This window comes from Aureimonas sp. Leaf454 (assembly GCF_001424685.1).
In the GTDB taxonomy this organism is placed as follows: domain Bacteria; phylum Pseudomonadota; class Alphaproteobacteria; order Rhizobiales; family Rhizobiaceae; genus Plantimonas.
On record NZ_LMQT01000020.1, the window covers coordinates 111,617 to 167,758 of the forward strand.

A 56,142-nucleotide genomic window follows, 5' to 3' on the forward strand; every position below is an offset into this window, starting at 1 on the left:
GACATCTTTCCCGGCGAGACCGTGACGCTGGTCGGGCGCAACGGCGTCGGCAAGACGACGACGCTGCGCGCCGTGATGGGCCTTCTCTCCCGGCGCACCGGCACGATGCTCTTCGAGGGCCGCGATCTCCTGAAGGTCCCGCTCCATCGCACCGCCCATCTCGGCATCGGCTACGTGCCCGAGGAGCGCGGCATCTTCGCGAGCCTCACCGTGGAGGAAAATCTCCTCCTGCCTCCGATCGTCGCCCCCGGCGGCATGAGCGTGGAGGAGATCTATGCGCTGTTTCCGAACCTCAAGGAGCGGCGCGGCAGCGGCGGCACCCAGCTGTCCGGCGGCGAACAGCAGATGCTCGCCATCGCCCGCATCCTGCGCTCCGGCGTCAAGCTCCTCCTTCTCGACGAGCCGACGGAGGGACTCGCACCGGTGATCGTGCAGCGCATCGGCGAGATTCTCGAAGTCTTGAAGAGCCGGGGCATGACGGTGCTCCTGGTGGAACAGAACTTCCGCTTCGCGGCGCGGATCGCCGACCGCTTCTATCTCATGGACCACGGGCGCGTGCTCGACGGCTTTCCCGTCGGCGAACTGCCGGCCCGGATGGGCCAGCTGACCGAAACGCTGGGGGTTTGAAGCCATGACCATGGTGTTCGGAATTCCGATCCAGGCCTTTCTCGGCCAGCTCCTCGTCGGACTGATCAACGGCTCGTTCTACGCGATGCTGTCGCTCGGCCTCGCCATCATCTTCGGCCTCCTGCGCATCATCAACTTCGCGCATGGCGCGCAGTACATGCTGGGCGCCTTCGTCGGCTATCTCTTCCTGTCCGTGACCGGCCTCGGCTTCTGGCCCTCGCTGATCCTCGCTCCGCTCGTCGTCGGCCTGCTCGGCGCCCTCGTCGAGCGCGTGGCGCTCCGTCGGCTCTACGATCTCGATCCGCTCTATGGGCTGCTCTTCACCTTCGGCCTCGCGCTCGTGATCGAGGGCACGTTCCGCTACTATTACGGTGCGTCCGGCCAACCCTACGCGCCCCCCGCAGCCCTCGCCGGCGGCACCAATCTCGGCTTCATGTTCCTGCCGAACTATCGCGGCTTCATCGTCGCAGCCTCGCTCATCGTCTGCATCGCCACCTGGGCGCTGATCGAGAAGACACGGCTCGGCGCGACCCTGCGGGCGGCGACCGAGAACCCGTCTCTGGTGCGCGCCTTCGGCATCAACGTGCCCTTTCTCCTGACGCTGACCTACGGCATCGGCTCGGGGCTCGCGGGCCTCGCGGGCATCCTCGCCGCGCCGGTCTACCAGGTGAGCCCGCTGATGGGATCGAACATCATCATCGTCGTCTTCGCCGTCGTCGTGATCGGGGGAATGGGGTCGATCGGCGGGGCGATCGCGACAGGCTATCTCCTCGGCCTCTGCGAAGGGCTGACCAAGGTCTTCTATCCCGAAGCGTCCAACATCGTGGTCTTCGTCATCATGGCCATCGTCCTCCTCATCCGCCCGGCGGGCCTCTTCGGGAGAACGGCATGACGCCCGGCATCACCCTCGACAGGACCGCGGCTCCCGCGGCGGACGAGCGCGGAGGATCGAGGCCGCTGAAGCTCGTGCTCCTCGTCGCCGCGCTCGGCCTCCTTTCGGCCGCGCCCTTCTTCTTCTACCCGATCTTCCTCATGAAGATCCTCTGCTTCGCCCTCTTCGCGGCGGCCTTCAACCTTCTCCTCGGCTATACCGGCCTCCTCTCCTTCGGCCATGCCGCCTTCTTCGGCGGCGCCGCCTACGTCACGGCCTACACGGTCAAGGAATGGGGCGTGACGCCGGAGATCGGCGTTCTCTTCGGCGTTCTCGCGGCGGCCGGTCTCGGCCTCGTCATCGGCGCGCTCGCGATCCGACGCCAGGGCATCTACTTCGCCATGATCACGCTGGCGCTCTCGCAGATGGTCTTCTTCGCCTGCCTCCAGGCGCCCTTCACCGGCGGCGAGGACGGGTTGCAGGGCGTGCCGCGCGGCCGCTTCCTCGGTCTCGTCGATCTTTCCGACCCCATCGCCATGTATTTCTTCGTGGCGGGCGTCTTCCTCTTCGGCCTCTTCGCGGTCTACCGAATCGTCCACTCGCCCTTCGGCACGATCCTGCGCTCGATCCGCGAGAACGAGACCCGCGCGACCTCGCTCGGCTATTCCGTCGCCGCCTACAAGCTCGGCGCCTTCGTCATGTCGGCCGCGCTGGCGGGCCTTGCCGGCGGCGTGAAGGCGCTGGTGTTCCAGTTCGCGACGCTGACCGACGTCACCTGGCAGATGTCGGGCGAGGTCATCCTCATGACGCTTCTCGGCGGCATCGGCACGATGCTGGGGCCCGTCGTCGGCGCCGGTCTCGTCGTCGCCATCCAGAACAGCCTCGCCACCTCCGCCTTCCCCGTGACGGTGATCACCGGCCTCATCTTCATGGTCTGCGTGCTCCTCTTCCGGCGCGGCATCATCGGCGAGATCCTCGCCTCGCGGCTCGGGCGACGGCTCGGCGGATCGAACGGCGGTTGATCGCGGTGGACACGCATTACGATCACATCGTCGTCGGCGGCGGCACGGCCGGCTGCGTCATCGCCAATCGCCTGTCGGCCGACCCCGACCGGTCGGTTCTCCTGCTGGAGGCCGGCGGGCGCGACAACTACGCCTGGATCCACATCCCCGTCGGCTATCTCTACTGCATCGGAAATCCCCGCACCGACTGGTGCTTTTCGACCGATGCGGAAGCGCGCCTCGGCGGGCGGGCGCTCGCCTATCCCCGCGGCAAGGTGCTCGGCGGCTGCTCCTCGATCAACGGCATGATCTACATGCGCGGCCAGGCGCGGGACTACGACGGCTGGCGGCAGATGGGCTGCGAGGGCTGGGGCTGGGACGACGTCCTCCCGATCTTCAAGCGCTCGGAGGACAACGCGGCCGGCGCGGACGAGATGCACGGCGTCGGCGGCGAGTGGCGGGTGGAATCGCAGCGCCTCCACTGGGACATCCTCGAAGCCTTCCAGGCCGCTGCGGAAGCCGCCGGCATTCCCCGCATCGAGGATTTCAACCGCGGCGACAACGAGGGCTCCTCCTATTTCAAGGTGAACCAGCGGCGCGGCGTGCGCTGGAACGCGGTGAAGGCCTTTCTGAAGCCCGCGAGGAACCGGCGGAACCTCACCGTGGTCACCTCCGCCCATGTGCGCCGCCTCATCATCGAGAACCGCGCGGTCGCGGGCGTCGAGTTCGAGGTGGCGGGCGAGGTGAAGACCGTGCGCTGCCGCCGCGAGACGGTGCTCTGCGCGGGCGCGATCGGCTCGCCGCACATCCTGGAACTGTCCGGCATCGGGCGGGGCGAAGTCCTGCAGGCGGCGGGCATTCCCGTCCTCCACGAGAGCCGCGACGTCGGCGAGAACCTGCAGGATCACCTGCAGCTGCGCTGCGCCTACAAGGTCACCGGCATCCGCACCTTGAACGAGCGGGCGAACTCGGCTTTCGGCAAGGCGACGATCGCGCTGGAATACGCGCTGTCGCGCTCCGGCCCGATGTCGATGGCGCCGAGCCAGCTCGGCGTCTTCACCAAGTCCGATCCGTCCTTCGAGACGGCCAATCTCCAGTACCACGTCCAGCCGCTGAGCCTGGAGAAGTTCGGCGAGGGCGTGCACCTCTTCCCCGCCTTCACCGCCAGCGTCTGCAACCTGCGCCCGCAGAGCCGGGGCAGCGTCCACGGCCTCGACCCGGACCACCGCCGCCAGCCCGCGATCCGCCCGAACTATCTCGCCGCCGAGGCCGACCGACGCGTCGCGGCCGACGCCATCAGGCTGACCCGCCGCATCGTCGAGCAGGCGCCGCTCCGCCCTTACCGGCCGGAGGAGTTCAAGCCGGGCCCCGCCTATCAGAGCGAGGAGGAACTGGTGGAAGCGGCAGGCGCGATCGGCACGACGATCTTCCACCCCGCCGGCACCTGCCGCATGGGCGCCGATCCCGGCTCCGTGGTCGACACCGAGCTTCGGGTGCGCGGCATCGCCAACCTGCGCGTCGCGGACGCCTCGATCATGCCGACCATCGTGTCGGGCAACACCAATTCGCCGACGCTGATGATTGCGGAAAAAGCCGCAGAGATGATCCGCCGCGCCTCGCGTTGAGACGCTTCGCCGCCGCCCGCCCGGAGAGCCCGCCATGACACGCAACCGCATCGCCTTTTTCGGCCTCGGCCATATGGGTCGCCCGATGGCATCGAATCTCGTGCGCGCCGGCCACGACGTCGCGGGCTACGATCTCGTCGAGGCTATGCGCGATGCCGCGGGAAAGGCCGGCATCGCGATCGCCGCATCCCCGCTGGAGGCGCTGTCCGGCGCGGATGTCGTGATCACCATGCTGCCGGCCGGCGTTCATGTCGTCGCCGCCTTCGAGGCGGCGGTGCCGCATCTCAAGCCGGGAACGCTCCTCGTCGACTGCTCCACGGTGGACGTGGCAAGCGCCCGCCGCGCGCATGAGATCGCCGCAACCGCCGGGCTCCTCTCGCTGGATGCCCCGGTCTCGGGCGGCACGAAGGGCGCGGAGGCGGGAACGCTGACCTTCATGGTCGGCGGCAGCGAGACGGCGTTCGCGAGCGGCCGGCCGCTCTTCGAGATCATGGGAGGTCGCGTCGTTCATTGCGGCGAGGCCGGCACCGGGCAGGCCGCCAAGATCTGCAACAACATGATCCTCGGCGTCTCGATGGTGGGCGTGGCCGAAGCCTTCGTCCTCGCCGAGAAGCTCGGCCTGTCCCACGAGGCCTTGTTCGACGTCGCCTCGACCTCCTCCGGCCAGTGCTGGTCGCTGACGAGCTATTGCCCGGTGCCCGGCCCCGTACCCGCCTCCCCCGCCAACAACGACTATCGCCCGGGATTTGCGACGGCTTTGATGCTGAAGGACCTGCGCCTGTCGCAGGAGGCGGCGCGCGACAGCGGCGCCGCGACGCCGATGGGACAAAGGGCCGAGGCGATCTACGCCGCCTTCGACGGAGCCGGACACGGCGGCGAGGACTTCTCCGCCATCATCCGCCATCTGAGGGCCGCGCCCTTGGACATCCCGCGCTGAGGCCGGGATGTCCTGCCCCGGCCCGTGACCGCCCCTGTGGCCGCCCTGTGGCCCGAAGACGATATGCGTTCGCTCGACCGTATTTCGAAAGGCTGAAACGCTAAGCGCTTCAGAGTTTCCGCGGGAACTTTACGAGACTTTAAGACGGTCGCCGTCTAGTCAGTTCTACTTACTAGAACGGGCAAGACATGTGGCGCATCCAGTCCCATTTGAAGCGTTTTCTACAGGAAACCCGGGCTAACATCCCGATCCTGACCGCCGTCATGATCGTCCCGATGGTGCTGTTGGCCGGTGGTGCGATCGATATGGTCCGCCAGGAGCAGATCCGGATCGCCCTGCAGGATGCGCTGGATCGTGGCGTGCTCGCCGCGGCATCGCTGAAGCAGACGGAAGAGCCGCGCGCCCTCATCAAGAGCTATCTCGCCAATGTCTCCCAGGGGAGCACGGCCGCGCTCACGCTGAAATACGAGGACAAGCTGAACTTCCGGAAGGTCGAGGCCTCCGCGACGATCGATTACGCACCGGGCTTCCTCAAGATGGCCGGCGTCAAGAAGATGCCGGTCGAGGCGACGTCCTCGGCTCAGGAGGCGCGCTCCAACATCGAGCTGTCCATGGTGCTCGATATTTCCGGCTCCATGTACGACAATGGCGGCATCAACCAGCTGAAGCCGGCGGCCAAGGCGTTTCTTGACATCGTCCTGAAGGAGGAGCTGCGGCCGGTCACCTCGGTCAACATCGTGCCCTTCGCCGGGACGGTCAATCTCGGCTACGACGCCTTCAACGCCATTTCGGGTTTCATTCTCCAGAAGGACAAGACCGAAGCGGAGGCCAAGTCGACCGGCGTCTGCACGCACGCCTCGAACTCGCCCTATACCCGGCGCAACCACTGCTACTCGTCCTGCTTCGAAATGAACGCCTCCGATTTCCAGGAGGGAATCCCGAACTTCAAGACGCTCGATCAGGCGCCGCATTTCTCGGTCTACAACATCAGCGCCGCGGGCAAGAAGCCCTGGTGGTGCCCGGTCGACGCGGCGGCCGTCACCTACATGACCAACGATCTCGATCTCCTGAAGAAGAAGATCGACGCGCTCGATCCCTATGACGGGACGGGAACGGCCTATGGCATGAAATGGGCCGAACTCCTTCTCAATCCGGGCATGCGCAAGCCGATCGCCGCCGTCGCCGCGGCGGGAGCTGCCAAGATCCCGGCCGGCATGACGAACCGCCCCGCCGATTTCGACGATGCCGACACGCAGAAGTTCATCGTGCTGATGACCGACGGGCAGATCGGCTTCCAGCCGCGGCCGAAGGCGCCGTCGGACCTCTACGTGAACACCAAGCAGAACATCACCGGCAACATCCAGAAGGTCGTCTATTCCGAAGGTGAGTCCGCCTCCTTCTACAAGAAGGTCTGCGATTATTCGAAGAAGGAGGGCATCATCATCTTCACCATCGCCTTCAAGGTCAGCACGGCGGTGGCCAAGACGATCGCGGAATGCGCCAGCGATCCCTCCTTCGCCTACAAGGTGGACGGGCTCGACATGGCCTCGGCGTTCGAGTCCATCGCGACGTCGATGCAGAAGATCCGGCTGGTCCGCTAGCGATGCTGCGCTCCTTTCGCGCATCCAGATCCGGCGCCGCGGCGCTCGAATTCGCGATCATCGCGCCGATCTTCCTGTCGATGAGCCTGTCCTGCCTGGAGGGCGGCCTCTACATGACGAAATCGATCCTGCTCGACCGCGCCGTCAACCGCGCCGTCCGCATGGTCCGCGTCGCCGCGGCCGGTGCGCCGGCCACGCAGCAGGACATGAAGAAGGCGATCTGCGACGGAATGATGCTCGTCACCGACTGCCTCTCCGTCATCACCGTCGAGATGACGAAGATCGAGAGCGTCTCGGATTTCCCCACCTCGGGCATGCCGTGCGTCGATCGCGGACTGAGGATCCAGCCGACCGTCTCCTACAATCCCGGACAGCGCGGCTCGATCATGTATGTGCGGGCCTGCATCGTCAGCGATCCCGTGACGCCGGGGCTCGGCTTCGCGCTGGAACTGCCGAAGGACGGCAACGGCGGCTACAGCCTGCGCTCGGCCTCGGCCTACATGAACGAGCCAAGCGCGTGATCCGTCTCCTGCGCCGTCTCTCGTCCCCCCGGCAGGGCGAATTCTGGCGGTCCCGACGCGGCGTCTCCACGATCGAGTTCGCGATGATCGCCCCGGTGATCCTGGTCCTGCTCTTCGGAAGCTTCACGGTCTTCGGAATGGCGCGGGATTCGTACCGGGCGGAATCGGCGACCTTCACCGTGGCCGACATCGTCTCGCGCCGCAACGACGTCTCCAAGGCCTTTCTCGACACGACCTACGCGATGTTCGTCCGGATGCTTCCGGCCACCAACACCGGCGTGAAGTTCCGCGTGAGCAGCATCCTCATGACCAAGAACGGACCGAAGGTCGACTGGACCTATCCGATCTCGCCGATGACGGCGCTCACCGACGCCGCGATCCCCACGACGAAGCTTCCGATCGTGGCGATCAACGATTCCCTGGTGCTCGTGGAGACGCAGGTGGGCTACACGCCGCTGACCGGCCTTCTCGGTCTCGCCAAGGGCTATCACAGCCACATCGCGGCCAACCGGCCCCGCACCACGGCGGCGATCGACGCCGGCGACGTCAAGAAGAAATGAGCCTCGCGGGGCTTGGTTGTCCATACAGGCTCGGTCGCGCTCAGGACGCGCTGTCCAGCCGGTAGCGGCTGCCGGGATAGAGCAGCCGGACCGAGGAGACCACGCCGCCCTGCGCGAAGGTGCGGCGCCGCACGAGGAGGCACGGCTCGGTCCGCGCGATGCCGAGGAGGCGGGCCTCCCAGGGCGCGGCAAGGACGGCCTCGATCTGCTGCTCGGCCCGGACGATCGGAGCGACGCGGGACAGATAGGCGTTCGGCGTGATCTCCCGGAAGGGCTGGTCGATATAGTCCGGCGCGGCCGCGGGTCTCACGAAGCGATCTTCCAGCTGGATCGGCAGATCGTCCTCGAGATGGACGAGGATCGAGTGGAAGGCCGGGTCTCCGAGGGCGAGAGCGAGCGCTTCCGACAGCTCCGGGCCCGCCGTTTCGATCTGCAGGAGCACCAGGGTGACGCCGTGCCGCCCGCCCCGCTCCCCGATCTCGTCGGCGATGTTCGGCACGGACTGGAACTGCGAGCTCCGCTTGCGCGCGGCGACGAACGAGCCCTTGCCCCGAACGCGAACGACGAGGCCTTCCTCGGCGAGCTCGCGCAGCGCCCGGTTCGCCGTCATCCGGCTGACGCCGAGGAGGTCGACGAGTTCGTTCTCGGACGGCACGCGCTGCCCCACCGTCCATTCGCCCGCTTCGACGCGGCTCCGGACATAATGCTTCAGCCGCGCATAGAGCGGCTCGCCCTGCGGCGCGACGGCTCCGGCGTCCGGCGGCTCCTCGTTTGCTCGTGACATCCCTGCCTCCCGCGGCCCGATGACCTGTCCCATCCGCCCTGCCCGGCGGTGGGATCCCGTCCGCCGCTTGCATCAGACCATGGATTGGAGGATGTTGTATAGATAACTTGCGGGAGCCGGCATGACACCGTCAGCGCGAACCCTGTTCTGTCCGATGGCGCTCCTTCCCGGCGGCTGGGCGAGCGACGTCGCGATCCGGCTCGACGACGAGGGCGTCATCGCCCGCATCGAGACCGGGGCGACGCAGGCCGGCGGCGAGCGACTGGCCGGCCCCGTCGTGCCGGCCCTCGCCAACCTCCATTCGCACGCCTTCCAGCGCGCCATGGCCGGCCTCGCCGAGACGGCGGGCAGCGGCGAGGACAGTTTCTGGACCTGGCGGACGGAGATGTACCGCACGGTCGGCCGCATGACCCCCGACGACATCGAGGCGATCGCCGCCAAGCTCTATGTCGAGATGCTGAAGGGTGGATTCTCCCGCGTTGCCGAGTTCCACTACCTCCACCACGCCGCGGGCGGCACGCCCTATGCCGATCCCGCGGAAACCTCGCTGCGCATCCTGGCGGCGGCGCGAACGGCCGGCATCGGCCTCACGCACCTGCCGGTCTTCTATGCTCATTCCGACTTCGGCGGCGCGGCGCCGGGCGACGGCCAGCGCCCCTTCCTCCATGACGTCGACGGCTTCCTCGCGCTTCTGGAGCGCCTCGCCCCCGCGACCGCGGCGTCGGGCGCCCGGCTCGGGCTCGCCGTCCACTCGCTGCGCGCCGCCACGCCGGACGAGATGCGCGCGATCCTCGCCCACGAGCGCACCGGCGGCCCGATCCACATCCACGTCGCCGAGCAGGAACGCGAGGTCGAGGCCTGTCTCGCCTGGAGCGGCCGCCGGCCCGTGGAATGGCTCCTCGGCGAGATGCCGGTGGACGCGCGCTGGTGCGCGATCCATGCGACCCACATGACGCCGGCCGAGACCGAGGCGCTGGCCTCATCCGGCGCGACGGCAGGCCTTTGTCCGGCGACGGAGGCCAATCTCGGCGACGGCATCTTCCCCGCCACCGACTATCGCGGCTTCGGCGGCCGCTTCGGCATCGGCACGGACAGCCATGTCGCGACCGACGTCGCAGAAGAATTGCGGCTTCTGGAATACGGACAGCGCCTGCGCGATCGTCGGCGGTCGCGCCTCGCGAGCGGCCCCGGCGCCTCGGTCGGCCGAACGCTGCTCGACGCCGCGCTCGAAGGCGGCGCGGCGGCGACCGGCACGGCGGCGTTCGGGCTGCGGCCGGGCGCGCCAGCCGACCTCGTCGTCCTCGACGGCGCCAATCCCTACATCGCCACCGCCAAGGGCGACGCGATCCTCGATCGCTGGCTCTTCGCCCTCGGTCGCGAGAGCATCCGCGACGTCCTCGTCGGCGGGCGCTTCGTCGTCCGGGAGGGCCGCCATGCAGCCGATGCGGCGGTGGATGCCGCCTTCCTGAAGACGCTCCGGCGGCTCGCAGCATGAGCCGCGCGACGCCCGGATCCTCGATCCCGCGCCGGCCCGCTGAGGAGACGTCAGCATGAAAACCCTCCTGATGAACCTCCGCCTGGCGACGCTCGCCCCCTCCCGGCCCGGCCTCGGCATCGTCGAGGCCGGCGCGATCCTCGTCGAGGGCGGACGCATCCTCTATGCCGGCGCGGCGGACGGGCTCTCGGCCGAGGCGGGACGGGAGGCGGAGACGGTCGATCTCGGCGGCCGCTGGGTGACGCCGGCCCCGATCGACTGCCACACGCACATCGTCCATGGCGGCAACCGCGCGAAGGAGTTCGAGATGCGGCTCGCGGGCGCGAGCTACGAGGAGATCGCCAGGGCCGGCGGCGGCATCGTCTCGTCCATCGCCGCGACGCGGGCCTCCTCCGTCGACGACCTCGTCGCCTCCGCGCTCCCCCGCCTCGACGCGCTCCTGGCCGAGGGCACGTCCACGGTGGAGATCAAGTCCGGCTACGGGCTCGACGTCGAGACTGAGATCGCCATGCTGGCCGCGGCGAGACGCCTCGGGCAGCACCGCAGCGTGCGGATCGTGACGAGCTGGCTCGGCGCTCATGCCACCCCCCCCGACCACAAGGGGCGCAACGCCGCCTATCTCGCGGAGGTCGCGATCCCCGGCCTTCAACGCGCCGCCGCCCTCGGCCTCGTCGATGCCGTCGACGGCTTCTGCGAGGGCATCGCCTTCTCCGCCGAGGAGATGGAGCCGGTCTTTTCCGCGGCCAAGGCCCTCGGCCTTCCCGTGAAGCTCCATGCCGAGCAGCTGTCGCATGCCGGCGGCGCGGCTTTGGCCGCACGCTTCGAGGCCCTGTCGGCCGATCACCTGGAATATGCGACGGCGGAGGACGCGGCGGCGATGGCCAAGGCCGGCACGGTCGCGGTGCTTCTGCCCGGCGCCTATTACTTCATTCGGGAAACCCGGCTGCCGCCGATCGAGGCTTTCCGCGCGGCGGGAACGCGGATGGCGCTCGCCACCGACTGCAATCCCGGCACCTCGCCGCTGACCTCGCTCCTCCTCACGATGAACATGGGCGCGACGCTCTTCCGCATGACGGTCGAGGAGTGCATCGCCGGGGTCACGCGGGAGGCCGCCCGCGCGCTCGGCCTTCTCGCCGAGACCGGCACGATCGAGGTCGGCAAGTCGGCCGACCTCGCGGTCTGGGACATCGAGAGCCCCGCCGAGCTCGTCTATCGCATCGGCTTCAACCCGCTTCAGGCCCGCTACTTCAAGGGCGAGGAAATCCGCCGATGAGCCCGTTCGAAGTTCGGCGAGGCGCTTCGCCCGTGATCCTCGGCCTGCCCCACACCGGCACGGATCTGCCGCCGGAGATCGCCGCGCGCCTCAACGACGAGGGTCTTCGCCTTCGCGACACGGACTGGCACATCGAGCGGCTCTATGACGGGCTTCTGCCGGAGGCGACGATCGTGCGCGCGACCTTCCACCGCTACGTCGTGGACGCCAATCGCGACCCCGACGGCGTCAGCCTCTATCCCGGCCAGAACACGACCTCCCTCGTTCCCGAGACCGATTTCGACGACCAGCCGATCTGGCGGGACGGCAAGGGCCCGACTCCTCGCGACATCGCGGAGCGGCTGGCCGCCTACCATGCCCCCTATCACGCCGCGCTCGCCGCCGAGATCGACCGCGTGAAGGCGATGCACGGCACGGCGATCCTCTACGACTGCCATTCGATCCGTTCGGTGGTGCCCTTTCTCTTCGAGGGCACGCTGCCCGATCTCAACGTCGGCACGGCCGGCGGCACGACCTGCGATCCCCGCGTCGAAGCCGCGACCATCCAGGCCTGCCGCGCCGCGCGCGGCTACACGTCCGTGCTCGACGGCCGCTTCAAGGGCGGCTGGACGACGCGCCATTACGGCCGGCCCGCGTCCGGCGTCCATGCGATCCAGATGGAGATCGCGCAGAGCGCCTATCTGGCGAGCGAGGCGCCGCCCTTCGCCTATGACGGGGCCAAGGCGGAGCGGCTTCGCGCCGTGCTCGGGCCGCTCCTCGCCACCCTCGAAGCCCTTGCCCCCGACCTCGCCGCCGCCGCTCCCGCCCATTCCTTCGAAGGTCCCGCCCGATGACGCCGATCGATCGCCGCCACAACGCCCGCACCGTCCGCGCCGCCCGGGGGAGCGAACTCACCGCCCGGCACTGGACGACCGAGGCGCCGCTGCGCATGCTGATGAACAATCTCGACCCGGAGGTCGCGGAGAACCCGAACGAGCTCGTCGTCTACGGCGGCATCGGCCGCGCGGCGCGCACCTGGGACGATTTCGACCGGATCGTCGCCGCGCTCCGCGAATTGTCCGAGGAGGAGACGCTGCTCGTCCAGTCGGGCAAGCCGGTCGGCGTCTTCCGCACCCACAAGGACGCGCCGCGCGTCCTCATCGCGAACTCCAACCTCGTGCCGCACTGGGCGACCTGGGACCATTTCAACGAATTGGATAAAAAGGGCCTGGCCATGTACGGCCAGATGACCGCCGGCTCCTGGATCTATATCGGCACGCAAGGAATCGTTCAGGGCACCTACGAGACCTTCGTGGAGGCCGGACGCCAACATTACGGCGGCGATCTCAAGGGCCGCTGGGTGCTGACCGGCGGGCTGGGCGGCATGGGCGGCGCGCAGCCGCTGGCCGCCGTCATGGCGGGCGCGTCCTGCCTCGCCATCGAGTGCAATCCGGACTCGATCGAGTTCCGCCTGCGCACCCGCTATGTCGACGAGAAGGCCGAGACGCTCGACGAGGCCATGGCGATGATCGAGGCCTGGACGAAGGCCGGCGATGCCAAATCCGTCGGCCTCCTCGGCAATGCCGCGGAGATCCTGCCCGAAATGGTGAAGCGCGGCATCCGGCCGGACATGGTCACCGACCAGACCTCCGCGCACGACCCGATCAACGGCTACCTGCCGGTCGGCTGGTCGATCGCCGAGTGGAAGGCGAAGCGCGAAAGCGATCCCAAGGCCGTGGAAGCGGCGGCGCGGGCCTCGATGCGCCGGCATGTCGAGGCGATGATCGCCTTTCGCAACCAGGGCGTCCCGACCTTCGACTACGGCAACAACATAAGGCAGGTCGCCAAGGACGAGGGTCTGGAGAACGCCTTCGATTTCCCGGGCTTCGTGCCGGCCTATATCCGCCCGCTGTTCTGCCGGGGAATCGGCCCCTTCCGCTGGGCGGCGCTGTCCGGCGATCCCGAGGACATCTACAAGACCGACGCCAAGGTGAAGGAGCTCACCCCCGGCAACACCCATCTTCACCGGTGGCTCGACATGGCCCGCGAGCGCATCGCCTTCCAGGGCCTGCCCGCGCGCATCTGCTGGGTCGGTCTGGGCGACCGCCACCGGCTCGGCCTCGCCTTCAACGAGATGGTGCGGACGGGAGAGCTCTCCGCGCCGGTCGTCATCGGCCGCGATCACCTGGACAGCGGGTCCGTCGCCTCGCCGAACCGCGAGACCGAGGCCATGAAGGACGGCTCCGACGCCGTCTCCGACTGGCCGCTCCTCAACGCGCTCCTCAACACCGCATCGGGCGCGACCTGGGTTTCGCTGCACCATGGCGGCGGCGTCGGCATGGGATTCTCCCAGCATTCCGGCATGGTGGTCTGCGCCGACGGCACCGACGACGCCGCCCGCCGCCTCGAGCGCGTCCTCTGGAACGATCCGGCGACCGGCGTCATGCGGCATGCGGATGCCGGCTACGAGGAGGCGATCGACTGCGCGCGGGAGCAGGGGTTGAACCTGCCGGCGATCCTCGGGCGATAGGCCTCGCCATGCACGTCCTTCCCGCCGCCGCCCACCGCCGGATGCCCTGGAAGAACGGCGGAGGCGAGACGATCGAGATCGCGGTCCATCCGCACGGCGCCGGCCTCGACGTCTTCGAGTGGCGCGTCTCGATGGCGACCGTTGCCTCGGACGGACCCTTCTCCCGCTTTCCCGGCGTCGACCGCACGCTGGCGATCCTCGACGGCTGCGGCCTGGTGCTCGACATCGAGGGCCTCGGCCGCCATCGCCTCACGGTGGCCGACGCGCCGCTCGCCTTTCCCGCGGATGCCGCGACGAGCGCGCGGCTGGAGGACGGGGCGATCACCGATCTCAACGTCATGACGCGGCGCGGGGTCCGAACGCACGCCGTGACGCGGCTGGAGGCCGCGACGGCGCAGCGCGTGGAAACGGTCTCCGGCTGGACGTTGATCGTCGCACGCGGCACGCTCTCGATCTCCGACGGCCGCGAGGAGCGCACGCTCCAAGCGCGGGACGCGATCCTCGTCGAAGGACCGGGCGCGCTCGGCGTCTCCATCCCGGCGGACGCGGCAGGCGCCTTTCTCGTGGAGATCGCGTGAACCCGTCAGCGGCCGTCCGGCCTGCCGGGGGCCGGAACGCCCGCTCGAACGAAAACGGCGGTGGATGCCTCGCGCATCCACCGCCGACATCAGGGTCGAAAGGCCTGGAAGGGGCGCGACGACGCGCCTTCAGTTGAGGCCCTTCTCCTTCAGGAAGTCCTCGGCCACCACGTCGTAGCTCTCCTGCGCGGCGAGGCGGCCGTTCATCTTGATGAGATCCTCCGTCGTCAGCGCGGCCGAAACGGCGTCGAGCGTCGTGGTGACCGCCTCGCTCGCCTTCGGCGTCGCGATCACGGGCACGACGTTCTGAGCGGGGAAGAGATTCTTCACGTCCTCCAGCGCGACGAAGTCGTTGGCCGCCATGGCGGGATCGGTCGAGAAGAGATTGGCGGCCTGCACCTGTCCGTTGGACAGAGCCGAGACGGTCAGCGGGCCGCCGACATCGAGCGCCCGGAACGACTGGAATTCAAGACCGTAGACCTCCTTCAGCCCGACCACGCCCTCCTTGCGCGTCTTCCACTCCGGCGGGCCGCCCAGCACCATCTCGCCCGCGACCGGCGCGAGATCGGCGATGGTCTTCAGCTTATACTTCTCGGCGGTCGCGCTTGTGACGACGACGGCGTCCGCATCCTGCGCGGCGGACGGCGTCAGCATGGACACGCCCTCGGGAAGAGCCGCCTTCAGCGCCACCGCGACGTCGGCGGGCGAATGGGCGGTCGCGGTCTTGTCGAGATAGCTCAGGGCCGCGCCCGCATATTCCGGCAGGAGGTCGATCGAGCCGTCGAGCAGGGCCGGCATGTAGACCTCGCGGCTGCCGATGCTGGCGCGCACCTCGGTCGTGATGCCCTTGGCGCCGAGAGCCTTGGCGTAGATCGTGGCGAGGAGCTGGCTTTCGGGGAAGTCGGCGGAGCCGACGACGATGGTCGAGCTGTCGCCGCGCGCCGGCGGATCGGCGGCAAGCGGGTTGTCCTGCGCGAGGGACGGGGCGGCGCTGAGCGCCAGAAGCGCGAAGGCGCCGAGCGTCGTGATCATCCGGGCGGTCATGGTCGTCTCCTGAAGGGTCGAGGTCTGATCGGCATCGGCGAGGCGGCCGAGAGGCTCGCATCGCGCGGCATGCCGGAAGGATCGGGGACGCCGGACGGATCGGCGGCACGCCCACCGCTAAGAGTATGGCGGAGAGGCCGATTGGCCAGCCCACCGGCCCCTGCGACGCTTTGACGGTCCCGATGGTCCGCGCTCGCCGCCGCCGCGATCGCGACGTCGGCCGCGGAGCGATCCGGCCTCCCGCCCAAAACGGCGAAGGGGCAGCGCGGCCTCGCCGCACCACCCCTTCCCACGATCGTCCGCCGACGGTCCGGCCGTCAGGCGGCGGCGCGCGAGGAGCCCTCTTCCATGCGCTTGGCGACGAGCGTGCGCAGGGAGGTCAGGTCCTTGGCGAAGGAGCGGATGCCCTCCGAGAGCTTCTCGGTCGCCATGGCGTCGTCGTTCATCATCCAGCGGAAGGTCTTCTCGTCGACCACCATCGGATCGGCCTTGACGGCGCGCTCAGGGCTGAGCTTGCGCTCCAGCGTTCCGGTCGCCGCGTCGAGCTCCGACAGAAGGTTCGGCGAGATCGTCAGCCGGTCGCAACCCGCCAGCGCCTCGATCTCGCCGGCATTGCGGAAGGATGCGCCCATCACGACGGTCTTGATGCCGTTCGACTTGTAGTAGTCGTAGATCGAGCGCACCGACAGAACGCCCGGATCGTCCTCGGGGCCGTAGGTCTTGCCGGTCGATTTGGCATGCCAGTCCATGATGCGGCCGACGAAGGGCGAGATCAGGAAGACGCCGGCATCGGCACAGGCAATGGCCTGGGCCAGCGAGAAGATCAGGGTGAGATTGGTGTCGATGCCCTCCTTCTGGAGAACCTCGGCGGTGCGGATGCCCTCCCAGGTCGCGGCGAGCTTGATGAGGATGCGCTCGCGGCCGACGCCGCGCTCCTCGTAGTCGGCGATGATGGCGCGAGCCCGCTTCAGCGAACCCTCGACGTCGAAGGAGAGATCGGCATCGACCTCGGTCGACACGCGCCCGGGAACGAGAGCGGCGAGCGCCGAGCCGACGGAGACGGCCAGCCGATCCGAGACGGCATTGGCGACCGCCGTCTTCTCGCCGCCCTTCTTGGCGCCCCAGGCCAGCGCCTCGGCGAAGGCATCGTCGAAGGCCGGCGTTCCCAGCGCCTTCAGGACGATCGTCGGATTGGTCGTGCAATCGACCGGCTTCAGCGTGCGGACGGCTTCGATGTCGCCGGTGTCGGCGACGACCGTCGTCATCTCGCGCAACTGTTCGAGCTTGGATCTGGTGCCCATCGTCTCATCCCTTTTCACGTCATGTGCGTTTTCATCATTTAATGCGCTTTGCCCCTCGGTGCGACCCCGGATCGCCCGCTTGGCGCGGCAATGACACGAAAACGCTTCCTCGCTGCGAGCGACGTCGCGCGCCGGACCGTCCGGGCGGGCCGCCATGACGGATGCGGCCGGGCTTGCGATCCTGTAGGACTGACGCGAATCTTTTCCGTCTCCGCGAAAGGTGAACGATGGCGACCGTGAAGCTTTGGACCGACGAGGAGGTCGCATCCGACCCGCGCGTCAAGGCGATCTTCGACGACATTCGCGCCGTGCGCGGCTCCGATTTCGTGAACCGGTTCTGGCGCGGTCTCGCCAACCAGCCCGCCGTGCTCGAGCGGACCTGGGAGCAGCTGAAGCTGGTGATGATGTCGCCCGGCAGCCTCGATCCCTTGACGCGTGAACTGATCTACATCGCCGTCTCCACCGCCAACGGCTGCGGCTACTGCGTGCACTCCCACACGGTCGCCGCCCGCGCCAAGGGCATGACGGACGAACAGCACGGCGAGCTTCTCTCCGTGATCGCGATGGCCTCTCAGACCAACGCCCTCGTGACCGCCCTGCAGATCCCGATCGACCCGGAATTCCAGATCGCCTGAACCGGCGCGACCCCCCCGGCCGCCGAAGGCGCGGCCGGAGCTTGCCGTTCCCTGCCGTCTTGCCGCACGCTTCCGGCCGCAGCTGTTTCTCTACGAAGGACTTCGCATGCACCGACTGATCGTGACGCGCCGCCTCCCGCCGGCCGTCGAAGCCCGTTGCGCCGCCGAATTCGATGCGGTTCTGCGCACCGACGACGCCGTTCTCTCCGCCGATGCGCTGATCGAGCGCGCGGCGGGCGCCGACGCGGTGCTCTGCGCGCCCGGAGACCGGATCGACGCCGATGTCGCCGCACGTCTGCCGGACAGCGTGAAGGTCGTCGGCACCTTTTCCGTCGGCACCGACCATCTCGACACGAAGGCGCTGGCCGCGCGCGGCATCGCCGTCTGCAACACGCCGGACGTCCTGTCGCTGGCCACCGCCGAGATCACGATGCTCCTGATGCTCGCCGCCGCCAGGCGCGCCGGCGAGGCCGAGCGAATCCTGCGCGCGGGCGCCTGGACGGGTTGGGCGCCGACCCAGCTGATCGGGACGCAGGTCTCCGGCCGCCGCCTCGGCATCTACGGCATGGGCCGCATCGGCCGCGAGGTCGCGCGGATGGCGCGTGGCTTCTCCATGGAGGTGCACTACCGCAACCGCTCGCGCCTCGCCCCCGACCTGGAGGAGGGCGCGATCTTCCATGAGAGCGACGACAGCCTCCTCGCCGTGTCCGACATCCTGTCGCTGAACGCGCCGGCCTCGGTCGAAACAAAGAACTGGCTGAACGCCGAGCGCATCGCCAAGCTTCCGCCCCGTGCCATCGTCGTCAACGCCGCGCGCGGCACGCTCGTCGATGACGAAGCGCTGATCGCAGCGCTCGCCTCGGGCCGCCTCGCCGCCGCCGGCCTCGACGTCTTCACGGGCGAGCCGAAGCTTCACCCCGGCTATCTCGACCTCGAGAACGCCGTGCTCCTGCCCCATCTCGGCAGCGCCACCGAGACGGCCCGCGACGCCATGGGCTTCCTCGCCCTCGACGGGATCGCCGCGGTGCTGAAGGGCGAGCGGCCGGAGAACCTCGTTTGCTGACCCGGTGTGGACGCCGGTCCCGGCTCGGGAACCGGGCGCAAGCGGGTGGTGAGCTTGGAAGGGAAGGCCGCCCTCTTGCGGCCGAAAAGCAGGGAGAGGGTCGTCCGGCCATGACCGTGAGGACCGACCCTTGAACCGATTCCTGCTGGCAGTCCTTCTGCTTCTTCTGCCCGCCTCCGCCCTCGCCCAGCACGCGCCGACGCGCGCCAAGCTCACCGAAACGATCGAGGTGGCCGCGTCGCCGGAGACGGTCTGGGAGCGGGTGAAGAACTTCGACGATCTGTCCTGGAACCCGCTCGTCGCCTCGGTGGACACCGTGCCCGGCAACGTCCTCGACACCGCGCGCCTCGTCACACTGAAGACCGGCGGCGAGATGGCCGAGACGCTGTATCGCTTCGACGAGGAGAAGCACATGTTCGCGACGCTCGTCCCGCACATGGATCTGAAGGTGCTGCCGGTCTCGACCTATTCGTCCTACCTCACCGTGAAGCCCGGCAAGGCGCCGGGCACCGCGCTCGTGGAATGGCGGGCCGCCTTCTATCGCGGCTGGCCGAACAACGATCCGCCGCCGGAGCTGAACGAGGCGGCCGGCATCAAGGCGGTGGGTGCCTATGTGCGCGAGGCTCTGGCGGGCCTGAAGTCGACGGTCGAGCACGGCTCCTGACGGGAACCATCGCATCGCCGCGTGCTTTTTCTCCAGAGCCTTGACCGCAAAGGAGAAACCCATGTCCAACACGGACGAGACCCGCCGGGACGACCTCGGCCGCGATGCCGCCTCCTCGACGCTCGGCGATGGCGACACCGGTCTAAAGCCCGCTCGCCTCGGCGACGCGCCGGAGCCGACAGGCGGCAAGCCGACGCCCATGGAACAGACGGCGGATGTCGCCAACCAGTCCGCCGCCGCCGAAAGCCGCCGCGACGTCGCGGCCGGCGTCAAAGGAACCGGTTAACAAAAAAGCGACGCTCCAGCCTTGCACAAGGTGGAGGTCGTATCCATCTCTCAGGAACGCGAGGCTGGTCGGAGACATCCAGGCCCCTCGCCGTCCCGGCCTTCGCGGCTCGTCCGACCACGGATGTACTGGCGAGGTGAGTTGAGAAGGCCTTGAGACTCTTTGAAAAAAGACGCGGAGCCGCCGGCGGAAACGCCCGGCGGCTTTTTCGTGTCCAGCGCCGGCTTCCCGGCGATCGCCGAGGCGGACCCCGGCGATCTCGGCGTCTGGCGATCAGCTCTCGCGATGCACCGGGAACGGCCCGAAGCTCTGGCTGACGGGCATGATCTCGAGGCTGTTGACATTGACATGCGGCGGCTGCGTCGCCACCCAGAAGATCGTCTCGGCGATGTTCTCCGGCTGCAGCGCGTGGGCGCCGCCATAGAGCTTGTCGTAGGCTTCCTGGTTGCCGCCGGTGCGCACCAGCGTGAACTCGCTTTCGCACAGGCCGGGCTCGATCGAGGTGACGCGCACGCCTTTCCCGTGGAGATCGGCTCGAAGGCCGAGGGAGAACTGGCGCACGAAGGCCTTGGTGCCGCCGTAGACGTTGCCGCCGGGATAGGGCCAGCTCGCCGCGACCGAGGAAATGTTGAGGATCGCCCCGCGCCGCTCGATCAGCCTGGGCAGGAGATGGTGCGTGATCGTGACGAGGCCCGTCACGTTCGTGTCGATCATCGTGCGCCACTGCTTGAGATCGGTCTGGTCCGCGGGCGCGGTGCCGAGCGCCAGGCCGGCATTGTTCACGAGAACGTCGATTCCGGCGAAACGCTCGGGAAGGCTCGCAAGCGCGGCCTGCGTGGCCTCGGCATCGGTGATGTCGAAGGCGAGCGGATGGAAGCTCGAACCGAGTTCGCTCGCGAGCGCCTCCAGCCGGTCGACGCGGCGGCCCGTTCCGATGACCTGCCAGCCGGCGGCCGTGAATCGCCGGGCGGTCGCCGCGCCGAAACCGGCCGTGGTGCCGGTGATGAGGATGGTCTGCGTCAAATCGGGAAGTCCTTGGGTTGGAAAGCGACGTGGCACATGGACGCGCCGGAGCGAGAAAAGGACGAACCGGGGATCTGCGATCCGGCGGCCGGGCGGCTTGCGCGCGGTTCAGACACGAGCCCCGAAAGAGCGCCGATGTCCAGTACGACTTGGTGAATCGGCTGCCGGACGGTCTGCCGGGGGCCGATCGCAGCACCGATGCGAAGATCATGGTTCCGCTCCGAAAATGCACCTCTTGCACCGCTTTCGCAATCTCTGCACCCGGCTACATCTTGCGACGTTGTCGAGCGGCCGAGACCCGACGTAAGGTTTTCTTCGAAGGGAACCATACGGCCGGTGAGCAGCGAAACCAGCGCCTCGAACGACGACGGACCGGACCGCGACGTCACCGGTTTTCGCGGACCCGTGCCCGACCGGTTCCGGTCCTGGCCGGCCGCAGGCGCCGATCTGGAGAACCGCCTGTTCCAGGCTTGCGCCGCGGCGCGTCTCGCCGAGGAGCGGCTGGCGCTGACCTTCGAGGCGGCCGATGCCGTCGGTTGGTGGGATTGGGACATTGCCGCGGACCGGTGCCGGGCGAGCGCCGGCTTCGCCCGCCTCTTCGGCGTCGATCCCGATCGGGCGGCCATCGGCCTGCCGCGCGCCGCCTATGCCGATGCGGTGCATCCGGACGACCGACCGTCCGTCGCAATGGCCATCCGCGATGCGATCGAGGGCAGCGGCGCCTTCTCCCACGAGGTTCGGATCAAAGGGCCGGACGGCGCGACCGTCTGGATCCTGTCCCGGGGGCGCTGCGAGCGCGACGCCGGCGGAAAGCCCGTGCGCTGCTCCGGCGTCGCGCTCGACATCAGCCAGCGCAAGGCCTCCGATGCCCGCAAATCCGCCTTGCTGGAGCTCGGCGATCGCCTTCGCGATCGCGAGAATGTCGGCGAGATCGCCTATGTCGCGGCCGAGATCCTGGCGAAGGTTCTCGGCGCCACGCGGGCGGGCTTCGGCCTCGTGGATCCCCTTCACGAGACGGTCGTCCTGCAGCGGGATTGGCGCGCGCCGGGCATGTCCAGCATCGCCGGCTTCCATCGCTTTCGCGACTACGGCTCCTTCGTCGACGATCTGAAGCGCGGCGAAACCGTGATCATCTCGGACGTCGCGACCGATCCCCGGACGGCGGGGAATGCCGAGGCGCTCGCCGGGATCGGGATCCGCGTTCTCGTCAACCTCCCCGTGATCGAGCTCGGGCGGTTGGTTCTCGTGGTCTTCGTCCATCACGATCGGCCGCGGACGTGGCTCGAAGCGGAACTCGCCTTCGTGCGCAACGTGGCGGACCGCACGCAATCGGCGATCGCGCGGCTGCGAGCCGAGGAGCAGCGGCGGCTTCTGCATCGCGAGCTCGGCCATCGCCTGAAGAACAACCAGGCGATGATGCAGGCCATCGTCGGGCAGACGCTGCGCAACGCGCCGGACCTCGAAACGGCGCGCTCGTCGCTGACGCAGCGCCTCGATGCCCTCGGTCGCGCCCACGACGTCCTCGTGTCCGGCGAAGCGGAGGATGCCGATGCCCGCGCCATCATCGAGGGCGCCCTCGCCCTCCATGACGACGGCCAGAACCGGATCCTGCGCGACGGGCCCGCGCTGCGCGTCGCCGCGCCGGTCGCGCTGTCGCTGGCGCTGATCCTTCACGAACTCGCCACCAATGCGGCCAAATACGGCGCCCTCTCCTCCGAGAACGGTCGCATCGCCATTTCGTGGTCGACCTGCGCGGCCCCGGCTCCGGACGCCAACGGGGACGGGGACGCGGACGCAGAGGCTGCGGGCGTTTCGATGTTCCGTCTGTGCTGGCGCGAGACGGGCGGGCCGCCGGTCGCCCGGCCGAGCCGGCGCGGCTTCGGCACCCGACTCGTCGAGCGGGGCCTCTCCGGCGCGACCGGCGGCTCGATCCGCCTCGACTATCCGGCCGAGGGCTTCGTCTACGAACTCCTCGTGCCGCTCGCCGATCTGTCGCGCCGGGGCTGATTCCCACGGCCGAGGCAAGGACCGATGTCGTGTGCGACGGCCGGGGAAGCCGGCCGGGGCGACGATGGCGCTGGCCTCGAAGGCGTGCGGGTGCTTTAAGCCCGGGGAACAATCCGCCGGGACAGATCGATGGCCGAAAAGATTCTCCACATCGTCCAGCAGTTCGAGCGCATGGGCAAGAAGCTCGTCGCCGGACGTGCGATGGAGTTCAAGACGGCGGCGGAGGCGCTGGCGCGGGCCGAGCGCGATGCGGCCCGGATGGCCGGGGTCGTCGCCCTCACGCAGACGATCGATCCCGACACCGGGGAGGTGCTGGAGGATCCGGTGATCCTTGCACGCCATGGCGACCTGCCCCGCGAGTTCCAGCCCGAAGATTGAGTGCGGTGACCTTGGGACGCTTCGTCCCCGAGCCCCTCCGCGACGGGCCTTGCCCGAGCCTTCCCCCTTCGAACGGCCCCGGCGCAGCGCGCCGGTGCGCCGGACCTGCGAGACGAGACCCATGACGAACGCCACAACCCCTTCCCCGACAGGCCCTTCCCCGACAGGCCCTTCCCCGACAGGCCCCTCCCCGACAGGCCCCTCGACGAGCCACGCCCTCTTCGGCGAACGGATCTTCGATGCCATTCTCTTCGACATGGACGGAACGCTCATCACCTCCATCGAGGCGACGACGCGCGTCTGGGAGGCCTGGGGCCGCAGCCATGGGCTCGACGTCGAGACGCTGATGCCGACGATCCACGGCGTGCGGGCAATCGACACGATCCGCCGGCTCGGCCTGCCCGGCGTGGATGCGCAGGCGGAGGCCGATGCGCTTCTCGCCGCCGAGATCGCCGATACCGGCGGCGTCGCGCCGATCGACGGCGCGCTCGCCTTCGTCGCGAGCCTGCCCTCGGAGCGCTGGGCGATCGTCACCTCCGCGCCCCGCGCGCTCGCCGAACGTCGGCTTGCCGTCGCCGGCCTCCGGCCGCCCGCCGTGCTCGTCACCGCCGAGGACGTCTCGCGCGGCAAGCCCGCGCCCGACTGCTTCCAGCTCGCCGCCGAGCGCCTCGGCTATCGCGCCGAGAACTGCCTCGTCTGCGAGGATGCGCTGGCCGGCATCGCTGGCGGCGTCGCGGCGGGCGCGGCCGTTCTCGTCATCACCGCGACCCACACCCACACGATCGAAACCGGGCACCCGATGACGCCGAGCTATGTCGACATACGGGCCGAGGCGCGCGACGACGGCGCGCTCCACGTGACGCGCAAGGCCGGCTGATCCGCCACTCGTCGCCCTCGCCGCCGTCCTCGCCGCCGTCCTCGATCGCCTCGGCCCGCGCGGTCGGTCACGCCTGCGCGACGAGCGGAATGCCGTCCTTGCGCAGCCGCTCCAGGAGCGAGAACAGGACGGCGCTCCGCGTCGCATAGACGGCGCGGGGTCCGGACACGAAGGCGAAGGACTTGAACGCCACCTGACCGCCCTCGATCCCATCGATGAAGATCGAGGGCGCGGGTTCCGGCAGCACCGCATTGTGCCCGGCATAGACCTCCAGCAGCGCCGCCTTCACCGCCGCCACGTCGACGTCGAGGGGCGCGGCGAAGTTGATCTGGATGCGCCCCAGCGGATTGGCGAGCGTCATGTTGCGGATCGACTTCGTGATCAGCTCCGAATTCGGCACGATCAGCGTCGAGCGGTCGGCGATCTGGATCTCGGTGGAGCGCACGCTGATGCGCTTCACGTCACCTTCGTCCGTGCCGATGCGCACGGTGTCGCCGATCTTCACGGGTCGCTCGGCAAGGAGGATCAGCCCCGAGATGAAGTTCTGCGTGATCGCCTGGAGGCCGAAGCCGATGCCGACCGAGAGGGCCGAGACGACGAGCGCGATCCGTTCGACGCCGATGCCGAGGAGGGTCAGCGCCCAGAAGCCGGCAAGGATGAAGCCGACATAGCTGACGATGGTGGAAACCGAGTTGCGCGCGCCGGGATCGAGGTCCGTGGCCGGAAGGTAGCGCTCGTCGAGCCAGCTGCGCACCGCCCGCATCAACAGGATGCCGACGACGAGCGCGATCACCGCCTTCAGGATCGCGCCGGGCACGAGCGTGACGCCGCCGATGCTGATCTCGGCGGTCGAGCCGAACTGGTAGAAGAGCGACGTCGCGCCGGGTCCGAGCGGTCCGGTGAGGAGGAGCGCGGCCAGGACCAGAATGCCGATGCGCAGCAACGCCGATGTGACGACGCCGAGCTGCCCGACCTGAGACTTGCGCAGGCCGAGTCCGGAATGGAGCGAGCGGCCGAGTCGGCTGTTCGGCGACAGGAAGGTCGTGCAGAGATCGTCGACGACGATCAGGAGCAGATAGGCGGTCGAGGCGACGATCGCGGTCCAGATCGTCTGGCGGCTGAGGAAGAGCGCGATGTTGACGTAGCCCTGGAGGGCCGCGCCGATCGACACGGCGACGGCGATCCAGGCGAGGATGGTGGCGAGCGTCACGATCGTGGTGCGCACGTTCGGCTCGCGGTTCGCATCCTCCGGATGGCTCCGGCGCAGGCGACCGAGGCTGACGAGGATCGCGATGATCAACCCGCAATAGGTGAAGGCGACGATGTAGTTGCCCAGGATCGCCGCGGCCCGGCTGACGCCGATCGAACGGCCGCCCTCGACGAGGAAGACGCCGAGAAAGGTCAGGAGCGCGCCGAGCGGGGGAAAGGACCGCAGCTTTCTCGCCGCTTCGTCCGAGATCGGCAGGAGGCGCCAGGAGGATTGGCCGACCAGAAGGAGCGCCGCGCCGAGCGAGATGATGAAGGCGCCGATCGAGGCCGTGATCATCATCGTCTCGGCGAGCGGACGCGTGCCGCGCGTCAGGATGTTCGCCCAGTTCATCGCGAGATAGAGGACGAGACAGGCGAGCGCGGAGGTCGCGGTCCCCACCACCACGAACCAGACCGCCAGGGCCGAGCGGCGCGCGCGCGTGCCGGCCGTCTGCTGCAGGGCGAAGGTCCGGCCCATATGCCGGAGGCGTCGCCGCGCCGGTCCGACGAGGAGCCAGGCCGCCAGGAGGCTCGCCAGCAGCACCACGTAGCGCTGCACCGTGCCTTCGCCCGGAATGCGCAGGACCTGATCGGTGACGAAGTCCCCGAACCGCGCCCAGTCGTCGGGAAAGCGGTCGGCCACGTCCGACCAGAGGCGGGGCGACAGCGGTGAGGCGACCTGCTGGAACGTGTCGCGGCTGAAGGCGACGTTGATCTCCCGGATCATCCGGTCGATCATCTCCTTGGCGTCGGCGGCCAGCAGCCGGCCCCGCTTGATCGCCGAGTCCACGGTGTCGCGCTCGCCCTGGAGCTCGGCGCGCTGGGCCTTCACGTCGCCGGCCTCGCCTTCGCTCGGCTCGCCGAGTTCGGCGATCCGCTGGTCGAGCTGGGCGAGCTGCGGCTCGAGCAGCGCGACCGTGGCATTGGCGGTCGTTCCGACGACGATGCCGCGATCGCGCAGGTCGACCTTCTGCTCGGCCGTCGTGGCGCGGTCGGCCTCGGCGCTGATCGCCTTCAGCGCCTCTGCCTGCAGGTCGAGCACCGCCACCGGGTTCGGCACGGCCTCCTGCGCCAAGCCCCGCGGCGCGATCGCCAGGAAGACGCAGAAGAAAAGCGCGGCGAGGAGGCCGCCGGGAATGGTCCGGATCGTCATCGCATCTGGCGGCGCCTGGAGAGCCGCCCCTTCATGAATCGGGAGGACGTCCGTTAGACCGCGATCATGGCGAAGTCGACACCGCCGGACGATTTGGTGAAGCGCGCGTGCGACCTCGGTTCGGCGGGGAAGCGGATGCCCCGCCGTTCACACCGGCTCGCCGGACAGGGTCGCCGCCGTCTGGATCAGGGCGAGATGCGTCAGGCCCTGCGGCATGTTGCCGAGAAAGCTGAAATCGCGGGGATCCATCATCTCCGGCAGGATGCCCGGTCCCTTGTCGACGATGCGCAACAGCGCCTCGAAGCGCGCCTTGGCCTCCTCGGCATGGCCGAGCAGCGCCAGCCCCTCGATCACCCAGAAGGAGCAGGCGAGGAAGCAGCCCTCGTCGCTCTCGACGCCGTTGTAGCGAAAGTGAAGCTCGCCCCGTCGAAGCTCGCGGTCGATCGCGCGCAGCGTCTTCTCCAGCCGATCCTTGCCGTCGAACCCGAAGCGCACGGCCAGCGCCAGCGAGGCGTCGATCCGGTCGGACCCGGGAAAGAAGACGTAGGACTGAAGCCGCTCCGACCAGCAGTTTTCATTGATCCAGTCGATGATCCGATCGCGCGCGCGCACCCAGCGCTCGCGGCTGGTGCCGGGAATGTGGCCGCCGTCGGCGAGGTCCACCGCCCGCGCCAGCGCCTGCCAGGCCGAGATCTTCGACATCGTGTAGTGCTCGCGCTCCTCGAGCTCCCAGATGCCGCAATCCTTCCGGCGCCAACGCTCGGCGCATTCGTCGGCGGTGCGCGCCAGCGTGGCGGCGCTTTTCGGGTCGAGCACATGGCCCGCCGCGACGAAGCGCGCCGCGGTCTCGAGGATGTCGCCGTAGATGCCGTGCTGGTGCTGGTCGGCGGCCTGGTTGCCCGCGACGACGGGGCGCGAACCCCGATAGCCCGGCAGATCGACCTCGCGCATCTCGTCGAGGAGGCGTCCGTCGAGACGGTAGCAGACCTTCGCGCCATGCTCGTCGAGCCGCTTGATCAGCCAGGTGAAGGCGGCTTTCGCCTCCGCCATCGAGCCGATCCGCATGAAGGCCTTGATCGTGTAGGAGGCGTCGCGGACCCAGGCATAGCGGTAATCGTAGTTCTTGGTGTTGCCGATCCCTTCCGGCAGGGAGGTCGTGGCAGCCGCGGCGATGGCACCGGTCGGGGAATAGAGGAGGAGCTTCAGCGCCAGCGCCGAGCGCAGGACGAGCGGGCGATAGGCCCCGCCATAGCGCATGTTGCCGCTCCACTCGCGCCATTCGGCATCGGTGGTGTCGATGCGCTGGTCGATCGTCTCGGCCGCTTCCGCCACCAGCGGCTCGTCCTCGCCCGCGAGAATCGCGACGACCTGCCGTTCGCCGGGGCCGACCTCGATCGTTCCGTCGATCCGCTCGTCCGTCTCCGTATCGAGCCTCACGCCGTCGCTGTAGCGCAAGAGCCCGATGACGCTGCCGGCGTGGAAGGTCGTGGCATTGTCGTTGCGCGACAGGAAGGGGCAGATCGTGTCGGCGCGGGTGCCGAAACGCAACTGCATCCGGAACCGCACCCGGCCCTCCAGGCCTTCGACACGGCGGGCGAGCTCGCACCAGGGCAACCGTCCGGCCGTGCCGCTGTTCAGCGATTCCGTGACGCGCGCCCGGCCGCTCATCGTGACGAAGGTGGTCTGAAGGACGTTCGAGCCTTCGAGATAGGTCCGCTCCGCCTCGAAGGGCTCGTCCGGCGTCAGGCCGAAGCAGCCGCCGGATTGCTCCGCGAGAAGCCGGTCGAACATCGGCGGCGTGTCGAGATTGGGCACGCACCACCAGTCGATCGAGCCGTCGATGCCGATCAGCGCGACGCTCCGCCCGTCGCCGATCGCGGCGTAGCTTTCGAGCGGGAGATAGCCGAGCGCCTCGCGGTCGTGGACGGGGCTCGTGTCCGATCGCTGATCCATCAGAACCTCATGCCGAAAGAAACGCGTCGGCGGTGCGCAGCGAGAGCGCCATGATCGTCAGCGCCGGGTTGGCCGAGAGCGAGCTCGGAAAGGTCGAATTGTCGGAGATCCAAAGGTTGTCCACCTCGAAGGACCGGCCCGTCGGATCGACCACCGCCCGCTCGGGATCGGTTCCCATCCGGCAGGTGCCGATCGTGTGGGCCGTGCGCTCGAGGACCCAGATGTCGCTCGCGCCCGCCGCCTCCCAGACCCGCGTCATGAAGCCGACGGCATGATCGCGGATGGCCGTCTCGTTCGGACCGTAACTATAGCAGATCAGGGGCTTGGAGAGGCCGCTCTCGTCCTTTTCATCGGACAGGGTCATCAAGTTCGCCTCCGAGGGCAGGCCCTCGCCGTTGATCCCGATCCCCGCGATATGGTTGTAGCGATCGAGATAGTCGGTGAGGCGCGAGCCCCAGAGCCCGCGCCCGCGCGCCACCTGGTCGGCGAAGGTCTGGAGCACCACGCCGAGACTCTGAACGAGATAGCCGCCGGCGAAATCGGCATCATTCGGGCGCACCATCTCCTCGGTGATGAGCGAGGACGGATAGCCCTTGTTCATCCGCATCTCCGCTTCGAAGGTTCCCCAGACCTGCGTCGCGACATGGGCCGTGTAATTCCGTCCGACCTGTCCGTTGCGGTTGGCGATGCCGTTGGAGAGAAGCAGCCGCGGCGTCTCGATCGCGCCGGCCGACAGGAACACCGCACGGCAGCGCTGACGATGCTCGCGATCCTCGTGGCGATAGATCACGGCCGAGATCCGTCCCTCGCGGTCGAACTCGAAACCGGTCGCGAAGCAGCCCGGCCGGATCTCCGCGCCCTCGCCGACGGCGAAGGGCAGGTAGGTCACGTCCATCGAGGCCTTGGAGCCGTTGCGGCACCCTTGGTGGCAGAAGCCGCAATTCGCGCAGCCGTAGCGCGTGTCGCCGCCCTCCTGCGCGAAATCGCGGGACGTGACGGCGACGGGCGCATCGTCGGCGAGGACGCCGAGCGCGGCGCAGCCCTTGGCCATGGCCTCGGCCGGCGCATTGCGCTTCACCGGCGGCAGGGCATAGGCGCGGGAGGTGTCCCAGGGATAGCGGGCGGGTCCGGACACGCCGATGAAGCGCTCGACCTCCTCCCAATAGGGCACGAGGTCGGCGTGGCGGATGGGCCAGTCCTCGCCCCGCCCCGTTTCCGATTTCAGGCGCATGTCGCGCGCGTCCGCGCGCGGCACGAAGGCGCCCCAGTGCAGCATGGAGCCGCCGACGCCGATCCCGCTGTTGTTGGCGCCGAAGGCTTCGGGCGTGCGCCCGCCGCTGATCCGCTCGTTCATCCAGTAGAGATCGGCGGCCTTGGCCTCGTCGGCATAATAGGCTTCGGGATCGCGGTTGCGGCCGGCCTCCAACGCGACGACGCTGAGCCCGCGGGCGGCGAGGCGCGCGAGCAACGGCGCGCCGCCGGCTCCGGTGCCGATCACGACGGCGTCGACGGTCTCGCCTTCCGCATGGCGGCGCATGGCGTCGAGCTTCACGATGCCGCTCCTTCGACGAGCGCCCGCGGCTCCCAGTCTTCGCGCCGGCCGATTCCGACGGCCGAGAAACCGGTGAAGGCCGCCCCGCCCGCGCCGCCATTGGCGATGCCGGAATAGCCGATCCGCGCCATCGTCGCGGGATGGGCGACGTAATGGCGAACCGCGTCGGACCGGAGCTCCTCGAACCAGAGCACCATCTGCGCGGCCGTGAAGCGGTCGCTTCGACCGTCCATGCCGGCCGCTCCGTCCGCGATCGCCTGCAGCAGCGCGTCGCGCGCCGGGCGCGGCAGATCCGCAAGGCCGCGGCCCTCCCGCTCCAGCGCGAGGTCGTCGAGCGTTTCCAGTCCCACCCGATAGGCGTCGGGATCGCTCGGCAGCGCCTCATAGCGCCAACCGTTGCCGGTCGCCTCCGCCATCATCGTGTCGAGGCGGGCGGCCAGATCGATCGACGCGCCGGGCCCCTGCGGGATGACGCTGTCCAGCGCCGCGCGCAGCACGTCCAGATGACGCGCGTCCAGCGAACGCGGACGGGTCGCGGGATCGAGCGGCTCGGCCCGTTCGAGAAGCGCGGCGCGCAGATGGGGACTGACGCGCGAGGAGCGGATCAGCGCCTCGTAGGCAGAGGGAATGGCCGGCGGGGCCTCGGTCGGACGCGTGGCGGAAGCCTCGCTCGGTCGGTCGTCTTTCACGCAGAGGTCCTGATCGTTTGACGTTCTGATTGGACGGCTAACTGGTCCGCCCGTCCCGCCAAGCAACCACTGAGCCAAACTGCCGCATTGCGGCAGGACCACCGCCGAGCCCGCCAGCGGTCAGTCCGGCCCGGCCTCCGCCTGGACGATCAGCACCGCCCGTCCCTTGCTCAGCGACACCTCGACCGGCCCCGTCGCCTCGTTCGACTGCGTCAGGATCGAGGCGAAGGACAGCGACATGTTCTCCAGAGGCCATTTCGCGCCGGAAATGCTGAGGCCTTCGACATCGGAGAACCGGAGCACGGAAAAGGCCGCGCCCGGAACGGCCTGCAACCGCGTCGCCTGGCCTTCCACCAGCGGCACCGCGCGCTCCGCTCCGTCGAAGAGTTCCACGGGAATGCCCCGCTCGGCGAGGCCGAGGGCGAGGACGAGATGCATGAAGGCGTGATCCGTGCGCGGCCCGCCGGAGGCGCCGACGACGAGAAGGCTGGTCGCCCCGCGCGCGAGGGCCGTCTCGATGGCGAGTTCCCCGTCGGTCTTGTCCTTGTCGCGCGGAAAGGTCCGCCGCACGACACCGGCATGGCGCGCCTGAAGCTCGGCATCGGCGGAATCGAAGTCGCCGATCCAGAGCTCGGGCACGATCCCGAGCGGCTCGGCATGGCGCATGCCGCGATCGGCCGCGATCACCCGCGTCGCCGCGACGTCGGCGATCAGCGCGGATGTCGGGCGGATCGTGCCGGCGAGGAGGATCGTGAAGCGGCTCATGCCCGCCGCTCTAGACCAGCCCCGCAAGGCCCGCAACGCCGGCGGATCCCGAGGGAGCTTGCGGCGGGATCGACGCCGCACTAGGATCGCCGCGCTCACACGGGGTGCCCATTGGGGCTGAGAGGCGGAACGCGCCAACCCGACGAACCTGATCCGGCTCGTACCGGCGGAGGGATGGGGAGCGGTCCGCGGGAAGCGCATCGCCCGTGGTCGGCCGCCGTCCAGCCCGACGCTGCGAACCGCCGCCCGCGAAGGATGAAAACCCCCGTGACGTCAGCCGCCGTTCCGACCTCGCCGCTCGTCCTGTCGCTGCTGGCGACGATCCTTCTGCCCGCCGCCGCCGGGGCGCAGGGATCGGAGAAGCCGGTCCTCACCGTCTACACCTATGACAGCTTCGTGCCGGACTGGGGGCCGGGGCCGAAGATCGAGGCGGGGTTCGAGGCGTCCTGCGGCTGCGATCTGAAATTCGTCGGCCTCACCGACGGCGTCGCCATCCTCAACCGCCTGAAGCTCGAAGGCGCGAACACCAAGGCCGACATCGCCCTCGGCATGACCGCCGAGCTGGTGCCGGAGATGAAGGCGAGCGGCGTCTTCGCGCCGAGCGGCGTCGACGTCTCCAAGCTCGCCGTGCCCGGCGGCTTCTCCGACGACACGTTCGTGCCCTTCGACTATAGCTATCTCGCCTTCGTCTACGACACCGAAACGGTGAAGACGCCCCCGACCAGCCTCGACGCGCTCGTCAACGGCGATCCCGAGGAGAAGATCGTGATCGAGGACCCCCGCTCCTCGACGCCCGGCCTCGGCTTCCTTCTCTGGATGAAGGCCGTCTACGGCGAGGAAGCGGACGAGAAGTGGAAGCGTCTGTCCAAGCGCATCCTCACCGTGACGCCCGGCTGGAGCGAGGCCTACGGGCTCTTCACCTCCGGCGAGGCGCCGATCGTCCTCTCCTACACGACCTCGCCCGCCTACCACATCATCGAGGAAAAGACCGAGCGCTACCAGGCGGCCGCCTTCTCGGAAGGACACTACCTGCAGCTCGAACTCGCCGGGCGCCTGGCCACGTCGAAGCATCCCGATCTCGCCGGACGGTTCCTCGCCTATCTCGTCTCCCCCGAGGTCCAGGCGATCCTGCCGACGACCAACTGGGCCCTTCCCGTGACCGCGCCGGCGACGCCGCTGCCCGACGCCTTCGCGCGGCTGGTCCAACCGGCAAAGCCGCTCGTCATCCCCGCCGAGGAGGTCGCGAAGAACCGCAAGGCCTGGACCGCGGAATGGCAGGCCGCACTCGGTCGCTGATCCGATGACGGCCGAGATCCGCCGCGCCATCGCCCACCCCGACCGGCGGGAACGCCTCGCGTTCGGAGCGGCGGCCCTCTCGCTGCTCGCGGTCCTCGTCGGGGGGGCTTTCGCCGCGCTTCTCGCCTTCGCGGGAACCGGGCCCGGCTTCGCCGCGCTCCTGTCCGACGCCTATCTCCAGGGCGTCGTCCGCTTCACGCTTCTCCAGGCGGCGCTCTCGACGCTCCTGTCGATCGGCTTCGGCCTCCTCCTCGCGCTCGCGCTCCATCGCACGCGCTTTCCCGGCCGCGCGCTCGTCATCCGGCTGATGGTGTTGACGCAGGCGCTCCCCGTTCTCGTCGGCGCGCTCGCGATCCTCGCGGTCTGGGGTCGCAACGGGATCGTCTCGGAGGCGCTCGTCGCGGCCGGCCTCGGGCGGCTCGACGTCTACGGGCTCGGCGGCATCCTGCTCGCCCATACGTTCTTCAACATGCCGCTGGCCGCCCGACTGATCCTCTCGTCTCTCGACGCGGTGCCCGGGGAGAGCTGGAAGCTCGCCGGACAGCTCTCGATGAGTCCGCTCGCCACGCTCCGCATCGTCGAGGCGCCCGCGATCCTCAAGGCTCTGCCGGGCGCCGCGAGCCTCGTCTTCATGCTCTGCGTCACGAGCTTCACGCTCGTCCTGGTGCTCGGGGGCGGTCCGGGCGCCACGACGCTGCAGGTCGAGATCTACCAGTCGCTGCGCGCCGACTTCGATCCCGGTCGCGCCGCGCTGCTCGGCCTCGCGCAGATCGCGCTGACGCTCCTCGTGCTCGCCGCACTCCTCCGGCTGGAGCGACCCACCGACACCGGCGCGACGGACGGACGCACCGCCCGGCGCCACGACCGACCCGGCGCCGCCGTCGCCGCGCTCGCCGCCGTCATCGCGGGGCTCGGCACCGCCTTTCTCATCGCGCCGTTCCTGGCCATCCTGATGCGCGGTCTCGCCGCCGACCTGCCGCGCCTTCTCGGCGAGGCCGCGGTGCAACGCGCCGCCGGGACGAGCCTCGCCCTTGCCCTCGTCTCCGCGCTCCTGTCGCTGACGCTCTCCGCGCCGCTGCTCCTCGCGGCCGAAACGCTGCGCGCCGAGCGGTCGGCCGGGCTGCGGCGCTGGCGCTCGGTCTTCACGCTGTCCGGCGGCCTCGTCCTCGTCGTGCCGCCGATCGTGCTGGGCGCCGGCTGGTTCCTCGGCCTCAACCGCATCGCAGACGCCTTCGCGCTCGCCCCCGCCGTCATCGTCGCGGCCAATGCTCTGATGGCCATGCCCTTCGTCACCCGCATCCTCGCACCGGCGCTCGCAGACGCGGCCGCGCGCCAGGACAAGCTCGCCACCAGCCTCGGCCTCTCCGGGCTCGCCCGCCTGCGCCTCGTCGAGCTGCCCGCATTGCGGCGGCCGATGGGTCTTGCCTTCGCCTATGCGATGGCCCTGTCGCTCGGCGATCTCGGCGTCGTCACGCTCTTCGGCAACGAGGACCTCCTGACGCTGCCGCTCCTCCTCTACCAGCGCATGGGCAGCTACCGCACCGCCGATGCAGCCGGTCTCGCGCTGCTTCTCGGCCTCGGCACGCTGCTCATCGTCGTGGTGGCCGAACAGCTCTTCGCGGCGCGCACATCCCGGCACCGGACATTCGAGACCGGGACATCCCGGTCATGACCGCGCCCACCCGCCCGCTCCCGACGCCCGCCCTCCACCTCGATGCCGTCACCTGCCGGTTCGGAACGGAGACCATGCGTTTCGACCTGTCCGTCGCGCCCGGCGAATGGCTCGCGATCATCGGTCCGAGCGGCGCCGGCAAGTCGACCCTGCTCGACCTCGTGGCGGGCTTTCTGTCGCCCGACGAAGGGCGCATCCTCATCGACGGGATCGACCGGACGGGGGATGCGCCGGCTCAGCGCCCGCTCAGCCTCGTCTTCCAGGACAACAACCTCTTTCCCCATCTCGACGTCTTCCGGAACGTCGCGCTCGGCATCACCGCGCGCCGCCGGTTGTCGGACGGGGAGCGCGCGCGCGTCGAAGCCGCGCTCGACGCCGTCGGCCTGCCCGGATTCGGCCACCGCCGCCCCGGCACCCTGTCCGGCGGCGAGCGCCAGCGGGTCGCGCTCGCGCGGGCCGTCCTGCGCGAAAGGCCGCTGCTTCTCCTCGACGAGCCCTTCGCGGCCCTCGGCCCGGCGCTGCGCGCCGACATGCTCGAGCTCCTCACCCGTCTCAAGGCGGCGCGCAGCGGCGGCGCCCCCCATGGCGACGACCGCTCCGCGAAGCGCAGCGCCCCGCCGATGACGATCGTCCTCGTCACGCACAATCCCGAGGATGCCCGCCGCCATGCCGACCGCGTGGCCTTTCTCGATGCGGGGCGGATCGCCGTCACCGGCCCTGCCGCGATGCTCGACGCGCCGGAGGACGCCGCTCTTCGTTCCTATCTTGGACGTTGAGTCCATTGGCCGAATCCCACTTTCGACGGAATCGGGGTCCAAGGGCTTCGCTGGGGACCGCGCCATCATCGTGCATTGCGAAAAACCTTCTCGACTGTGTCCTGGCGAGCCTTTCGCGCAGATCCCATTTGCAGGTAAGGAAGCCGGCTTGCGATGCCGGCCTCTTCGAATCGAACGCGACGAGGCCGGCGATCGGGCGATGGGCGTGTCCGGCAGGCGCAAGGGAACGAAGACCGACATGGCGGCTTTCTCCTCGACAGGACGGCGGTTCTCCGGCGCAGGACGCGCTTCGGGCGTCGGTGCGATGCTGCTCGGACTTTCGCTGCTGGGCGCCTGCACGACGATCGAGAACGGCCTCCAGGAGGCTGCCGGCGTCGAGGCGTCCAAGGCCGCCTACCTTCCGGGTCCCACGCGCGAACCCGTGACCTTCGAGAATCTGCAAAAGGCCGATCCGCAGTCTTCGATCGGGCGCTCGCAGCACCCGAAGATCCTCCAGGCTTATGGCGGGGCCTATTCGGACCCGAAGCTGGAACAGACGCTCGCCGGTATCGTCGGCCGTCTCAGCGCCGTGACGGACGATCCGAACCGGGTCTACCGCATCACGGTGCTGAACTCGCCGAACGTCAACGCCTTCGCGCTGCCGGGTGGATATCTCTACGTGACCCGCGGTCTTCTCGCGCTCGCCAACGATTCCGCGGAGGTCGCCGCCGTTCTCGCGCACGAGATGGCCCACGTGACGGCCAATCACGGCATCGAGCGCCAGAAGCGCGAGGAGGCCGCGGAAATCGCGGGCCGCGTCGTCACCGAAGTCCTCGCCAGCGACTCGGCTGGCCGTGCGGCCCTGGCGCGCGGGCGGCTCAACCTCGCGAGCTTCTCGCGCAATCAGGAACTCCAGGCCGATGCGCTCGGCATCCGCCAGACCGGACGCGCCGGCTACGATGCCTTCGCGGCCTCGCGCTTCCTGCGCGCGATGGACAGCTATTCGCACTTTCGCACCGCCTTTCAGGCGGACGATCCCAATCTCGACTTCCTCGCCTCCCATCCCGCCGCGCCGCAACGCGTGGAACTCGCCGAGCGTCACGCCCGCGAGTTCGGCATGAACGGGACGGGCCTGACCGACCGTGATCGCTACCTCAACGGCATCGACGGCATGCTCTTCGGCGACTCCGCCGTCGAGGGCTATGTGCGCAACCGGTCCTTCTACCATCCCGGCCTCGGCATCACCTTCGACGTGCCGGCGGGCTTCGTCATCGACAACACCGCCGAGGCGGTGCTCGCGACCGGCCCCGGCGACACCGCCATCCGCTTCGACGGCGTCGCCCTGCCCCGCTCGTCCGGCCTCGTCGATTACATCAAGTCCGGCTGGATCGGCGGCCTCGACGTCGGCAGCATCCGCGAGTTGCGGATCGCCGGGCTCGATGCGGTCTCCGCCCGCGCGGCCGGCGGCGAATACGTCTTCGACGTCACCGTCATTCGCGTCGGAGACCAGGTCTACCGCTTCCTCACCGCTCTGCCCGCCGCCTCGGACGCCAGCGTCGGACAGATCGCGGGCACCGTCGCCAACTCCTTCCGGCGGCTCAGTGCGGAGGAGCAGGCCTCGCTGAAGCCGCTGCGCATCCGCATCGTCGCCGCCTCCAGCGGCGACACCGCGCAGAGCATCTCCAACCGGATGATCGGCGTCGACCGCAAGCTCGAAATGTTCCAGCTGCTGAACGATCTGAAGCCGGCCAGCACCTTGAAGGTCGGCGGACGCTACAAGATCATCGCGGAATGAGCCGGGGATAGGCCCGCCCGCCGGTTCGTTCGGCGGCGGCGGGCTGCGCCGGTCGGGCCATCATTGAAGGTCCTTCCATGCAAAAGGCCGGACGCGAGCGCCCGGCCTTCGATAATGTCCTTCGGTCGAGACCGCTTCAGCTGAGATAGGCGGCCTGATCCGGATTGGTCTGCAGGAGCGCGGTGCGCAGCTTCTCCAGCGCCCGCGTCTCGATCTGCCGGACACGCTCCTTGGAGATGCCGAGCTTGGAGCCGAGGGCCTCCAGCGTCGCGCCGTCGTCCTGCAGGCGACGTTCGCGGATGATCTTCAATTCGCGATCCGACAGGACGTTTAAGGCCGAGTTCAGCCATGTCACGCGCCGCTCATCGTCGATCGAGGTCGACACCATCTCGTCCGGCAGGGGATCCTTCGCGACGAGGAAGTCCTGGCGATCGGCCGATCCGGACTCATCCTCGATCAGCGGCGCGTTCAGCGAGGAATCGGGTCCCGAAAGCCGGGAATCCATGAGAGCCACGTCCCCTTCGGACACCTTCAGCGCGGTCGCGATCTCACGATACATCGCGGTGCCCGACAGGCTGTCCGAACCCTGGCTGAGGCGCGCCCGCAGACGACGGAGGTTGAAGAACAGCGCCTTCTGCGCCGACGACGTTCCACCGCGCACGATCGACCAGTTGCGCAGGATGTAGTCCTGGATCGAAGCGCGGATCCACCAGGTCGCGTAGGTGGAGAAGCGCACCTCGCGCTCCGGCTCGAACCGGGCGGCGGCTTCGAGAAGGCCGACATGCCCTTCCTGGATCAGGTCGTTCATGGCCAGCCCGAAATGCCGGAACTTGGAGGCCATCGAGATCACGAGGCGCATATGCGCCGAGGTGATCTTGTGAAGAGCCTCCTGGTCCTGGTTCTCCTTCCACTTCACCGCCAGCTCGTACTCCTCTTCCCGCTGGAGATAGGGCGCGGCCATCGCGGCTCTGATCATCGTGCGACGTGCGGATTGGGACTTCATCGCTCAAACCTTCCGGTGCGGGCCTGACGACGGGTCTCGCGGAGAACGAGGCGCCGATCGAGAAGGCGATACGGTGAGGCGGAGCGGAGCAGGCGAACTGCGGTCTCGACCTCGGCGGCCGGACACATGGAGGAAGAGACCCCATGCGTCACGTCCCTCATCAACGCGATGATAAGGACAACGTTCCCGCAGGGGCAAACTTTTTAAGACTGAAGTTAGGGCAGGCACGAAACGCGGCAAGCCTGACGCCGGTCGAAACCGAACGGGAGACGGCGGGCAATCCCGCGCGACGACGCGAACGCGCCTCCCCTGCCCGACCGGCCCAACGCCCCGCGTGGGCTTTCCGGTCCGCACGACGGCCTCGCGAACCCCGCCGCCCCTGACGTCATCACTCGAGTGTGGAACGCGCCGACGGCAGCTCCGATCCCGGGTCGGCGCGAAACCCCGAAAGCGCCCGAACCGCTTGCCGGCGCGAACGTCGTCCGCAGGCAGGCAGGCCGCATGCCTGCGCCCAAAACAAAGCCGGCCGCGAGGATGTCGCGGCCGGCTTGAATCGGATGGGTCGTTGAAGCGGGGTCAGGCCGCCTGAACTTCCTCGGCCACCACGTCCTCGGCCTCGGCGTCGGTCTCGCCGTCTTCGTCGACCTTGGCGGTGCGCTTGGGGCCCTTGTTGAGGTTCACCTCGATGAGGCGGACGGCCTCGGTCTCGGATACCTCGTTGACGGCGGCGAGTTCGCGCGCCATGCGGCCGAGCGCGGCCTCATAGAGCTGACGCTCCGAATAGGACTGCTCCGGCTGGCTGTCCGCGCGATAGAGATCGCGGACGACCTCGGCGATCTGGATGAGATCGCCCGAGTTGATCTTCGCGTCGTATTCCTGAGCGCGGCGGCTCCACATGGTCTTCTTCACGCGGGCGCGGCCTTGGACGACCTTGAGGGCGCGCTCGACGAAATCGGTCTCCGACAGCTTGCGCATGCCCACGGCTTCCGCCTTGGCGACCGGCACCTTGAGGCGCATCTTGTCCTTCTCGAAGTCGATGACGAAGAGCTCGAGCTTCATCCCTGCGACGACCTGTTCCTCGATCGCCACGATCTGCCCGACGCCATGCGCGGGATAGACGATGCTTTCGCCGGTCTTGAAACCCTGACGCTGGGAGGTCTTCTTTTGAATGGTCATACGCCCTCTTAAACTCCCTGTTGTGCCGGGCCGCGACAGCCGCTAGACACGGGGGGTCGGTGCTTCGCACCACCCATCTTCGATGCGCTCCGCGAGACCTGCGAAGCGACAGCGGCACCCTTCGAAGACGACGGGATCCGTTGAGGTCCAAGGCGCTCCCACGGCCCCCGGGATGTCAGGGGCGTAAGCGGCGAACCAATGGTGGGAAAACGTCCTTTCGAGGCACCCGGAGCGATCGGACTTCCGTCACCGGAAGCAGTTGTCGCTCGACTGTCATCATTAGATTATCTTATTCTCCCGCAAAATTCAAGGTTTATACCGAACCGCTGCAGATCGGTCACAGCTGGGCCGGACGCACCGCGTCGATGGTCCGCGCCGTCGCCGCGCAGGCGAGGCGAGGCCCGCAGAGCCTGGGAAACATGCGAAAAGCCGGAGCGAGCCCCGGCTTTCCTGCAGAAGTCTCGTCGAGTTGGACTGCCGGAATCGCGCGGTCAGTCACCCTGCCCGCGCTCGGGAGAAAAGTATTTTTCGAACTTGCCCGTTTCGCCATCGAACTTGGCGGCATCGGCCGGCGCATCGCGCTTGATCGTGATGTTCGGCCAAGCCTCCGCATATTCGGCGTTGACCTTCAGCCACTTGTCGAGACCCGGCTCGGTGTCCGGCTTGATCGCCTCGGCCGGACATTCCGGTTCGCAGACGCCGCAATCGATGCACTCGTCGGGGTGGATCACGAGCATGTTGTCGCCCTCGTAGAAGCAGTCCACGGGACAGACCTCCACGCAATCCATGTACTTGCACTTGATGCAATTGTCGGTCACGACATAGGTCATAACGGGTCCTCGGGATCGGACCGCGCAGCGGCCCCTGTCCAATGGCGAACGGGACCCGATCCCGCCCGGCCCCATTCAAGCCTGCGGAGGTAACGGCTGTGCCGTGCGCTGGCAAGGGCAAACCATGCCGCACGCGGGGTCCGTTCCGGAACTCTTTTGCGTTGCAGCGACTCCGCCGCATCTTTCGGGGTCGATCGCCGCAGGGCGGAACCTGCTGCGCGTCAGCTCTCGCCGTCCCACCGCAGCCGATCGAGCGCGCGGCGCTCCCGCTTGTTGGGGGGATGTTCGCTCGGCGTGTAACCGGCCTCCACCGCGGCGGCGGCCTTCTCCTCCGGCTTGGGCGCCGGAGGCGTCAGATCCTCGTAGAGCACCTGCGCCTCGGGCGCGGGCCCCCGGCGCTGGCCTGGATCCAGGATCTTGAGGACCTTGACGCTTCGTCCGAGCGTGATCGTCAGGACGTCGCCCGGACGCACGAGTTTGGCCGCATTGTCGATCTTCTCGCGGTTGACGCGCACGCCGCTCGCGAGGACCAACTTCTGTGCAAGGCTACGCGATTTGACGATGCGCGCGAAGAACAGCCACTTGTCGATGCGCTGTTCGACCGCTCCCGTCACCGACCGCCTCTACTTCCCGAGTTTGTCCTTGAGCGCCGCGAGCTTGGCGAAGGGCGAGTCGGGATCGATGCGCGCCGGGGCTTTGGAGGTCTCGAACCGACGTGGCTCGCCCGCGCCCGGAGCCTTGTCCGGACGAGGACCACGCTTGTCGCCGCCAAAGCCATCGCGCCGATTCTCGCGACCGTCCCGATTGTCCTTCGAGCCGCCGGCGCCCTCGCCGCCGCCCTTGCCGCCGAAATTGCGCGGTCCACGATCGCGCTCGCCGCCCGGTCCCTTTCCGCCGCCGCCCTGTCGGAACGGACGTCCGCCGCTGCGCTCGCCCTCCGGACGCCCCGGACGCGACGCGACCGCTTCGGCCGGCGCGACCGCTTCGCCGCCAGCCGGTCGCTGGCCGTCGCGTCCGGTCTGGGGACGCCCGCCGCCGCGCTGATGACGGCCGCCGGGGCGCTCGCCCGCACGACCCTCGCGCGGACCGCCACGGCCCTCATGGCGTTGCGGACGCCAGACCTGGACGATCTTGATCTCGGCAGGGGCCGCCGGTTCGGCAGGCGCCGGGGCCTCCGAAGAGGGAACCGCGTCCCCGGACACGACTGCGCCGTCGGCGGGAGAGGCATCGGCCGAACCGACCTCCTCTGTCGCCGTTTCCGGCTCGGTCGTCGCGGATGTCTCGACCGAAGCGTCCGCATCGACCGGGGCATCCGGCTGGACATCGTCCTCGACGGCGTCCTTCGCCGCGTCTTCGGGCGGCGCTTCGACGATCGGGCCCTCCGAGACCGCGGGCTCGCCGACAACCTCGCTCGCGGGCTCGCTCTCGGCAGCCGTGGATGCGGCGTCCTCGGAGGCAGGCGCGTCGAGCCCCGGTGCGAGAACGCCGTCGGCGGCCTCCGCAACGGCGGCCGTCAACGCGTCGTCCGTCGTCGCGCTGTCCGTCGTCGCGTCGCTCTTCGGTTCGGGCGCAAGACCATCGGCGGATGCCAGAGCGTCGGCCGGCGCAAGAACGCCGCGCGCGGCTTCCGCCGCAGCCGCTTCCGCCGCCGCGGCCTTGGCAGCCTGCGCCTCGGCGGCTTCCGCTTCCTGGCGGGCGATCGTCTTCTCGATGTCCTTCGCGTCGATGCCCTGGCTGCGATAGCCCAGTCCGCGCAGGATCTCCTCCATGTCGTCGGCGGTCGCGCCCAGAATCGACATCATCGCGGGGGTCACCAGGAACTGCGAACCGTTGAAGCCGCCCTCGGGGCGCTTCGAGGTGCCCGGCTTCCAGGCGAGCGCCGGCCGGATCAGATCGGCGAGGCGCTCCAGGATGTCGATGCGCACGGCACGCCGGCCGAGCAGGCGGTAGCCCGCCAAGGCATAGAAGATCGGATCGAAGGCGGGATCGGCGACGGCCGAGGTGCGCCCCGTCGACAGGAGATGGGTGACGTCGCCGAAGCCCGGCTTGTCGCGCCCGTCCTTGGCGATGGCCCAGAGCAGCGTCAGGAGGTTGGCGGGCGCGGGCTTCACCAGCGCCGGCACGAAGATGTGGTAGGCTCCGAACCGGACGCCGTGGCGCCGAAGCGCGGCGCGGGCGTCCTGGTCGAGGGAGCGGACCTCCTCGGAAATGTCGCGGCGCTGGATGAGGCCGAAATTCTCCACGAGGCGATAGGCGATGCCGCGCGCCGTGCCGTCGAGCCCTTCGGCGGACTTGAGGTCCATCAGCGGCTTCAGAACCGTCGAGACCTGGTAGGTCACGAAGCGCTCGGCGCGCGCGGCGACCTTGTCGCGGGCGGGACCCGTCAGCTGCTCGTCGGCCAGAAGCACGACGCGCGGGCTCAGCGCATCCTCGCCCGAGGTCAGCGAGGCGACCGGAGCGCCGAGCCAGCGCAGGAGGCCGTCCTGCCCGAGCGCGAGATCGCCGTTCGGCGCGTTGGAGAATCGCTCCGCGCGCGATTCGAACTCTCCGGCCAGCGCCTTCTGCGCGGCCAGTCGAACGGCTTTGGCGTCGGGTCCGTCGGCTTTGGTGTCCGGCGAGAACCTGAATCCCTGCAGTTCGCCGACATGGTGGCCCTCCACGAGCACCTTGCCGTCGACGCCGATTTCAGCCTCCATGGATGCGTTCTCTCTCAGCCGCTTCATCAAGACGCTTGTCCTGCGGTCTACGAAGCGTTTCGTCAACCGTTCGTGAAGAGCGTCGGAAAGCCGGTCTTCGATGTCGCGGGTCTTTTCCTGCCAGTGTGACGGATCGGCCAGCCATCCCGGATGGTGCGAGATGTAGGTCCAGGTGCGGATTTCGGCGATCCGGCGGGACAACGTGTCGATGTCGCCCTCCACCCGGTCGGCGCGAAGCACTTGGGCGGCCATGTAGTCTTCCGCCACGTGCCCGCGCCCGACGAGATCGCCGAAGACGCTCGCGATGATCTCGGCATGCTGGGCGGGCGCGATGCGGCGGTAGTCGGGAAGCTTGCAGGCCTCCCAGAGCGTCTCGACGCGCTTGGCGTTCGTCGCGCGATCGATGACGAAGGGATCGCGCGACAGGAAGTCGAGCGCTCTCGCATCGACCGCCGGCAGCGCCCGCGTCAGTTCCGGAGCGTCCGGCAGGACGTCGAGGCTCGCCTTCAAGCGCTCGATCGAGCCGAAGTCGAGTTGATCGGATCGCCATTGGAGCACGCGCACCGGCGGAAAGGCATGGGCCTCCAGCGCCTCCACCATCTCGTCCGGAAAGGGATCGACCCGGCCGGTCACGCCGAACGTGCCGTCGCGCAGATGCCGTCCGGCCCGGCCGGCGATCTGCCCGAGTTCGGCGGGCGTCAGCTGGCGATACTGGAAACCGTCGTATTTCCAGTCCTGCGCGAAGGCGACGTGATCGACGTCGAGATTGAGACCCATGCCGATCGCATCCGTCGCGACGAGGAAGTCGACGTCGCCGGACTGGTAGAGCTGGACCTGCGCATTGCGCGTGCGCGGGGACAGGGCGCCCATCACGACCGCCGCGCCGCCGCGCTGGCGCCGGATCAGCTCGGCGATGGAATAGACCTCGTCGGCCGAGAAGGCGACGATCGCCGAGCGCCGCGGCAGGCGCGTCGTCTTCTTCTGCCCGGCATAGAGGAGCTGCGACATGCGCGGCCGCGTGATCACCTGGATCCCCGGCAGGAGCCGCTCCAGCACGCCGCGCATCGAGCCCGCTCCGAGCAGCAGCGTCTCGGAATGGCCGCGAGTGTGGAGGATCCGGTCGGTGAAGACATGGCCGCGTTCGAGATCGCCGGCGAGCTGGACCTCGTCGATGGCGACGAAGGCCGCGTCGGTCCTGCGCGGCATCGCCTCCACGGTGCAGACGTGGAAGCGGGCATGCTTGGGCTTGATCTTCTCCTCGCCGGTGATCAGCGCGACGTTGGAGACGCCGACCCGGTCGACGACCTTCTGGTAGACCTCGCGCGCCAGCAGTCGAAGCGGCAGCCCGATGACGCCCGAGGAATGGGCGACCATGCGTTCGATGGCGAGGAAGGTCTTGCCCGTGTTCGTCGGCCCCAGCACGGCCGTCACGCCGGATCCGCTGTAGGGGCTGTTGTGGGGCGCTCGAAAGGAGGCGATCATATGCAGGCTACTTAGGGTGTCCGCGTCGTCAGCGGAAGGCGCCGTCGATGGGCGTCGGCGAACGGTTGCCGGGAAGGGTCAGAGCCAGAGCGCTTCGCGCAGGATCCGGTTGGCGCGAAACGCCCGATCGGGCCCATCCGATCTCAGGCGCTCGATGAGGTCGATGTCGAGCCACGCCCCCTCGCCCGGACCCGCCTCCTCTTGGAAGAGCAAGGGAGGATCGTCGCGGTCGCGGCGCGTGGCGGCGGTGATGACCGCATCGTCTTCCGGTGTCGTCGTATCGATCGGATCGACGGCGCGGGACGCGGCACCCGCCATCGCGGCCGTCCTGCTTGTCGCGGCGGGCATGGCGCTCGGCCTCTCCTGTCGTTTGCCGTGCGACGCGAGATCACCCGGAGATGGGCATCGCGCTCCATGCGGACGAGGACGTGAACACGCCGCTCCACGCGACCGAGCGCGCCCCACCGAAGCTCGCCCTACGACCGGCGACTGTCCGGTTCGGTCGACGCCGTCGCCCCGTCGAGCGCCGCGACACTGTCGAACGAAACGCCATGCGGAGCAAGATTGCTCGCCGCCGTCGCCGGGTCCCGTTCGAAGACCGCGCCGCCACGCATGGCGGCGCGGTCTTCTTCATGCTCGAGGCGAAGCAACCGGGATCGAGGCGAAGCACTGGGCTTCCGGCAACGTACCGGGCTTCAGGCGAAGTACTGGCCGCCGTTCGCCGAGATCGTCGCGCCGGTGATGAAACCGGCATCCTCGGCGACGAGGAAGAGGACGCAGCGCGCGACCTCCTCGGGCTCGCCGAGACGCCCGACCGGGATCTGCGGGATGATGCGCTCGTTCAGCACCTTCTCGTCGATGGCGCGGACCATCTCGGTGCCGATATAGCCGGGGCAGATCGCGTTGACGGTGATGCCGACGCGCGCGCCCTCCTGCGCCAGGGACTTGGTGAAGCCGATGTCGCCCGCCTTGGCGGCGGAGTAGTTGGCCTGCCCCGCCTGTCCCTTCTGCCCGTTGATCGAGGAGATGTTCACGACGCGTCCGAACTTCCGGTCGCGCATCCCCGTCCAGCAGGGATGCGTCATGTTGAACAGGCCGTTCAGATTGGTGTCGATGACGGCCTTCCACTGGTCCGGGGTCATCTTGTGGAACATGGCGTCCCGCGTGATGCCCGCATTGTTGACGAGGATGCCGACCGGGCCGTGCTCGGCCGCGATCGTCGCGACGTTCTCGGCGCAGGCCTCGTAGCTCGCCACGTCCCATTTGGCGACATGGATGCCGGTCTCGTCGGCAAACGCCTTCGCGGCGTCGTCATTGCCGGCGTAGCTCGCCACGACCCGGTGTCCGGCGCCCTTCAGCGCCTTCGAAATCGCCGCGCCGATGCCGCGCGTGCCGCCGGTCACGATGGCCGTTCTCTGCATGTCGTCCTCCCACCTTGTTGCCCATCCCGAAGGCTCTCGCCCGCGCGCTTCCACCCGGCGGCCTCTCGGCGCCGCGCGTCGTCCCGGCGGTCCTCTCGAGGGGACCGCCTTTTCCCTGGCCGTCCCGGCAGGCCTGCCGCGACGGCGCTTCGTGTCGATGACGGTCGGTACGCCCAGCGTTCAGTCGCGCTCGAAGCACATGGCGACACCCATGCCGCCGCCGATGCAGAGCGTGGCGAGGCCCTTCTTGGCGTCGCGGCGGATCATCTCGTGGATCAGCGTGTTGAGGATGCGCGCGCCGGATGCGCCGATGGGATGGCCGATCGCGATCGCGCCGCCATTGACGTTGACGATGTCGGGATTCCAGCCGAGATCCTTGTTCACCGCGCAGGCCTGGGCCGCGAAGGCCTCGTTGGCCTCGACGAGATCGAGGTCGTCCACCGACCAGCTCGCCTTTTCCAGCGCCCGGCGGGAGGCCGGGATCGGTCCGGTGCCCATGACGGCGGGGTCGACGCCGACCGACGCCCAGGAGACGATGCGCACCAGGGGCTTCAGGCCCCGGCGGTTCGCTTCCGCCTCGCTCATCAGGACCGCCGCCGCCGCGCCGTCGTTGATGCCGGACGCGTTCGCGGCCGTCACGGAGCCCTCCTTGTCGAAGGCCGGGCGCAGCTTCTGCACCTTGTCGAGCGTCGTGCCGGCCTTGATGTACTCGTCGTCGGACACGACGATGTCGCCCTTGCGGGTCTTCACCGTGAACGGCACGATCTCGTCCTTGAAGCGACCCGCGCTCTGGGCGGCCTCGGCCTTGTTCTGCGAGGCGACGGCGAAGAGGTCCTGCTGTTCGCGCGTGATCTGGAACTGGCGCGCCACGTTCTCGGCCGTGATGCCCATGTGGTAGCCCTGGAAGGCGTCGATCAGGCCGTCCTTCAGCATCGTGTCGACCATCTTCAGGTCGCCCATCTTCGTGCCCGAGCGCAGATGGGCGACATGCGGGGCCATGGACATGGATTCCTGACCGCCGGCGACGATGATCTTGGCATCGCCGAGCGCGATCTGCTGGAGGCCGATCGCCACCGCGCGAAGGCCCGAGCCGCAGAGCTGGTTGAGGCCCCAGGCGGTCGCCTCCTTCGGGATGCCGGCCCCCATGGCCGCCTGCCGGGCCGGGTTCTGCCCCTCGCCGGCCGAAAGAACCTGGCCGAGCACGACCTCGTCGACCTCGCCCGGCTCGACGCCGGCGCGCGACAGCGCCTCGCGGATCGCGGCGGCACCGAGCTCGTGGGCCGGGACATCGGCGAAGGCGCCGTTGAAGGAACCGACCGGCGTGCGTGCGGCGCCGACGATGACGACCGATTGTGCGTTGCTCATCTCATGTCCCTCCTCGGACGTTGGCGAAGCGCTCGACCTTTGCAATCGAGGATACGCCCGCTGTGACAACCCGCTTGTCGCAGAGGCAGTCGAAGCCTGTCAAACGCCCGTGACGTGACGGGAGGCGCTGGAGAGGCCGAGCGGCGGTTTCCCGCTTCGCATGCGCTTCCCGCTGCGCCGCCGGCGTCGTGCAAACCCCCGCGAGCGTGTTGGAATGAGGGTTTTTTTGTGCCACTCATGATCCATGGCGCACTGCAAAACGCCGGATCAACCGGCGCGGAACCGGCAACAACCGGCAGCGCGAGTGGGAGAGATCGACATGGCCAAGACCACGGACGTCACCGTCATCAAGAAATACGCCAATCGGCGTCTCTACAACACGGGCACGAGCACCTACGTCACGCTCGAAAATCTGGCGGCCATGGTGAAGGGCAACGAGGAATTCGTCGTCCAGGACGCCAAGACCGGCGAGGACATCACCCATTCGGTGCTGACGCAGATCATCTTCGAGCAGGAGAACAAGGTCGGGCAGAACATGATGCCGATCGCCTTCCTGCGCCAGCTCATCCGCTTCTACGGCGACCAGATGCAGATGGTGATCCCGAGCTATCTCGAGCAGTCCATGACCGCTTTCGCCCGCGAACAGGAGGGCTTTCGCGACAAGGGAGCGGGAACGGCCGCCTCGACCCAGAACGCGATCAAGCTGATGGAAACGCAGGTGCGGCGCAACACCGAGATGTTCCGTCAGGCCATGTCCATGTTCAATCCGTTCATGGCCAATGCCATGCTGCCGACCGATGCCGCCTCTCCGGCGTCCGCTCCGGAGCCGGTCCCTGCGGCGCCCGCCGCGGCCGAAGACTTCAACGCGATGCGACGCCAGCTCGACGAGATGCAGAAGCGGCTGGAAGCGCTGGACGCGAAATCCGGCGAGACCGCGCGGGACGGCTGATCGTCACCGCCGCGCGGGACGCGGGGCGGCTTTGAGGCAGCGACGTCCCCCGGCGCTCCCTGGGCATCGATGATGCCCATTGCGGCGCTTCTTGGCGTCCCGGAGGTCGCGCGCGTTCCCCGACCGTCCCCTGCGCGATCGCGGCGCACCGGCGGCGCATGCGGCACCGTCTCGTCGCGCGGGCGCAGGGCGCGGGCGGGTCTGCGGAAGATCCTCGAACGAAAACGGCCGGACCCGAAGGTCCGGCCGTCCAAATCATCTGGAAGCGCCGCCGGCTTGCCGGACGGCCGCCGGCTCGATCAGGCGTCGGCCTTGACCGTGAGAACCTGCTTGCCGCGATACATGCCGGTCTTGAGGTCGATGTGGTGGGGACGGCGCAGCTCGCCCGAGTTCTTGTCCTCGACATAGGTCGGGGCCTTCAGCGCATCGTGCGAACGACGCATGCCACGCTTGGAGGGCGAGGTCTTTCTCTTCGGGACGGCCATGCTCTTCTCCGTATCGATCGGGCGAGGAGGGGCGCATCCGCCCGGCCCGCCGGTCTGGTCAAATCTCTCTTGCGCCGCCCTTTGCCACCTGGCCGGGAGAAGCGCGTCTGCCGCCAAGCGGAGGGCGGGCGGGATCGATCTGCGATCCTCCCCTGTCCGACCGAATGACGGGAATTGGGCGATCCCTTATCAAAGCCGGGCTGGATTGGGAAGAGGCGGGCGCGCATTCGCGCCGTCCTTCGTGTCCCGCGTCCTCGCCCGTCATCCTCGCCCGGTATCGAGACGCTGCCGCGTCTCGGGAGTCCGGCCGCCCGGTCAACCCGTGCGCCGCTCCGTGGCGACGCAGCCGACATAATCCCCAGAGGCGCGCGCTCGGCCCGCGATCTTCGAAGCCTGGGCGGAGAGACCTCGCGAGGGCTTGGCCGGATTGCGCTTCAGCGGCGAGGGCAGCGTCACGGCGAGAAGCGAGGCCTCGCGCGGCGTCAGCGCGAAGGCCGGCTTGTCGAAATGGTGCCAGCTCGCCGCCTCGACCCCGTAGATCCCCTCGCCCCATTCCGCGATGTTGAGATAGATCTCCATCAGCCGGCGCTTGGACAGCATGAGGTCGAGATAGAGCGCGAGCGGCACTTCCAGGCCCTTGCGCACGAAGGAGCGGCTGTTCCAGAGAAAGAGGTTCTTGGCCGTCTGCATCGGGATCGTCGAGGCGCCGCGCGTTTCCTCCCCCTCCAGCGTCGAATCGATCACCGCGTTCAGCTCGCGCCAGTCGACGCCGCCGTGAAAGCAGTACTGCCCGTCCTCCGACATCATCACGGACTGGACGAGCACCGGCGAGATGTCCTCCAGATCCACCCAGTCCCGCGTCACCGGCCGGAACGTGATCCAGTCGCCGAGCATCAGCGTCGAGACGGGATGCACGACCGGGATGGCATAGACCGGCACGAGGGCGATCGGCAGCGCGACGAGGATCGCAAGGATCACGATCAGGAGGCCGAAGGCACGTCGCAGCATCAAGGACTCGGGGGCGAAGGTCACGATGGGGCGAAGGCCCGATGTGCATCCGTCTTATCGGCGCGCGCCCATGCAGGCAACCGGCCGCGCGATGCCGGCGTCGCACCGCGGGGCGCTTGACGCCGTGGTCCCGATCGGCGAAGGCCGCCGCAGGAGCGCAGGGGAAGGCTTGAGGCACATGAGCGACCGATTCGAGACCGCCCTCGCCGCGCGGGGCGCCGAGGTGGAAGCGCGGCTCGCCGCGACGCTCGCGGCGGATCATCCGCTTCTCGCCGGCGCGCCGCGCCGTCTCCTCGACGCCATGCGCCACGGTGTCCTGAACGGCGGCAAGCGCCTCCGGCCCTTCCTGATTCTCGAGACCGCGGCGCTCTTCGAGGGCGACGGGGATGCGGCCCTCACCGTCGCCGCCGCGCTCGAATGCGTCCACTCCTATTCGCTCGTCCACGACGACCTCCCCGCCATGGACGACGACGACCTGCGCCGCGGCCAGCCGACGGTGCACAAGGCCTTCGACGAGGCCACCGCGATCCTGGCGGGCGACGCGCTCCTGACGCTCGCCTCGGGGCTCGTCGCGGGAGCGGAGGCGATCGCGCCCGCCGCGCGGCTCGATCTCGTGCGGCGCCTCGCGATCCAGGCGGGCGCCGGCGGCATGGTCGGAGGGCAGGCGCTCGACCTCGCGGCCGAAACGGCCGAACTCGACGAGAGCGAAATTCGCCGCATGCAGGCGATGAAGACCGGCGCGCTGATCGCCTTCGCCTGCGAGGCCGGTCCCATCCTCGCCGGCGCGTCGCTGGAGGACGTCGTTCGCCTGCGACGCTTCGGCGAGATCGTAGGGCTCGCCTTCCAGCTGGCAGACGATCTGCTCGACGAGACGGCCGATGCCGGCGCCCTCGGCAAGGCCGCGGGCAAGGACCGCGCCCGCGGCAAGAAGACCCTTCCCGCGCTCCACGGCCACGACTGGACGCGCGGCGAACTCCAGCGCCTCGTCGGCGAAGCGGAAAACCTCCTCGCGCCCTACGGGGACCGGGCCGAGCCCCTCGCGGCCGCCGCCCGCTTCGTGGCGCTTAGAGGGCGATGAGGTTCGTTGCGGACGCCCGAGCCCGCACGCGTCGCCCCTCCTCCGTCATCGCCGCCATCACCGCTCCGCTGGGCGTTTCGGCCAGCCCCGCCCTGAAGACCCCCGCGCTAGCGGGCCCCTTCGCATCATCGTCGATGCCCATGTGAAACGCCTTTCCCCGCCTCGGCGACCCTGCCCGTCGCCGCGTGCCGGGAGCAGCCGCGAGGAACAGCTCGAAGGGAAAGGTCCCGGGCGCTTCGCGTCAACCGGAGGAGAGAAGGGGTTCGACCGCCGCCAGCACCTCGTCGCGCGCCGGCCCGGAAAGCGGCAGGAGCGGCCGAGGCAGTTGCGCCGCACCAAGGTCGAGCCGATCGAGCAGCACGTAGATCACGCGCAGGCTTCCGAATCGTCGAAAGCAGTCCCAGAGCGGCGACAGCGCCGCATCGGCCTCGCGCGCCGCCTCGACATCGCCGGCTCCGGCAGGGCGTGCGATCGAAAGGGCGCAAGCCGGCAGGATCCCGCCGAGAACGCTGTAGAAGGCATCCGCCCCCGCCAGCAGCGCGTCCGCCATGCCCCAGTCGCCACTATAGCCGACCAAGAGTCCGGTCCGTTCGCGCAAGGCGGCCAATTCGCCCGCGCCATCGCCTCCGGCCGGCAGGGGCATCTTCACGGCCCGGATCGTGGGAAGACGGGAGAGCCGCTCCAGGAGATCGAGACCGAAGGTGAAATGCGTGGTGCCCGGATTGTTGTAGACGCAGAGCGGCAGGCCCGATGCGGCCGAGACCGCCCGGTAATGTTCGAAGGCCTCGTCCTGCGTCAGCGGCGTGTAGGAGACCGGCGCCATCAGCAGCGCGTCGGCGCCCGCCGCCTCGGCATCCCGGGCGAGATCCTCCGCCGCGTCCGTGCGGAGCGCCCCGATGCCGACGACGAGCGGCACGCGCCCCCGCACGCAGGCCACCGCCGTCTCGACCGCGCGGCGCCGCTCATCGCGCGTCAGGTAGGCGTAGATGCCGGTCGAGCCGAGCAGTCCGATCGAATCGACCCCTGCCTCGCACAGGCGGTCGATGAGACGCGCGAGCATCTCGACATCGACACGGCCCTCGCCGTCCGCGGGCGTGATCGGAAAGGCCGAAAGGCCTCGGAAAAGCGGAGAAACGGGCATCGTCGGCTTTCTCAACGGGTTCGTCTCGACAGAGGCAGGCGAAGACCGGTGCCTGCCGGACCCACGGCGAGCATCCCCTTCCATCCCGCCGGGCCCCGGCATCGGCGCGCATCGCGGGCGCCGTCGAGACGGGACGGCATGGGCCGCCCGGACGACGGGGAGGTCGCGGGGGTTGATGGACCGATCACACCGGCGAGGAGAGCGTGCCGACGACGAGCGAAGCGGCCAGCGTCAGCATGACGATGCCCACCACGGCATCGAGAATGCGCCACGCGGCGGGCCTCGTAAAGACCGGTTGCAGGAGCCGCGCGCCGTAGCCGAGGCCGGTGAACCAGGTGAAGCTCGCCAGGGCCGCGCCGAACACGAAGACCGGGCGCGCGGCTTCGGGTTGCGCGGCACCCGCCGTGCCCATGAGCAGGACCGTGTCGAGATAGACATGCGGGTTGAGGAAGGTGAAGGCCGCCCCCGTCGCCAGGGCGCGTGCGAGCGACAGCCCGCCGCCGGCCTCGGCCGACATCGCGCCGGGCGAGGCCATCCGCCGAAGCGCGGCGATCCCGTACCAGGCGAGAAACAGGCCGCCGCCGAGGCAGAGGATCGTCGTCAGCCGCGGGATCGCAGACGCGAAGGCGCCGACCCCGCCGACGCCGGCCGCGATCAGGACGGCGTCGGAGAGGCCGAAGAAGAGGACGAGCGGCCCGACATGCTCGCCGCGCAGTCCCTGGCGCAGGACGAAGAGGTTCTGCGCGCCGATCGCCATGATCAGCGCGGCCGACAAAGCGAAGCCGGACAGGAAGGCGGGAAGAAGATTCGTCATGCCTTCGTCGTGGCCGGATGAGGGAACGAAGTAAAACTTGTTCTTCTCAGCGCGGTGAAGCAAGACTTCATCGATGCTGGACTACCCCGCCCTATCGGCCGTCGCCGCCGTGATCCGCGAAGGCAGCTTCGAGCGCGCCGCGACGATCCTCGGCATCACGCCATCCGCCGTCTCGCAGCGCGTCCGGGGTCTGGAGGAGCGTCTCGGCACGATCCTCGTCGTTCGAGGCCAGCCCTGCCGGCCGACCGATCCCGGGCGTACGCTGTGCGCCCATCTCGACAAGGTCCGCCTTCTCGAGGCGGAGCTCGACCCCGCCCTCGTCTCGGCGGGCGGGGCCGACGCCCATCGCATGGCCCTGAAGGTGGCGGTCAATTCCGACAGCCTCGCCACCTGGTTCCCGCAGGCGGCGACGACGTTCGGACGTGCGACGGGCATCCCGCTGGACCTGACGCTGGACGACGAGGCGCACACGGTGGACCGGCTTCGCTCGGGCGAGGTCCTGGCCGCCGTGACAGCCGAGGCCGGCACCGTGCCGGGCTGCCGGACGATCCCGCTCGGCGCGCAGCTCTACGCCGCCTGCGCGAGTCCGGCGTTCGCCGCGACCTTCTTTCCGGACGGCGTGGACGAAGGCGGGCTGGCGACGGCGCCGTGCCTGCGCTTCGACCGGCGCGACGGCCTTCAGGCGCGATGGGCGCTGGACACGTTCGGCATCGCGTTCGACGCGCCGCGCTACACCGCCGCCTCGACCCACGCCTTTCTCGATCTCGCTTTGGCGGGTTTGGCCTGGGGAATGCAACCGGTCATGCTGGCCGAGCCGCACCTCGCCGCGGGGCGGCTCGTCGAACTCGCGCCGGGGACCCGCCTCGGCGTGGAACTGCACTGGGTCGTCGCCCGCCTTCCCGTCGCATCCCTTCGACATCTGACCGACGCCGTGCGCGCAGCGGCCTCGGCGGCGTTGGTCTGAGCCGACGGAGCCGGGTCCGTTCGAAGCCGGAAGGTCCAACGCCGACACCGACGCCGACGTAGACCGACTCCCGCCCTCCCGCGAGGCCGACGCTCGGCATGGACCTGACAGGTCCTAGTTCCGCATCACGACGCAGGCGCCGCCCGCTGCGCGGTATTTCGTGCAGAACCGGTTCGCCTGACCCCGCGAATCCGCGCCGATCCGCACGGCGGTGATGCGGCGGGGACCGGAAATCGGACGCGTGCGCATGACGATCGGCTCGACGCCGCCGAGGACGCCGGGATAGCGGTCCTGGAGCTTGCGATAGATGCGGACCGCGATCGCCTCGTTCGGATGCCCCGCGACCTGCACGCCCCAGGGGCGCATGGGCGCCGATTCGACCGCGGCGAAGACCGCGCGCGTCGGCAGGATCGGCAGGCGCCGGCAGGCCGCGTCGAAGTCGAGATCCTTCACCAGGGGCTGGACCTCCGCCTCGCGACGCTCCTCGCGGAACCAGGCGGCGGGCTGCGCGGTGATGGAAAGGACGTAGTCCTCCGTCTCGTAGGGCAGCCGCCCGTCGGTCTTCATCCAGCGCTTCACGCGGTTGATGCCGCCATTGTAGGCCGCCGCCGCGAGCCCCCAGGACCCGAGCTCGGCCCTGAGGTCCCGCAGATAGGTGGCGGAATGGAAGATCGCCTGGCTCTTGTCGTAAGGGTCGGCGAGACCCCGCTCCTTGGCCGTGTAGGGCATGAACTGGGCGATGCCCTGCGCGCCGACGGGCGAGCGCGCGCTCTCGTCGAAACGCGATTCCTTCCAGATCAGCCGCGCGAAGAATTCCGGCGGCATGCCGACGTCCCGCGCATTGGCTGCGATGAGGTCGCAGATCGCCGCCACGCGGGCGTCGCCCGCCTTCTCCGGCTGCTCGGCCGAAGCGCCGCACACGCCGAACCCGAGCGACAGCGCGACGCCGATCGCCCGAGAGAGCCGCCGCGGACCGCCCATCGTCACTCCGCGGCGGCGCCGGAGGAGCGCCCGAAGCGCTTCTCGATATAGTCGGCGACCATGATGCGGAAATCGGCGGCGATGTTCGGGCCGCGCAAGGTCGCGACCTTCTGCCCGTCGACGAAGATCGGCGCGGCCGGCGTCTCGCCGGTGCCGGGCAGCGAGATGCCGATATCGGCATGCTTGGACTCGCCGGGGCCGTTGACGATGCAGCCCATGACCGCGACCTTCAGCGCCTCGACGCCCGGATAGGTCTCGCGCCAGACGGGCATGGATTCGCGCAGGTCCCGCTGGATCGTCTCGGCCAGTTCCTGGAAGACGGTGGAGGTCGTGCGCCCGCAGCCGGGGCAGGCCGCCACGATCGGCACGAACTGCCGGAAGCCCATCGTCTGCAGGATTTCCTGCGCGACCTGCACCTCGCGCGTGCGATCGCCGTTCGGCTCGGGCGTCAGCGACACGCGGATCGTGTCGCCGATGCCCTCCTGCAGGAGGATGCCCATCGCGGCCGAGGATGCGACGATGCCCTTCGACCCCATGCCGGCCTCGGTCAGGCCGAGATGCAGCGCATGATCGGTGCGGCGGGAGAGATCGCGATAGACCGCGATGAGATCCTGCACGTTCGAGACCTTGGCCGAGAGGATGATCTTCCGGCGATCGAGCCCCGTCTCCTCGGCGAGCGCGGCGGAGTGGAGCGCCGACTGGATGATCGCCTCGCGCATCACGGCCCGTGCCGTCATCGGGCGAGGACGGGCCGCGTTCTCGTCCATCAGGCGCGTCAGCAGTTCCTGGTCGAGCGAACCCCAGTTGACGCCGATTCGCACCGGCTTGTCCCAGCGGATCGCCTGCTCGATGATTTCGACGAACTGCCGGTCCTTCTTGTCCTTGAAGCCGACATTGCCGGGATTGATCCGGTATTTGGCGAGCGTCCGCGCGCAGTCCGGATGATCGGCGAGAAGCTTGTGGCCGATGTAATGGAAGTCGCCGACGAGCGGCACGTTCAGCCCGAGCCGCGCGAGGCGCTCGGCGATGCGCGGCACGGCCGCGGCGGACTCGTCGCGGTCCACCGTGATGCGCACGATCTCCGAGCCTGCCTTCGCCAGCGCCGCCACCTGCGCGACGGTGGCATCGATATCGGCCGTGTCGGTGTTCGTCATGGACTGGACGACCACCGGCGCCGGCCCGCCGACGAGCACGCCGCCGACGTCGACGCCGACGGTCGCGCGGCGCGGCGAGGGCTCGTCCAGAAAGGGCGAGACCGGCGGGACGGAGGTCATGGGAACGTCGATGTTCATCGCGCTGATCGCCTGAAACGGCCTCGAACCTCGGGGCCTTGGGGGAGACTTCGAGCCGGTGGCAAGCGGCAAGCCGCCGAGCCGGCCACGGCCGTCGCCGTGCCCCTCGGCCCGGTCCGGCCATCGAGAGACGGCAAGGCCGAGGTGGCCCTTTCGCTCGACCTTGTCAAATCCTCCTCGCGCGGCGCTGGAATGACAGGAACCCGAAGAAGCGAACAAGTGTTTGTGATCGTCTCGAAACCGGAGTTTGCGCCGATGTCTCTGTCCGCGATCCTGCTCGTCCTCGTCATCCTGATCCTCATCGGCGTCTTCCCCGCCTGGCCCCATTCGCGCGGCTGGGGCTACGGCCCGAGCGGCCTGCTCGGCGTCGTCCTCATCGTCGTCGTCATCCTTGTTCTGGTGCGCGGCGGCGTCTGACGAGCGGCGTGCCTACGCCCCGGTCCGATCGTCGGCCGGGGCGACGAGCCGCGCCGCCAGGAACACGCCGGCAAGTCCGGCGGCCAGCGCCAAGAAGATCGGCTGGAAGCCGTAATGCTCGGCGACGAAGCCGATGGCGGAGGGCGCGACGAGAATGCCGGAATAGCCGAAGGACGTGACCACCGACATGCCGACGCCCTTCGGCAGGCCCGGCATGTTCCCGGCCGCGGAAAAGGCGATCGGCACGAGATTGGCGAGCCCGACGCCCATGACGGCGAAGCCCGCGAGGGCGACCGGCACGTTCGCGCCGACCGCGATGAGAAGGAGGCCGATCGCGCCGAAGACCGCCGATCCGCGCGTGGTCCGCACCGCGCCGAATCGGTTGCGGATGCCGTCGCCGGCAAAGCGCAGCACCGACATGGAGGCCGCGACCGCAGCGAAGGCGAGGCCCGACACGGCCGTCTCCGCGCCGAGCGTCTCGCGCAGATAGATCGCGCTCCAG

General features: G+C 69.0%; 52 protein-coding genes and 1 riboswitch (2 of these 53 only partly in view). Of the genes, 28 read left to right on the top strand and 24 right to left on the bottom strand.

All coding sequences use genetic code 11. The features are described from left to right. From ASG43_RS14085 to ASG43_RS14120, 8 genes are all read left to right on the top strand, one after another. Positions 1-627, top strand: partial view of an ABC transporter ATP-binding protein gene (locus ASG43_RS14085; RefSeq protein ID WP_200939516.1) — the 3' portion only. It extends 84 nt beyond the left edge of the window; 627 of the gene's 711 nt are visible here — the last part of the coding sequence; its start codon lies off the left edge, out of view; it ends in the stop codon at positions 625-627. A 4-nt stretch (positions 628-631) separates the two neighbouring features. Then, entirely contained in the window at positions 632-1,519 is an 888-nt protein-coding gene (locus ASG43_RS14090; protein WP_056506131.1) for a branched-chain amino acid ABC transporter permease, read from the top strand. Further along, positions 1,516-2,520, top strand: coding sequence for a branched-chain amino acid ABC transporter permease (locus tag ASG43_RS23595; RefSeq protein WP_056506134.1), 1,005 nt, complete (start codon positions 1,516-1,518; stop codon positions 2,518-2,520). Before ASG43_RS14090 ends, ASG43_RS23595 begins: the two co-directional genes overlap by 4 nt. Before the next feature lie 5 nt (positions 2,521-2,525). Beyond that, positions 2,526-4,124 carry a GMC family oxidoreductase N-terminal domain-containing protein gene (locus ASG43_RS14100; RefSeq protein ID WP_056506721.1) on the top strand — a complete coding sequence of 533 codons (1,599 nt, stop codon included), beginning with the start codon at positions 2,526-2,528 and terminating at the stop codon, positions 4,122-4,124. 34 nt (positions 4,125-4,158) lie between these two features. Next, complete coding sequence (gene mmsB / locus ASG43_RS14105; protein ID WP_056506136.1) at positions 4,159-5,061, top strand: 3-hydroxyisobutyrate dehydrogenase; 903 nt, start codon at positions 4,159-4,161, stop codon at positions 5,059-5,061. 188 nt (positions 5,062-5,249) lie between these two features. After that, positions 5,250-6,662 (top strand): TadE/TadG family type IV pilus assembly protein, encoded by a 1,413-nt coding sequence (locus ASG43_RS14110; protein WP_082490913.1) that lies wholly within the window; start codon positions 5,250-5,252, stop codon positions 6,660-6,662. A gap of 2 nt (positions 6,663-6,664) precedes the next feature. Beyond that, positions 6,665-7,183, top strand: a complete 519-nt coding sequence (locus ASG43_RS14115; RefSeq protein WP_056506143.1) for a TadE/TadG family type IV pilus assembly protein — start codon at positions 6,665-6,667, stop codon at positions 7,181-7,183. Next, the gene (locus ASG43_RS14120) at positions 7,180-7,743 is read left to right on the top strand and encodes a TadE/TadG family type IV pilus assembly protein (RefSeq protein WP_056506145.1); all 564 of its coding nucleotides are present in this window, start codon (positions 7,180-7,182) and stop codon (positions 7,741-7,743) included. The genes ASG43_RS14115 and ASG43_RS14120 overlap by 4 nt, the downstream gene beginning before the upstream one ends. A 40-nt stretch (positions 7,744-7,783) precedes the next feature. On the opposite strand, the gene hutC is transcribed toward ASG43_RS14120, so the two are convergent. Next, positions 7,784-8,527, bottom strand: coding sequence for a histidine utilization repressor (gene hutC, locus ASG43_RS14125; RefSeq protein WP_056506724.1), 744 nt, complete (start codon positions 8,525-8,527; stop codon positions 7,784-7,786). Between the two features lie 121 nt (positions 8,528-8,648). On the opposite strand from hutC, the gene hutF reads away from it, so the two are divergent. Genes hutF through ASG43_RS14150 form a run of 5 tightly spaced genes read left to right on the top strand, consistent with a single transcriptional unit; the run spans position 8,649 to position 14,382 of the window. Then, positions 8,649-10,022, top strand: a complete 1,374-nt coding sequence (gene hutF / locus ASG43_RS14130) for a formimidoylglutamate deiminase (RefSeq protein ID WP_056506148.1) — start codon at positions 8,649-8,651, stop codon at positions 10,020-10,022. Positions 10,023-10,077: 55 nt separating this feature from the next. Beyond that, positions 10,078-11,295 carry an imidazolonepropionase gene (hutI, locus tag ASG43_RS14135; RefSeq protein WP_056506150.1) on the top strand — a complete coding sequence of 406 codons (1,218 nt, stop codon included), beginning with the start codon at positions 10,078-10,080 and terminating at the stop codon, positions 11,293-11,295. Next, positions 11,292-12,128, top strand: coding sequence for an N-formylglutamate deformylase (gene hutG / locus ASG43_RS14140; RefSeq protein WP_056506154.1), 837 nt, complete (start codon positions 11,292-11,294; stop codon positions 12,126-12,128). Before hutI ends, hutG begins: the two co-directional genes overlap by 4 nt. After that, a complete protein-coding gene (gene hutU / locus ASG43_RS14145; protein WP_056506158.1) occupies positions 12,125-13,804 on the top strand; it encodes a urocanate hydratase in 1,680 nt (559 codons plus the stop codon). Before hutG ends, hutU begins: the two co-directional genes overlap by 4 nt. A gap of 8 nt (positions 13,805-13,812) precedes the next feature. Further along, positions 13,813-14,382 (top strand): HutD family protein, encoded by a 570-nt coding sequence (locus ASG43_RS14150; RefSeq protein ID WP_056506161.1) that lies wholly within the window; start codon positions 13,813-13,815, stop codon positions 14,380-14,382. Between the two features lie 129 nt (positions 14,383-14,511). On the opposite strand, the gene ASG43_RS14155 is transcribed toward ASG43_RS14150, so the two are convergent. Both ASG43_RS14155 and tal read right to left on the bottom strand, forming a co-directional pair. Further along, on the bottom strand, positions 14,512-15,426 hold the full coding sequence (locus ASG43_RS14155; protein ID WP_056506163.1) for an ABC transporter substrate-binding protein: 915 nt from the start codon (positions 15,424-15,426) through the stop codon (positions 14,512-14,514). A gap of 317 nt (positions 15,427-15,743) precedes the next feature. Next, complete coding sequence (gene tal, locus ASG43_RS14160) at positions 15,744-16,727, bottom strand: transaldolase (protein ID WP_056506166.1); 984 nt, start codon at positions 16,725-16,727, stop codon at positions 15,744-15,746. Between the two features lie 227 nt (positions 16,728-16,954). Between tal and ASG43_RS14165 the strand changes: the two genes are divergently transcribed. The 4 genes from ASG43_RS14165 to ASG43_RS14180 all read left to right on the top strand — a co-directional run bounded on the left by ASG43_RS14165 (position 16,955) and on the right by ASG43_RS14180 (position 19,375). Next, on the top strand, positions 16,955-17,362 hold the full coding sequence (locus tag ASG43_RS14165) for a carboxymuconolactone decarboxylase family protein (protein WP_056506168.1): 408 nt from the start codon (positions 16,955-16,957) through the stop codon (positions 17,360-17,362). Positions 17,363-17,468: 106 nt separating this feature from the next. Then, entirely contained in the window at positions 17,469-18,425 is a 957-nt protein-coding gene (locus ASG43_RS14170) for a D-glycerate dehydrogenase (protein WP_056506171.1), read from the top strand. A gap of 130 nt (positions 18,426-18,555) precedes the next feature. Beyond that, positions 18,556-19,089, top strand: a complete 534-nt coding sequence (locus ASG43_RS14175) for an SRPBCC family protein (RefSeq protein WP_056506175.1) — start codon at positions 18,556-18,558, stop codon at positions 19,087-19,089. Between the two features lie 61 nt (positions 19,090-19,150). Then, a complete protein-coding gene (locus tag ASG43_RS14180; RefSeq protein WP_056506178.1) occupies positions 19,151-19,375 on the top strand; it encodes a hypothetical protein in 225 nt (74 codons plus the stop codon). Positions 19,376-19,648: 273 nt separating this feature from the next. On the opposite strand, the gene ASG43_RS14185 is transcribed toward ASG43_RS14180, so the two are convergent. Next, complete coding sequence (locus ASG43_RS14185; RefSeq protein WP_056506181.1) at positions 19,649-20,398, bottom strand: SDR family NAD(P)-dependent oxidoreductase; 750 nt, start codon at positions 20,396-20,398, stop codon at positions 19,649-19,651. Positions 20,399-20,734: 336 nt separating this feature from the next. On the opposite strand from ASG43_RS14185, the gene ASG43_RS14190 reads away from it, so the two are divergent. The 3 genes from ASG43_RS14190 (at position 20,735) to ASG43_RS14200 (ending at position 23,660) form a co-directional block, all read left to right on the top strand. Beyond that, positions 20,735-22,405, top strand: coding sequence for an HWE histidine kinase domain-containing protein (locus ASG43_RS14190; protein WP_056506182.1), 1,671 nt, complete (start codon positions 20,735-20,737; stop codon positions 22,403-22,405). Between the two features lie 129 nt (positions 22,406-22,534). Next, the gene (locus ASG43_RS14195; RefSeq protein ID WP_056506185.1) at positions 22,535-22,783 is read left to right on the top strand and encodes a hypothetical protein; all 249 of its coding nucleotides are present in this window, start codon (positions 22,535-22,537) and stop codon (positions 22,781-22,783) included. Between the two features lie 121 nt (positions 22,784-22,904). After that, on the top strand, positions 22,905-23,660 hold the full coding sequence (locus ASG43_RS14200; protein WP_082490916.1) for an HAD-IA family hydrolase: 756 nt from the start codon (positions 22,905-22,907) through the stop codon (positions 23,658-23,660). Positions 23,661-23,727: 67 nt separating this feature from the next. Here the strand turns inward: ASG43_RS14200 and ASG43_RS14205 are convergent, their stop codons facing one another. The 5 genes from ASG43_RS14205 to ASG43_RS14225 form a co-directional block, all read right to left on the bottom strand. After that, on the bottom strand, positions 23,728-26,061 hold the full coding sequence (locus tag ASG43_RS14205) for a DUF3772 domain-containing protein (protein ID WP_056506191.1): 2,334 nt from the start codon (positions 26,059-26,061) through the stop codon (positions 23,728-23,730). A 147-nt stretch (positions 26,062-26,208) separates the two neighbouring features. After that, positions 26,209-28,014, bottom strand: a complete 1,806-nt coding sequence (locus tag ASG43_RS14210) for a glycoside hydrolase family 15 protein (RefSeq protein ID WP_056506194.1) — start codon at positions 28,012-28,014, stop codon at positions 26,209-26,211. Positions 28,015-28,021: 7 nt separating this feature from the next. Then, entirely contained in the window at positions 28,022-29,566 is a 1,545-nt protein-coding gene (locus ASG43_RS14215) for a GMC family oxidoreductase (RefSeq protein WP_200939515.1), read from the bottom strand. Next, positions 29,563-30,255: a gluconate 2-dehydrogenase subunit 3 family protein gene (locus ASG43_RS14220; protein ID WP_056506197.1), complete on the bottom strand. Its 693-nt coding sequence runs from the start codon at positions 30,253-30,255 to the stop codon at positions 29,563-29,565. The genes ASG43_RS14215 and ASG43_RS14220 overlap by 4 nt, the downstream gene beginning before the upstream one ends. 120 nt (positions 30,256-30,375) lie before the next feature. Next, positions 30,376-31,020: a thiamine diphosphokinase gene (locus tag ASG43_RS14225; RefSeq protein ID WP_056506199.1), complete on the bottom strand. Its 645-nt coding sequence runs from the start codon at positions 31,018-31,020 to the stop codon at positions 30,376-30,378. A gap of 90 nt (positions 31,021-31,110) precedes the next feature. Beyond that, a riboswitch (TPP riboswitch) is annotated at positions 31,111-31,212 on the top strand. A 117-nt stretch (positions 31,213-31,329) separates the two neighbouring features. Between ASG43_RS14225 and thiB the strand changes: the two genes are divergently transcribed. From thiB to ASG43_RS14245, 4 genes are all read left to right on the top strand, one after another. Further along, positions 31,330-32,316, top strand: coding sequence for a thiamine ABC transporter substrate binding subunit (gene thiB / locus ASG43_RS14230; protein ID WP_244488113.1), 987 nt, complete (start codon positions 31,330-31,332; stop codon positions 32,314-32,316). A 4-nt stretch (positions 32,317-32,320) separates the two neighbouring features. Continuing rightward, on the top strand, positions 32,321-33,988 hold the full coding sequence (gene thiP, locus ASG43_RS14235) for a thiamine/thiamine pyrophosphate ABC transporter permease (RefSeq protein WP_056506206.1): 1,668 nt from the start codon (positions 32,321-32,323) through the stop codon (positions 33,986-33,988). Then, positions 33,985-34,764: an ATP-binding cassette domain-containing protein gene (locus tag ASG43_RS14240; RefSeq protein ID WP_056506209.1), complete on the top strand. Its 780-nt coding sequence runs from the start codon at positions 33,985-33,987 to the stop codon at positions 34,762-34,764. The genes thiP and ASG43_RS14240 overlap by 4 nt, the downstream gene beginning before the upstream one ends. Before the next feature lie 238 nt (positions 34,765-35,002). Further along, complete coding sequence (locus ASG43_RS14245) at positions 35,003-36,538, top strand: M48 family metalloprotease (RefSeq protein WP_056506729.1); 1,536 nt, start codon at positions 35,003-35,005, stop codon at positions 36,536-36,538. Positions 36,539-36,674: 136 nt separating this feature from the next. On the opposite strand, the gene ASG43_RS14250 is transcribed toward ASG43_RS14245, so the two are convergent. From ASG43_RS14250 to ASG43_RS14285, 8 genes are all read right to left on the bottom strand, one after another. Next, positions 36,675-37,541: an RNA polymerase factor sigma-32 gene (locus tag ASG43_RS14250; protein WP_056506211.1), complete on the bottom strand. Its 867-nt coding sequence runs from the start codon at positions 37,539-37,541 to the stop codon at positions 36,675-36,677. Between the two features lie 576 nt (positions 37,542-38,117). Then, a complete protein-coding gene (locus ASG43_RS14255) occupies positions 38,118-38,717 on the bottom strand; it encodes a CarD family transcriptional regulator (RefSeq protein ID WP_056506214.1) in 600 nt (199 codons plus the stop codon). A gap of 491 nt (positions 38,718-39,208) precedes the next feature. Continuing rightward, positions 39,209-39,547, bottom strand: a complete 339-nt coding sequence (gene fdxA, locus ASG43_RS14260; protein ID WP_056506217.1) for a ferredoxin FdxA — start codon at positions 39,545-39,547, stop codon at positions 39,209-39,211. Between the two features lie 221 nt (positions 39,548-39,768). Beyond that, positions 39,769-40,161 carry an RNA-binding S4 domain-containing protein gene (locus ASG43_RS14265; protein ID WP_056506220.1) on the bottom strand — a complete coding sequence of 131 codons (393 nt, stop codon included), beginning with the start codon at positions 40,159-40,161 and terminating at the stop codon, positions 39,769-39,771. A 9-nt stretch (positions 40,162-40,170) separates the two neighbouring features. Beyond that, positions 40,171-43,725 (bottom strand): helicase-related protein, encoded by a 3,555-nt coding sequence (locus ASG43_RS14270; RefSeq protein WP_056506223.1) that lies wholly within the window; start codon positions 43,723-43,725, stop codon positions 40,171-40,173. A 78-nt stretch (positions 43,726-43,803) separates the two neighbouring features. Continuing rightward, positions 43,804-44,043 carry a hypothetical protein gene (locus tag ASG43_RS14275; protein ID WP_156386712.1) on the bottom strand — a complete coding sequence of 80 codons (240 nt, stop codon included), beginning with the start codon at positions 44,041-44,043 and terminating at the stop codon, positions 43,804-43,806. A gap of 377 nt (positions 44,044-44,420) precedes the next feature. Then, positions 44,421-45,146, bottom strand: a complete 726-nt coding sequence (gene phbB, locus ASG43_RS14280; protein WP_056506230.1) for an acetoacetyl-CoA reductase — start codon at positions 45,144-45,146, stop codon at positions 44,421-44,423. 180 nt (positions 45,147-45,326) lie between these two features. Beyond that, the gene (locus tag ASG43_RS14285; protein WP_056506232.1) at positions 45,327-46,511 is read right to left on the bottom strand and encodes an acetyl-CoA C-acetyltransferase; all 1,185 of its coding nucleotides are present in this window, start codon (positions 46,509-46,511) and stop codon (positions 45,327-45,329) included. Positions 46,512-46,830: 319 nt separating this feature from the next. Here ASG43_RS14285 and phaR point away from each other — a divergent pair, with 319 nt between their 5' ends. Further along, entirely contained in the window at positions 46,831-47,460 is a 630-nt protein-coding gene (gene phaR, locus ASG43_RS14290) for a polyhydroxyalkanoate synthesis repressor PhaR (protein WP_056506732.1), read from the top strand. Positions 47,461-47,759: 299 nt separating this feature from the next. Here phaR and rpmF read toward each other — a convergent pair whose 3' ends face one another. Continuing rightward, entirely contained in the window at positions 47,760-47,945 is a 186-nt protein-coding gene (gene rpmF, locus ASG43_RS14295; protein WP_056506235.1) for a 50S ribosomal protein L32, read from the bottom strand. 315 nt (positions 47,946-48,260) lie between these two features. Then, on the bottom strand, positions 48,261-48,953 hold the full coding sequence (locus ASG43_RS14300; RefSeq protein ID WP_056506735.1) for a transglycosylase domain-containing protein: 693 nt from the start codon (positions 48,951-48,953) through the stop codon (positions 48,261-48,263). A gap of 178 nt (positions 48,954-49,131) precedes the next feature. Here ASG43_RS14300 and ASG43_RS14305 point away from each other — a divergent pair, with 178 nt between their 5' ends. Beyond that, entirely contained in the window at positions 49,132-50,031 is a 900-nt protein-coding gene (locus ASG43_RS14305; RefSeq protein WP_056506238.1) for a polyprenyl synthetase family protein, read from the top strand. A 241-nt stretch (positions 50,032-50,272) separates the two neighbouring features. Here ASG43_RS14305 and ASG43_RS14310 read toward each other — a convergent pair whose 3' ends face one another. Both ASG43_RS14310 and ASG43_RS14315 read right to left on the bottom strand, forming a co-directional pair. Beyond that, complete coding sequence (locus ASG43_RS14310) at positions 50,273-51,172, bottom strand: dihydrodipicolinate synthase family protein (RefSeq protein WP_056506239.1); 900 nt, start codon at positions 51,170-51,172, stop codon at positions 50,273-50,275. A gap of 184 nt (positions 51,173-51,356) precedes the next feature. Further along, entirely contained in the window at positions 51,357-51,986 is a 630-nt protein-coding gene (locus tag ASG43_RS14315) for a LysE/ArgO family amino acid transporter (RefSeq protein ID WP_056506738.1), read from the bottom strand. A gap of 73 nt (positions 51,987-52,059) precedes the next feature. Between ASG43_RS14315 and ASG43_RS14320 the strand changes: the two genes are divergently transcribed. After that, on the top strand, positions 52,060-52,950 hold the full coding sequence (locus ASG43_RS14320) for a LysR family transcriptional regulator ArgP (RefSeq protein ID WP_056506242.1): 891 nt from the start codon (positions 52,060-52,062) through the stop codon (positions 52,948-52,950). 114 nt (positions 52,951-53,064) lie between these two features. Here the strand turns inward: ASG43_RS14320 and ASG43_RS14325 are convergent, their stop codons facing one another. Both ASG43_RS14325 and ispG read right to left on the bottom strand, forming a co-directional pair. After that, on the bottom strand, positions 53,065-53,931 hold the full coding sequence (locus tag ASG43_RS14325; protein WP_056506740.1) for a transglycosylase SLT domain-containing protein: 867 nt from the start codon (positions 53,929-53,931) through the stop codon (positions 53,065-53,067). A gap of 2 nt (positions 53,932-53,933) precedes the next feature. Then, on the bottom strand, positions 53,934-55,205 hold the full coding sequence (gene ispG, locus ASG43_RS14330; RefSeq protein ID WP_056506742.1) for a flavodoxin-dependent (E)-4-hydroxy-3-methylbut-2-enyl-diphosphate synthase: 1,272 nt from the start codon (positions 55,203-55,205) through the stop codon (positions 53,934-53,936). 273 nt (positions 55,206-55,478) lie between these two features. On the opposite strand from ispG, the gene ASG43_RS14335 reads away from it, so the two are divergent. Then, entirely contained in the window at positions 55,479-55,640 is a 162-nt protein-coding gene (locus tag ASG43_RS14335; RefSeq protein WP_082490949.1) for a DUF3309 family protein, read from the top strand. A 12-nt stretch (positions 55,641-55,652) separates the two neighbouring features. On the opposite strand, the gene ASG43_RS14340 is transcribed toward ASG43_RS14335, so the two are convergent. Then, positions 55,653-56,142, bottom strand: the end of a protein-coding gene (locus tag ASG43_RS14340) for an MFS transporter (RefSeq protein ID WP_244488101.1). Its footprint extends 731 nt past the window's final position; only the last 490 of its 1,221 coding nucleotides appear in the window; the start codon falls outside the window, past its right edge; the stop codon is at positions 55,653-55,655.

Excerpts from the sequence above, each read along its gene's own strand:
- ispG (WP_056506742.1), bottom strand. The coding sequence starts at position 55,205 with ATGACCTCCGTCCCGCCGGTCTCGCCCTTTCTGGACGAGCCCTCGCCG.
- hutF (WP_056506148.1), top strand. The coding sequence starts at position 8,649 with ATGACACCGTCAGCGCGAACCCTGTTCTGTCCGATGGCGCTCCTTCCC.
- hutG (WP_056506154.1), top strand. The coding sequence starts at position 11,292 with ATGAGCCCGTTCGAAGTTCGGCGAGGCGCTTCGCCCGTGATCCTCGGC.
- ASG43_RS14325 (WP_056506740.1), bottom strand. The coding sequence starts at position 53,931 with ATGGGCGGTCCGCGGCGGCTCTCTCGGGCGATCGGCGTCGCGCTGTCG.
- ASG43_RS14205 (WP_056506191.1), bottom strand. The coding sequence starts at position 26,061 with ATGACGATCCGGACCATTCCCGGCGGCCTCCTCGCCGCGCTTTTCTTC.
- ASG43_RS14320 (WP_056506242.1), top strand. The coding sequence starts at position 52,060 with ATGCTGGACTACCCCGCCCTATCGGCCGTCGCCGCCGTGATCCGCGAA.
- ASG43_RS14200 (WP_082490916.1), top strand. The coding sequence starts at position 22,905 with ATGACGAACGCCACAACCCCTTCCCCGACAGGCCCTTCCCCGACAGGC.
- ASG43_RS14310 (WP_056506239.1), bottom strand. The coding sequence starts at position 51,172 with ATGCCCGTTTCTCCGCTTTTCCGAGGCCTTTCGGCCTTTCCGATCACG.
- hutU (WP_056506158.1), top strand. The coding sequence starts at position 12,125 with ATGACGCCGATCGATCGCCGCCACAACGCCCGCACCGTCCGCGCCGCC.
- rpmF (WP_056506235.1), bottom strand. The coding sequence starts at position 47,945 with ATGGCCGTCCCGAAGAGAAAGACCTCGCCCTCCAAGCGTGGCATGCGT.
- ASG43_RS14255 (WP_056506214.1), bottom strand. The coding sequence starts at position 38,717 with ATGACCATTCAAAAGAAGACCTCCCAGCGTCAGGGTTTCAAGACCGGC.
- ASG43_RS14225 (WP_056506199.1), bottom strand. The coding sequence starts at position 31,020 with ATGAGCCGCTTCACGATCCTCCTCGCCGGCACGATCCGCCCGACATCC.
- ASG43_RS14170 (WP_056506171.1), top strand. The coding sequence starts at position 17,469 with ATGCACCGACTGATCGTGACGCGCCGCCTCCCGCCGGCCGTCGAAGCC.
- thiP (WP_056506206.1), top strand. The coding sequence starts at position 32,321 with ATGACGGCCGAGATCCGCCGCGCCATCGCCCACCCCGACCGGCGGGAA.
- ASG43_RS14275 (WP_156386712.1), bottom strand. The coding sequence starts at position 44,043 with ATGGCGGGTGCCGCGTCCCGCGCCGTCGATCCGATCGATACGACGACA.
- ASG43_RS14250 (WP_056506211.1), bottom strand. The coding sequence starts at position 37,541 with ATGAAGTCCCAATCCGCACGTCGCACGATGATCAGAGCCGCGATGGCC.
- ASG43_RS14245 (WP_056506729.1), top strand. The coding sequence starts at position 35,003 with ATGGCGGCTTTCTCCTCGACAGGACGGCGGTTCTCCGGCGCAGGACGC.
- ASG43_RS14165 (WP_056506168.1), top strand. The coding sequence starts at position 16,955 with ATGGCGACCGTGAAGCTTTGGACCGACGAGGAGGTCGCATCCGACCCG.
- mmsB (WP_056506136.1), top strand. The coding sequence starts at position 4,159 with ATGACACGCAACCGCATCGCCTTTTTCGGCCTCGGCCATATGGGTCGC.
- ASG43_RS14335 (WP_082490949.1), top strand. The coding sequence starts at position 55,479 with ATGTCTCTGTCCGCGATCCTGCTCGTCCTCGTCATCCTGATCCTCATC.
- phbB (WP_056506230.1), bottom strand. The coding sequence starts at position 45,146 with ATGCAGAGAACGGCCATCGTGACCGGCGGCACGCGCGGCATCGGCGCG.
- hutI (WP_056506150.1), top strand. The coding sequence starts at position 10,078 with ATGAAAACCCTCCTGATGAACCTCCGCCTGGCGACGCTCGCCCCCTCC.
- ASG43_RS14240 (WP_056506209.1), top strand. The coding sequence starts at position 33,985 with ATGACCGCGCCCACCCGCCCGCTCCCGACGCCCGCCCTCCACCTCGAT.
- hutC (WP_056506724.1), bottom strand. The coding sequence starts at position 8,527 with ATGTCACGAGCAAACGAGGAGCCGCCGGACGCCGGAGCCGTCGCGCCG.
- ASG43_RS14180 (WP_056506178.1), top strand. The coding sequence starts at position 19,151 with ATGTCCAACACGGACGAGACCCGCCGGGACGACCTCGGCCGCGATGCC.
- ASG43_RS14115 (WP_056506143.1), top strand. The coding sequence starts at position 6,665 with ATGCTGCGCTCCTTTCGCGCATCCAGATCCGGCGCCGCGGCGCTCGAA.
- ASG43_RS14150 (WP_056506161.1), top strand. The coding sequence starts at position 13,813 with ATGCACGTCCTTCCCGCCGCCGCCCACCGCCGGATGCCCTGGAAGAAC.
- tal (WP_056506166.1), bottom strand. The coding sequence starts at position 16,727 with ATGGGCACCAGATCCAAGCTCGAACAGTTGCGCGAGATGACGACGGTC.
- ASG43_RS23595 (WP_056506134.1), top strand. The coding sequence starts at position 1,516 with ATGACGCCCGGCATCACCCTCGACAGGACCGCGGCTCCCGCGGCGGAC.
- ASG43_RS14090 (WP_056506131.1), top strand. The coding sequence starts at position 632 with ATGACCATGGTGTTCGGAATTCCGATCCAGGCCTTTCTCGGCCAGCTC.
- fdxA (WP_056506217.1), bottom strand. The coding sequence starts at position 39,547 with ATGACCTATGTCGTGACCGACAATTGCATCAAGTGCAAGTACATGGAT.
- ASG43_RS14155 (WP_056506163.1), bottom strand. The coding sequence starts at position 15,426 with ATGACCGCCCGGATGATCACGACGCTCGGCGCCTTCGCGCTTCTGGCG.
- ASG43_RS14315 (WP_056506738.1), bottom strand. The coding sequence starts at position 51,986 with ATGACGAATCTTCTTCCCGCCTTCCTGTCCGGCTTCGCTTTGTCGGCC.
- ASG43_RS14300 (WP_056506735.1), bottom strand. The coding sequence starts at position 48,953 with ATGCTGCGACGTGCCTTCGGCCTCCTGATCGTGATCCTTGCGATCCTC.
- ASG43_RS14195 (WP_056506185.1), top strand. The coding sequence starts at position 22,535 with ATGGCCGAAAAGATTCTCCACATCGTCCAGCAGTTCGAGCGCATGGGC.
- ASG43_RS14110 (WP_082490913.1), top strand. The coding sequence starts at position 5,250 with ATGTGGCGCATCCAGTCCCATTTGAAGCGTTTTCTACAGGAAACCCGG.
- phaR (WP_056506732.1), top strand. The coding sequence starts at position 46,831 with ATGGCCAAGACCACGGACGTCACCGTCATCAAGAAATACGCCAATCGG.
- ASG43_RS14305 (WP_056506238.1), top strand. The coding sequence starts at position 49,132 with ATGAGCGACCGATTCGAGACCGCCCTCGCCGCGCGGGGCGCCGAGGTG.
- ASG43_RS14285 (WP_056506232.1), bottom strand. The coding sequence starts at position 46,511 with ATGAGCAACGCACAATCGGTCGTCATCGTCGGCGCCGCACGCACGCCG.
- ASG43_RS14270 (WP_056506223.1), bottom strand. The coding sequence starts at position 43,725 with ATGATCGCCTCCTTTCGAGCGCCCCACAACAGCCCCTACAGCGGATCC.
- ASG43_RS14210 (WP_056506194.1), bottom strand. The coding sequence starts at position 28,014 with ATGGATCAGCGATCGGACACGAGCCCCGTCCACGACCGCGAGGCGCTC.